At 63.0% G+C, this 57,671-nt stretch carries 42 protein-coding genes (2 of these 42 running past the window's edge); 24 read left to right on the forward strand and 18 right to left on the reverse strand.

The genetic code is table 11. The features are described 5' to 3' along the window. The 4 genes from RY1_RS17050 to RY1_RS17065 all read left to right on the forward strand — a co-directional run. A protein-coding gene (locus RY1_RS17050) for an amino acid ABC transporter ATP-binding protein (protein ID WP_072805086.1) crosses the window boundary here: on the forward strand, positions 1–397 show its 3' portion. The gene continues 332 nt to the left of window position 1, outside the view; 397 of the gene's 729 nt are visible here — the last part of the coding sequence; the start codon falls outside the window, past its left edge; it ends in the stop codon at positions 395–397. A gap of 88 nt (positions 398–485) precedes the next feature. After that, a complete protein-coding gene (locus RY1_RS17055) occupies positions 486–2,528 on the forward strand; it encodes a PhoX family protein (RefSeq protein WP_072805087.1) in 2,043 nt (680 codons plus the stop codon). A 296-nt stretch (positions 2,529–2,824) separates the two neighbouring features. Then, positions 2,825–17,332 (forward strand): non-ribosomal peptide synthetase, encoded by a 14,508-nt coding sequence (locus RY1_RS17060; RefSeq protein WP_072805089.1) that lies wholly within the window; start codon positions 2,825–2,827, stop codon positions 17,330–17,332. Then, entirely contained in the window at positions 17,329–18,321 is a 993-nt protein-coding gene (locus RY1_RS17065; RefSeq protein ID WP_371829484.1) for an alpha/beta hydrolase, read from the forward strand. Before RY1_RS17060 ends, RY1_RS17065 begins: the two co-directional genes overlap by 4 nt. A 4-nt stretch (positions 18,322–18,325) precedes the next feature. Here the strand turns inward: RY1_RS17065 and RY1_RS17070 are convergent, their stop codons facing one another. Beyond that, entirely contained in the window at positions 18,326–19,033 is a 708-nt protein-coding gene (locus tag RY1_RS17070; protein ID WP_072805091.1) for a glycoside hydrolase family 25 protein, read from the reverse strand. 82 nt (positions 19,034–19,115) lie between these two features. Further along, entirely contained in the window at positions 19,116–20,453 is a 1,338-nt protein-coding gene (gene ggh / locus RY1_RS17075) for a glucosylglycerate hydrolase (protein WP_072805112.1), read from the reverse strand. Between the two features lie 118 nt (positions 20,454–20,571). On the opposite strand from ggh, the gene RY1_RS17080 reads away from it, so the two are divergent. From RY1_RS17080 to RY1_RS17100, 5 genes are all read left to right on the forward strand, one after another. After that, complete coding sequence (locus RY1_RS17080; protein ID WP_072805114.1) at positions 20,572–21,096, forward strand: DinB family protein; 525 nt, start codon at positions 20,572–20,574, stop codon at positions 21,094–21,096. Positions 21,097–21,369: 273 nt separating this feature from the next. Beyond that, on the forward strand, positions 21,370–22,041 hold the full coding sequence (locus RY1_RS17085; RefSeq protein WP_072805116.1) for an SDR family oxidoreductase: 672 nt from the start codon (positions 21,370–21,372) through the stop codon (positions 22,039–22,041). 178 nt (positions 22,042–22,219) lie between these two features. Continuing rightward, on the forward strand, positions 22,220–22,720 hold the full coding sequence (locus RY1_RS17090; RefSeq protein ID WP_245819715.1) for a GNAT family N-acetyltransferase: 501 nt from the start codon (positions 22,220–22,222) through the stop codon (positions 22,718–22,720). 22 nt (positions 22,721–22,742) lie between these two features. Beyond that, positions 22,743–23,165: a pyridoxamine 5'-phosphate oxidase family protein gene (locus tag RY1_RS17095; protein WP_072805117.1), complete on the forward strand. Its 423-nt coding sequence runs from the start codon at positions 22,743–22,745 to the stop codon at positions 23,163–23,165. 478 nt (positions 23,166–23,643) lie between these two features. Then, a complete protein-coding gene (locus RY1_RS17100; RefSeq protein ID WP_072805119.1) occupies positions 23,644–24,009 on the forward strand; it encodes a hypothetical protein in 366 nt (121 codons plus the stop codon). A 692-nt stretch (positions 24,010–24,701) separates the two neighbouring features. Here the strand turns inward: RY1_RS17100 and RY1_RS17105 are convergent. Beyond that, positions 24,702–25,859, reverse strand: coding sequence for an FAD-dependent oxidoreductase (locus RY1_RS17105; RefSeq protein WP_072805120.1), 1,158 nt, complete (start codon positions 25,857–25,859; stop codon positions 24,702–24,704). Between the two features lie 146 nt (positions 25,860–26,005). Here RY1_RS17105 and RY1_RS17110 point away from each other — a divergent pair, with 146 nt between their 5' ends. Then, positions 26,006–26,611 (forward strand): TetR/AcrR family transcriptional regulator C-terminal domain-containing protein, encoded by a 606-nt coding sequence (locus RY1_RS17110; RefSeq protein WP_169914738.1) that lies wholly within the window; start codon positions 26,006–26,008, stop codon positions 26,609–26,611. Positions 26,612–27,157: 546 nt separating this feature from the next. Beyond that, a complete protein-coding gene (locus tag RY1_RS17120; protein ID WP_072805125.1) occupies positions 27,158–27,901 on the forward strand; it encodes a DUF5131 family protein in 744 nt (247 codons plus the stop codon). Here the strand turns inward: RY1_RS17120 and RY1_RS17125 are convergent, their stop codons facing one another. The 3 genes from RY1_RS17125 to RY1_RS17135 all read right to left on the reverse strand — a co-directional run bounded on the left by RY1_RS17125 (position 27,902) and on the right by RY1_RS17135 (position 30,360). Then, entirely contained in the window at positions 27,902–28,879 is a 978-nt protein-coding gene (locus RY1_RS17125) for a three-Cys-motif partner protein TcmP (protein ID WP_072805248.1), read from the reverse strand. A gap of 132 nt (positions 28,880–29,011) precedes the next feature. Beyond that, positions 29,012–29,419, reverse strand: coding sequence for an Rv1352/Rv1906c domain-containing protein (locus RY1_RS29995; RefSeq protein ID WP_072805127.1), 408 nt, complete (start codon positions 29,417–29,419; stop codon positions 29,012–29,014). 77 nt (positions 29,420–29,496) lie between these two features. Continuing rightward, complete coding sequence (locus tag RY1_RS17135) at positions 29,497–30,360, reverse strand: ribonuclease H family protein (protein ID WP_072805129.1); 864 nt, start codon at positions 30,358–30,360, stop codon at positions 29,497–29,499. A gap of 182 nt (positions 30,361–30,542) precedes the next feature. Here RY1_RS17135 and RY1_RS17140 point away from each other — a divergent pair, with 182 nt between their 5' ends. From RY1_RS17140 to RY1_RS17170, 7 genes are all read left to right on the forward strand, one after another. After that, on the forward strand, positions 30,543–32,633 hold the full coding sequence (locus tag RY1_RS17140) for a helix-turn-helix transcriptional regulator (protein ID WP_084727486.1): 2,091 nt from the start codon (positions 30,543–30,545) through the stop codon (positions 32,631–32,633). Further along, positions 32,623–34,239: a type I restriction-modification system subunit M gene (locus RY1_RS17145; RefSeq protein WP_072805131.1), complete on the forward strand. Its 1,617-nt coding sequence runs from the start codon at positions 32,623–32,625 to the stop codon at positions 34,237–34,239. The genes RY1_RS17140 and RY1_RS17145 overlap by 11 nt, the downstream gene beginning before the upstream one ends. Before the next feature lie 107 nt (positions 34,240–34,346). Further along, positions 34,347–35,423 carry a restriction endonuclease subunit S gene (locus RY1_RS17150; RefSeq protein ID WP_072805132.1) on the forward strand — a complete coding sequence of 359 codons (1,077 nt, stop codon included), beginning with the start codon at positions 34,347–34,349 and terminating at the stop codon, positions 35,421–35,423. Positions 35,424–35,700: 277 nt separating this feature from the next. Then, entirely contained in the window at positions 35,701–36,501 is an 801-nt protein-coding gene (locus tag RY1_RS17155) for a hypothetical protein (RefSeq protein ID WP_139279884.1), read from the forward strand. Positions 36,502–36,567: 66 nt separating this feature from the next. Then, positions 36,568–37,872 carry a hypothetical protein gene (locus RY1_RS17160; RefSeq protein WP_072805136.1) on the forward strand — a complete coding sequence of 435 codons (1,305 nt, stop codon included), beginning with the start codon at positions 36,568–36,570 and terminating at the stop codon, positions 37,870–37,872. A gap of 112 nt (positions 37,873–37,984) precedes the next feature. Then, positions 37,985–38,416 carry a DUF6508 domain-containing protein gene (locus tag RY1_RS17165; protein WP_139279885.1) on the forward strand — a complete coding sequence of 144 codons (432 nt, stop codon included), beginning with the start codon at positions 37,985–37,987 and terminating at the stop codon, positions 38,414–38,416. 256 nt (positions 38,417–38,672) lie between these two features. Then, complete coding sequence (locus tag RY1_RS17170; RefSeq protein WP_139279886.1) at positions 38,673–39,458, forward strand: hypothetical protein; 786 nt, start codon at positions 38,673–38,675, stop codon at positions 39,456–39,458. A gap of 214 nt (positions 39,459–39,672) precedes the next feature. On the opposite strand, the gene RY1_RS17175 is transcribed toward RY1_RS17170, so the two are convergent. From RY1_RS17175 to RY1_RS17210, 7 genes are all read right to left on the reverse strand, one after another. Then, on the reverse strand, positions 39,673–40,740 hold the full coding sequence (locus RY1_RS17175; RefSeq protein ID WP_139279887.1) for an LPO_1073/Vpar_1526 family protein: 1,068 nt from the start codon (positions 40,738–40,740) through the stop codon (positions 39,673–39,675). Further along, a complete protein-coding gene (locus tag RY1_RS17180; protein ID WP_139279888.1) occupies positions 40,737–41,135 on the reverse strand; it encodes a hypothetical protein in 399 nt (132 codons plus the stop codon). The genes RY1_RS17175 and RY1_RS17180 overlap by 4 nt, the downstream gene beginning before the upstream one ends. An 83-nt stretch (positions 41,136–41,218) precedes the next feature. Then, the gene (locus RY1_RS29765; protein ID WP_139279889.1) at positions 41,219–41,767 is read right to left on the reverse strand and encodes a hypothetical protein; all 549 of its coding nucleotides are present in this window, start codon (positions 41,765–41,767) and stop codon (positions 41,219–41,221) included. 55 nt (positions 41,768–41,822) lie between these two features. After that, entirely contained in the window at positions 41,823–42,842 is a 1,020-nt protein-coding gene (locus RY1_RS17190; RefSeq protein WP_072805146.1) for a Fic family protein, read from the reverse strand. Between the two features lie 105 nt (positions 42,843–42,947). Further along, complete coding sequence (locus RY1_RS30000; protein WP_156376398.1) at positions 42,948–43,124, reverse strand: hypothetical protein; 177 nt, start codon at positions 43,122–43,124, stop codon at positions 42,948–42,950. A 640-nt stretch (positions 43,125–43,764) separates the two neighbouring features. After that, on the reverse strand, positions 43,765–44,343 hold the full coding sequence (locus tag RY1_RS17205; protein WP_072805151.1) for a DUF4352 domain-containing protein: 579 nt from the start codon (positions 44,341–44,343) through the stop codon (positions 43,765–43,767). A 32-nt stretch (positions 44,344–44,375) separates the two neighbouring features. Continuing rightward, positions 44,376–44,864: a hypothetical protein gene (locus RY1_RS17210; RefSeq protein ID WP_072805152.1), complete on the reverse strand. Its 489-nt coding sequence runs from the start codon at positions 44,862–44,864 to the stop codon at positions 44,376–44,378. A 183-nt stretch (positions 44,865–45,047) separates the two neighbouring features. On the opposite strand from RY1_RS17210, the gene RY1_RS17215 reads away from it, so the two are divergent. Both RY1_RS17215 and RY1_RS17220 read left to right on the forward strand, forming a co-directional pair. Then, positions 45,048–48,251, forward strand: coding sequence for a type I restriction endonuclease subunit R (locus RY1_RS17215; protein WP_139279890.1), 3,204 nt, complete (start codon positions 45,048–45,050; stop codon positions 48,249–48,251). Between the two features lie 149 nt (positions 48,252–48,400). Next, positions 48,401–49,627 (forward strand): glutaminase, encoded by a 1,227-nt coding sequence (locus tag RY1_RS17220; protein WP_072805156.1) that lies wholly within the window; start codon positions 48,401–48,403, stop codon positions 49,625–49,627. A gap of 1 nt (position 49,628) precedes the next feature. Here RY1_RS17220 and RY1_RS17225 read toward each other — a convergent pair whose 3' ends face one another. Next, complete coding sequence (locus tag RY1_RS17225) at positions 49,629–50,072, reverse strand: Lrp/AsnC family transcriptional regulator (RefSeq protein WP_072805158.1); 444 nt, start codon at positions 50,070–50,072, stop codon at positions 49,629–49,631. A 79-nt stretch (positions 50,073–50,151) separates the two neighbouring features. On the opposite strand from RY1_RS17225, the gene RY1_RS17230 reads away from it, so the two are divergent. After that, complete coding sequence (locus tag RY1_RS17230; RefSeq protein ID WP_072805160.1) at positions 50,152–50,832, forward strand: AzlC family ABC transporter permease; 681 nt, start codon at positions 50,152–50,154, stop codon at positions 50,830–50,832. Continuing rightward, a complete protein-coding gene (locus tag RY1_RS17235; RefSeq protein ID WP_072805162.1) occupies positions 50,829–51,149 on the forward strand; it encodes a branched-chain amino acid transporter permease in 321 nt (106 codons plus the stop codon). Before RY1_RS17230 ends, RY1_RS17235 begins: the two co-directional genes overlap by 4 nt. On the opposite strand, the gene RY1_RS17240 is transcribed toward RY1_RS17235, so the two are convergent. Then, the gene (locus RY1_RS17240) at positions 51,146–51,817 is read right to left on the reverse strand and encodes an SGNH/GDSL hydrolase family protein (protein ID WP_245819716.1); all 672 of its coding nucleotides are present in this window, start codon (positions 51,815–51,817) and stop codon (positions 51,146–51,148) included. The genes RY1_RS17235 and RY1_RS17240 overlap by 4 nt on opposite strands. Positions 51,818–52,115: 298 nt before the next feature. On the opposite strand from RY1_RS17240, the gene RY1_RS17250 reads away from it, so the two are divergent. Beyond that, positions 52,116–52,799 (forward strand): thioesterase domain-containing protein, encoded by a 684-nt coding sequence (locus RY1_RS17250; protein ID WP_072805166.1) that lies wholly within the window; start codon positions 52,116–52,118, stop codon positions 52,797–52,799. Positions 52,800–52,893: 94 nt separating this feature from the next. Here the strand turns inward: RY1_RS17250 and RY1_RS17255 are convergent, their stop codons facing one another. Next, positions 52,894–54,669, reverse strand: coding sequence for an AfsR/SARP family transcriptional regulator (locus tag RY1_RS17255; protein WP_072805253.1), 1,776 nt, complete (start codon positions 54,667–54,669; stop codon positions 52,894–52,896). A 58-nt stretch (positions 54,670–54,727) separates the two neighbouring features. Between RY1_RS17255 and RY1_RS17260 the strand changes: the two genes are divergently transcribed. Continuing rightward, on the forward strand, positions 54,728–55,513 hold the full coding sequence (locus RY1_RS17260; protein ID WP_072805168.1) for an SDR family NAD(P)-dependent oxidoreductase: 786 nt from the start codon (positions 54,728–54,730) through the stop codon (positions 55,511–55,513). Between the two features lie 14 nt (positions 55,514–55,527). Here RY1_RS17260 and RY1_RS17265 read toward each other — a convergent pair whose 3' ends face one another. Together RY1_RS17265 and leuS are read right to left on the reverse strand one after the other, a co-directional pair. Beyond that, positions 55,528–56,787, reverse strand: a complete 1,260-nt coding sequence (locus RY1_RS17265; RefSeq protein WP_072805170.1) for a lipase family protein — start codon at positions 56,785–56,787, stop codon at positions 55,528–55,530. 303 nt (positions 56,788–57,090) lie between these two features. Next, a protein-coding gene (gene leuS, locus RY1_RS17270; protein ID WP_245819718.1) for a leucine--tRNA ligase crosses the window boundary here: on the reverse strand, positions 57,091–57,671 show its 3' end. It continues 2,242 nt past the right edge of the window; 581 of the gene's 2,823 nt are visible here — the last part of the coding sequence; its start codon lies beyond the right edge, outside the window; its stop codon occupies positions 57,091–57,093.

Genomic DNA, 57,671 nt, shown 5'->3' on the forward strand with positions numbered 1-57,671 from the left:
CAAGGACGAGGCGCGGGCGGCGGCACTCGAACAGCTCGAACTCGTCGGGCTCGGCAACAAGGCCGACTCTCGCCCGGGCAACCTCTCCGGCGGACAGCAGCAGCGCGTCGCCATCGCCCGAGCGTTGGCGATGAAACCCGAGGTGATGTTCTTCGACGAGGCCACCTCCGCTCTCGACCCCGAACTGGTCAAGGGCGTACTCGCACTGATGGCCGATCTCGCGTCGGGTGGAATGACGATGGTCGTCGTCACGCACGAAATGGGTTTTGCGCGTTCGGTATCGAACAAGGTGCTCTTCATGGATCATGGCAGTGCCGTCGAAACCGGAACGCCGGAGCAGCTTTTCGACGATCCTCACACCGATCGACTGAAGCAGTTTCTGTCCCAGGTGCTCTGAGGAGTCGAGCTGTTAGGGCAGCCTCGTTCTCCGTGACTTCACCGAGGCGTTCCTTTACCTTCGCATTGGGCTGACACCGTGCCCGTTCATGAAGCTTCTCCCGATCCTTTCCGTCCACGATGGCAGCTCTGCGCGCTCGGCTCTGACGTGTAAGTACAAGTGCGGTGACGCATGCTTCCACGAGGTCCCCAACACCTCGAAGGGCCAGTACTTCGGCGATATCGTCAAGACTGCGATGACCAGGCGCGGAGTACTACGCGGCGGCGCGATGGCCGTCGTCGCAGTCGGTGCTGGCAGTGTTCTCGCCGCATGCAGCACCGACGAGCCTGCAGCGACCGGTTCGAGCGGCGGCACGACGACCCCACCGGTCGACGGCGTCGACTTCACCGCCGTCGCACCGAACACCGAGGACGCCGTCGTGGTGCCCGAAGGGTACGAGCAGGCCGTCATCATTCGGTGGGGCGATCCGGTCCTCGAGGGCGCACCCGCCTTCGACTTCGACAATCAGACCGCCGCTGCTCAAGCAATGCAGTTCGGGTTCAACAACGACTTCGCCGGGCTGCTCCCCATCGAGGGCACGCCGAACGCATATCTGTTGGTGGTCAACCACGAGTACACGACCGAGCCGTTCCTGTTCAAGGGGTACGACGAGGAGAACCCGACGCGCGAGCAGTTCGACATCGCCCTTGCAGCGCACGGACTCTCGGTGCTCCAGGTGAACGGTGACAACGGAAGCGGGGCACTGACACCCGCCTTCAGCCGGTACAACCGTCGCATAACCGGAACGACGGAGTTCGTCATCACCGGCCCCGCGGCGGGCAGCGACTTCCTCAAGACGTCGGTCGACCCCACCGGAACGAAGGCCTTCGGCACGTTCAACAACTGCTCCGGCGGCCTGACTCCGTGGGGCACGGTGCTCTCCGGCGAGGAGAACATCAACCAGTACTTCGGCAATGCCGAGTCCGTCACCGATCCCGTCGCGGCGAAACGGCTTGCCCGCTACGGCATCGAAGGCGCAGCGAGCGACCGCAAGTGGGAACGCTTCGACAAGCGCTTCGATCTCGCGCAGGAACCCAACGAGGTCAACCGATTCGGCTACGTCGTCGAGGTCGATCCGTGGGACCCGAACTCGACGCCGATCAAACACACTGCACTCGGACGCTTCAAGCACGAGGCCGCGACGATCTACGTCACCGACGACGGCACGGTCGTCGCGTACAGCGGTGACGACGAGCGCTTCGACTACATGTACAAGTTCGTCTCCAGCCGAAAGATGATGTCCGGCAGCGGCCAGTCCGCGATGCGGCACAACGTGACGCTGCTCGACGCCGGCACCCTGTACGTCGCCGTCCTCACCGGCGACGCCCCCGACTCGATCGACGGAAGTGGCGCACTGCCGCCGTCGGGCAAGTTCGCGGGCAAGGGTCAGTGGATCCCGCTGCTGCGGACCGGTGAGGACGGTCGCGGCGAATCACTCGTCGACGGTATGTCCGCCGAGGAGGTCGCCGTGTTCACGCGTCAGGCAGGGGACACGGTCGGTGCCACCAAGATGGACCGCCCCGAGGACTTCGAGCCCAACCCCGTCACCGGCAAGGTGTACGTCGCACTGACCAACAACACCAACCGTGGAACCGACGGCAAAGCCGCGGCGGACGAGGCCAACCCACGCAACAAGAACAAGAACGGGCAGATCCTCGAAATCGAGGACGACCACGCGGGCACGACGTTCGTGTGGAATCTGCTGATCGTCGCCGGGGACCCGAACGAGGCAGACACCTATTTCGGCGGATTCGACAAGAGCCAGGTCAGTCCCATCTCCTGCCCGGACAACCTCGCATTCGATTCCAAGGGAAATCTGTGGATATCGACCGACGGCAACGCTCTCGAATCGAACGACGGATTGTTCGCGGTGGTTCTCGACGGTGAGCGACGCGGTGAGACGCGCCAGTTCCTGACCGTCCCGGCCGGCGGCGAGACGTGCGGCCCGATCGTCCAGGACGAACGCGTCGTCGTCGCAGTTCAGCACCCCGGTGAGTTCGACGAGGCGTCGGCCGACAACCCGATGTCGCACTGGCCGGATGGAGGCGACTCGCAGCCGCGCCCGTCCATGGTCGCGGTCTGGAAGTCCTGATACCTGTCACAGCCGTCGGCGCGCAGTAGCTGGAAGTTTCCGGCTCTGCGCGCCGACGTCGTTGTTAGAGTTCATTCAATCGAATGATGGAATCTGTGACTTCTCGGCGGGTGTTCGCACTATGTGCCGTGCCGGTTGACCGCTGATAACGATTGTGTAAACCTCGTTACAGACATACTGGTCACTGGGATTCACGTCAGGAATGCAGACGGCGTTACGGGGCAGCGCGCGCTTTGCCGAATTCCAGTATCTTTCGCAGCCGGTGCCATTGCTCCCGAAACCAGGGAGAACCAGAAGTGGAATCGGTCGAATCCCACGTACTCCGTGAAGACGACGTCGACCGGACACCCGCCGCGAGCTCCGAGCCGTTTCCGCTCACCGCGGCGCAGCGCGGATTGTGGTTCGCCCAGCACTTGATGCCGGACACCCCGATCACCATCGCGAACTACATCGACATCCACGGTGACATCGACGCCGACCTGATGCGGTACTCGGCACGCCGCGCAGCGCGCGAGCTCGGCGCCGGTTCACTACGGCTGATCGAGGTGGACGGCGAGCCCCTTCAGGCCGTCGATGCCCCAGGGGCCGAAACCACGGTGGAGATCGACTTCACGGGCGAGCAGGACCCCGTGCAGGCCGCACTCGCCTGGATGCAGTCCGCCTACTCCGAGCCCGTCGACCTCGTCGAGGGTCCCCTTCTGCAGGCTGCGACGTTGCGCGTGGGGGAGCACCGCACGTTCTGGTACTCGCACGTCCACCACATCGCGCTCGACGGGTACGGAGCGGTGCAGCTGATGAACCGGGCTGCGGAGATCTACACGGCCGTCGCCGCCGGGACCGATCCTGCACCGTCCAGAGCCGGTCTGCTCGAGGACGTCTACCGCGCCGAGGAGGAGTACCGCTCGTCGCCGCGGTTCGCCAAGGACGCCGCGTACTGGCAGAGCAAGACTCGCGAGCTTCCCGTGCCCACCAGCCTGACCGGGATCGCAGCCCCACCTGCCGCGCGCTCACGCATCTGCGGTGAACCGCTGCCGCACACCCTGGAGAATGCACTCCAACGGGCCGTCGACAGGCTCGGCTCGGCGTTCGCACCGCTGACCGTGGCTGCTGTGGCCGCGTTCCTGTCCAGGATGACGGCGTCGGACGACATCGTTCTCAGTCTCCCCGTTGCGGGTAGGACCACGGCCGTTCTTCGGCGCTCCGGCGGCATGATCTCGAACGTCCTGCCGATCCGTGCGCACATCGGGACCGACACCACGGTGTCCGATCTGGTGGAGAGCGTGCAGGTGGAGCTGACCGGCGCTCTCCGGCACCAGCGGTACCGGGCCGAGGACATCCGCCGGGACCTGTCCACGTCGCAGGAACATCGCGGGTTCTTCGGTCCGGCCATCAACATCATGGCGTACGACAAGGAGGTCCGGTTCGGCACGCTCACAGGGCATTTCAACGTCCTCTCCACCGGTCCGGTCGAGGATCTGTCGGTCGACATCTATCCGGCGACCGCAGGTGGACGCTCACGCATCGTGTTCGAGGCGAACCCGAACATATACAGCCAGGACGTCTTCGAGGATCTGTACCGACGATTCGTGTACCTGCTGGCACAGTTTCTCGCCGCCGAACCCGAGGACCTCGTCCGACGTCTCGACGCCCTCGATCCCGCAGAGAACCGCGCACTCGTGCCTGCGCGAGGGCCGTCAGCCGTGGAACCCGTGCTGCTCACCGACATCCTCGATCGCGGCGTCCGGGTCCATCCCGACGGCACCGCGTTGGTCGACGGTCGCCGCAGCCTCACCTATCGGCAATTGAACGATCGCCGAAACTCCGTGGCACGTGCGTTGATCTCTCGTGGCGCCGGCCCCGAAACCGGTGTTGCGGTGGCATTTCCTCGCAGCATCGAGTCCGTCGTCGCCTTCTGGGCCGTCGCAGCGTCCGGCGCGGCAGTGGTACCGATCGATCCGACGTATCCGAGCGAACGCATCGCCCACATGCTGGAGGACTCGGGCGTTCTCGTCGGCCTGACCACGGGCGAGGTCGCCGAACGCCTACCGGATCGTGTGCACTGGCTTGCAGTGGACGACCCGAGTTTCGAGACCGAGATCGGCGAACGCTCGTCCGCGCCGATCGTCGCGGACGAACGCAGGACGACACTGCTTCCTGCACACCCGGCGTACATGATCTACACCTCCGGTTCGACGGGTACGCCCAAAGGTGTCGTCGTCACGCACGCAGCCCTGGGCACATTCACCGCGCAAGGACGCCCCGAACTCGCATTGACCACCGAATCACGCGTTCTGCGCTTCTCGTCCTCCAGCTTCGACGCGTCGATCTTCGAGATGCTGGCGGCATTCAGCGCCGGGGCGTCGATGGTCGTTGCACCCGCCGAGGTATACGGCGGCACCGAACTGACCGACCTGCTCAGCGAGCAGAACGTCACCCACATCATCACGGCACCTGCACTCCTGTCGACGGTGGACGTGCAGAACGTGCGATCGCTGCGCTCGGTCGTCGTCGGTGGTGACGCGTGCCCGCCCGATCTCGTCGATCGTCTACGCGGTCACGCCGACCTGCGAAACACCTACGGCCCCACCGAGACGACGATCGTCATCACCGAGACCGGTGTACAGACCGACCCGCGCGCGATCACCATCGGGCGACCACTGCAGGGCGCCTCGGCGCTGGTGCTCGATCGATGGCTGCGGCCCGTCCCGGTCGGAACCGCGGGCGAGTTGTATCTCGGCGGACCAGGGCTCGCTCGGGGATACCACCGCCGCACCGGTCTGACCGCACTGCGCTTCGTCGCCGACCCGCAGGGCTCGGGGGAACGGCTGTACCGCACCGGGGACATCGTTCGATGGACCGGACCCGATCCTGATCGGGCTCGGCTCGAGTTCATCGGGCGCAGCGACTTCCAGATCCAACTGCACGGCGTACGTATCGAACTCGGTGAAGTCGACGCCGTCCTCTCCTGGCATCAGTCGGCCGATTTCGTGGTCTCCACCATCGCCACACATCGCGGCGCCTCCACACTCGTGTCCTACGTCAAGATCAAACCCGACCATCGGTTCGACCCCGAATCGTTGCTGGATCTGGCGTCGGATTTCCTTCCCGCACAGATGGTCCCGACGCACATCGTCGAGCTGACCTCGGTGCCGCTCACCCCGTCGGGCAAAGTCGATCGCTCCGCGCTGCCCGACCCCGTCGACACTGCCACCGACACACCCTTCCGCCGCGCGACCGACCCGGTACAACAGATCATCGCCGACGCGATGGGCGAGGTTCTGGGCACCGACACCGTCGGCATCGACGACTCGTTCTTCGCCCTCGGCGGGGACAGCATCGTGGCCATCCAACTCGTCTCGCAGGCAAAGGCGTCGGGCATCGTGTTCACGCCGCGGGACGTGTTCGAGCAGCGGACCGTGGCCGGTCTCGCACGGGTCGCGCGTGCCGCTGCCCAACGAGTTCGACTCGAGGAGCTCCCGGGTGGAGGCGTCGGCGCGATGCCCGTGCTGCCGATCGTCCGAAACCTGCTGGCGCGAACTCCCGATCCCGCCGCACTCGACACCTTCTACCAGTCCCTCGTTCTGTTCTCGCCCCCCGATCTGCAGCACGACGATCTGGTGCGGACCGTCGCGGCGATTCTCGATCATCACGACGCCCTCAGGTCTCGGCTCGTGGACCGCGAGTTGGTCGTCGCACCGCCGGGTACCGTCGATGCCGAAGCACTCGTGTCTCATGAAACAGTAGATGACCCAAGCGATATCGGCGAGGTCGTCCGCCGCGCAGGAGAGCGGCTTCGCCCCCGCGACGGTGTCATGCTCGCGGTCGTACACGTCACCGGCGGCGTCGATCGGATCGTCGTGGTCGCCCATCATCTGGTCATCGACGGTGTCTCCTGGCGCATCCTCGTACCCGATCTCGCGACCGCGTGGTCGCAGCGCGCCGCCGCGGTGACACTGCCTGCCGTCGAGACCTCGATGCGCAGGTGGGCGCATTCGGTCGACGAGCTCGACCCGGTCGACAGCGTGCCCGCATGGCGAGCCGTACTCGACGGCCCCGTCGGCCGGATCGGTACACGTTCTCTCGATCCGAGTGTGGACACCGGGGCGAGCACCCGGTACACGACGATGTCGATCTCACCGGAGACCACCGACGCACTTCTCGGGTCCGTCACCGGAACCTATCGCATGGGCGCCGAGGATGCGCTGCTCACCACGTTGATCGTCGCCCTGTCGCGGTGGCGACCGTCGTCGTCCTACCTCGTGCAACTGGAAGGTCATGGGCGCGAGGAACCGTCGATCCCCGGTGCGGATCTGACACGGACCGTCGGATGGTTCACCACGACGTACCCGGTTCGGCTCTCCGCCCCGAGCGGTGATCTGGACTCGTTGGCGAAGACCGTCAAGGAGCAGGCTCGACGCATCCCCGGCCGCGGCGCGGGCTACGGATTGCTCGCAGCAACCGGTGCGTTCGACGATCTCCCTCGGCCGAACATCGGCTTCAACTATCTGGGCCGGATCACCACCGCTGTTCCCGACGCCGCACGAGAGTTCGGCTGGATACCCGACCTGACGGTGTCGACGGCGGACGACAGTGGCCGCGACCTCGCCACCGAGTTCGTTCTGCAGATCGATGTGGCAGTGGCGGACGGCGCCATCTCCGCCCGTATCGGTTGCCCCACAGGCGTGGTCGACGATGCCGATGCTCTGGCCGCGCTGTGGCAGCGGGCGATCGACGCGGTGGTCGAGCGTGCACGGCAGCCAGGAGCGGGTGGTCTCACACCGAGCGACGTACCGCTGGTGACCGTCGATCAGGCCCGTCTGGAGCTCTGGGAATCTCGATTCGGGCGGATCGACGACGTCTGGCCTCTCGCACCGTTGCAGCGGGGCCTGCTGTTCCACGCCGATCTGACGCGCGGCGGAATCGATCCGTACACCGCACAGATCGTGTTCGATCTCGGCGGCGACGTCGACGGCGCACGTCTACGCCGCGCGGCCGGGCTGCTGATCGAGCGGCACGACTCGCTGCGCGTGTCGTTCGCCTCCGATGCGCAGGGCCTCCCCGTGCAGATCGTTCAGCGCGACACCGAGATTCCGTGGCGTGAGGAACGCACCGAGGACCTCGAGTCGATCATCGACGACGAGCGCGCACGGCCGTTCGAGATGTCGACCGGGCCGTTGCTGCGCTTCGCTCTGGTGCACGCCCCCGAGCGCACACTGCTGGTCGTCACCAACCACCACATTCTGTTCGACGGGTGGTCCATGCCGATCTTCATCAAGGACCTGCTGGTCCTCTACGCCGCCGACGGCCCGATTCCCGTGCCGGCGCCCAGCTATCGCGACTACCTGGCCTGGCTGACGCGTCTCGATGCGGCGACGGCGGTATCGCGGTGGCAGAGCGCGTTGGCAGGAATCTCCGAGTCGACGCTGCTGACGGATCAGCAGATCGGCTCGAACTCGCTTCCCAAGGACGTCTCGGTCCGACTCGACGGTGCCGCGGTCACCGAGTTGGCGCACTCGCTGTCGGTCACGGTCAACACGGTCGTGCAGGTCGCATGGTCGATCGTGTTGTCCAGTGCCCTCGGGCGTCTCGACGTCGTCTTCGGTGCCACCGTCTCCGGGCGACCCGGCGACGTGCCCGGTGCCACCGAGACACTCGGACTGTTCATCAACACCCTTCCGGTGCGCGTTCGCACCGACGTCCACGACACGGTGGAGACACTGACCCGACGGGTCCAGCACGAACAAGCCGCACTGCTCGACGTACACCATGTCGGGCTCGCCGAGATCCAGGCCGCGGCCGGTCCGAGTGCCCTCTTCGACACCCTTGCGGTGTTCGAGTCGTATCCGATCGATCACAGTGCACTAACCGAGACGACGGACATCGCTGGTATGCGTGTGCTCGGAATCGACGTCGCCGATTCCACGCACTACCCGTTGACCCTCGTCACGGTCCTCGAACCCACCCCGGCCATGACGCTGCGCTATTCACCGGACGCCTTCACCGAAGCCCAGGTCTCGACGTTCGCCGAACGCCTGCAGCGAGTCATGGAGGCGATGGCCTCGGGGCCCTCCGCCCGTGTCATCGACATCGACGTACTCGGGCCGCACGAGCGTGCGGCCACGACAGGGACGTACACCGAACACGACGTCCCACCGCTCACCCTCGTCGAACTACTGGAGTCGGCGTCGATTCGCCACGGCGACAACACATGCGTCGTCTTCGACGGCCGCTCGCTCGGTTACGCCAACTTCGCCGCACGTGTGCACTGCCTTGCGCGCTTCCTCGTGTCCCGCGGCGTCGGCCCCGAGTCGGTCGTCGCGATCTCGTTGCCACGATCGATCGATCAGCTCGTCGCGATACACGCCGTGATCCATGCCGGGGCTGCCTACATGCCGCTCGACCCGGGGCTTCCTGCCGCTCGCCTCGCGCACATGATCGACACCGCCGCACCCGCCGTCGTCCTCGGCTCGTGCATGGACAGTGCCGTACCGGTCATCGACCCACGCGCACTCGACCTCTCGGCGTTTCGCACCACCGCACTGTCGAACCGCGAGCGTCGCGGCGTCGTCCGGGGCGAGAACACCGCCTACGTCATCTTCACCTCGGGTTCGACGGGACGGCCGAAAGGTGTTGCAGTATCGCATCGGTCGATCGTCAACAGGCTGCTGTGGATGCAGGACCGGTACCCACTCGACCCGAGTGACGTGGTACTGCACAAGACTCCGACCACATTCGACGTATCGGTATGGGAACTCTTCTGGCCACACCTGGCAGGTGCACGTACCGTGATCGCCGAACCCGAGGGACACCGAGACCCGAGGTACCTCTCGGGTCTGATTCGCGACGAGGCCATCACCACCACCCACTTCGTACCGTCGATGCTGGATCTCTTTCTTGCACACGGCGATCCCGCGCACTGCACGTCGCTGCGGCAGATCTTCGCCAGCGGTGAGGCCCTTCCTCGATCGACCGTCGCTCGAACCCACGCCGCACTCGACACCGAGTTGCACAACCTGTACGGCCCGACCGAGGCCGCCGTCGACGTCACGTACCACCGAACCGACGGCCGCACGGCGGGTGCGGTTCCGATCGGCGCTCCGGTCTGGAACACCCGTGTCCGTGTCCTCGATTCGGCACTGCGGACCGTACCGATCGGTGCCACCGGCGAGCTCTACCTGTCCGGGGTTCAGCTCGCACGAGGCTACGTCACCCGATCGGCTCTGACCTCGGACCGATTCGTCGCCGATCTCTTCGGCGACGGCGGCAGAATGTACCGGACCGGTGATCTCGTCCGCTGGAACCTCTCCGGTGAGCTGGAATATCTGGGCCGTAACGATTTTCAGGTCAAACTTCGCGGCCAGCGCCTCGAACTCGGCGAGATCGAGGCCTCGATCCTGCGTACACCGGGAGTCACCTCGGCCGTCGTGACGATGCACGGCGACGGGCCGAGCGGCAGGCTCATCGCATACGTCTGCGGCACCGCCGACACCGATCGGATACGCACCCGCATCGAGACCGAACTCCCGCCGTACATGGTTCCCACACAGTTCGTCGAACTTGCGCACATGCCGCTCGGGCGGAACGGAAAGCTGGACAGGGCCGCGCTACCCCGACCGACGTCGACCATCGCGCCGTCCGAACCGCCTGCAGGCGACTCCGAGGTCGCCGTGGCACTGATCTTCGCGGAGGTACTGGGCAGCAGCGATGTCGGAGCAACGACCAGCTGGTTCGAGCTGGGCGGGAACTCGCTGACCGCGACCCAGGTGATTGCGCGCGTCAACTCCGAACTCGGTGCGCAGTTGAGTGTGCGCGAGCTTTTCGACAATCCGACGGTGCGCGGCCTCGCGGCCCGGATCGGAGCCGGATCGTCCGCGGTTCCGTTGACCGCGGCGGACCGGCCGTCGCGTATCCCACTGGCTCCCGAGCAGCATCGGATGTGGTTGCTCAATCGGTTCGATCCGGCGTCGGGTGCGTACAACATCGCAGGCGCCGTCCGGCTCACCGGCGACATCGACGCCCATGCTCTCACCCACGCATTCACCGATGTCGTCGCCCGACACGAGCCGTTGCGTACCGTCTACCCCGACGGGTCCGACGGGCCCCACCAGGTCGTCCTCGACTCCATCGAACTCGACGTTCCGATACTCGACACCACCGAGAGCCTGCTCCCCGGCGCGCTCGTCACCACGGCCGCACACGGATTCGACGTCACCGCCCACCCCCCGGTACGGGCACGGGTGTTCCGGATCTCACCCGTCGACCACGTTCTGCTCGTCGTGACACACCATATCGCCGCGGATGGCTGGTCGATGCGTCCGCTGGCACGAGATGTCATGCTTGCGTACACCTCTCGCACTCAGGGCATCGCCCCGGCCTGGTCTCCGTTGGCAGTTCAGTACGCCGACTACACCCTGTGGAAGATGGCCGTCCTGGGCTCGGAGACCGACCCGGAATCGGTGCTGTCTCGCCAACTCGCCTTCTGGACAGACGAACTCGACGGCGTCCCTCATCGCCTTGCTCTTCCGACGGACCGTCGGCATCCCGAGGTCTTCTCGTATCGAGGTGCCGCGGTGCCCTTCACAGTCCCCGAGCACACCCGTCGCGCCGTCGCGGACCTTGCCGCCGCCACGGGTACGACCCAGTTCATGGTTCTGCACGCGAGCCTCGTCGTGCTGCTCGCCCGTCTGTCCGGGGAGCGGGACATCACCGTCGGAACACCGGTCGCGGGACGCGGTGAACGTGCTGTGGACGATCTCGTCGGCATGTTCGTCGGAACACTGACCTTGCGCACGCACTTCGATCCGTCGTCGTCGTTCGCCGCACTGCTCACCGCTGTCCGCGACCGGGATCTGGCCGCGTACGCCAACGCGGACGTACCTTTCGATCGGGTCGTGGACGCAGTGGCCCCGCCTCGCTCGACCGCCCATCATCCGCTCTTCCAGGTGATGCTGTCCCTCGAGGATCCGGTGCCGACGCTCGAGCTCCCCGGCCTGACCGTGAGCCCGCTCGATCCGGTGGCCTCGGTATCGAAGTTCGATCTTCAGCTCGGGATCGACTCCGCCGATCTCGGCGGAACCTTCACCTACGCAACGGATCTGTTCGACCGCAGCACCGTCGAGTCGTTCGCCGAGCAGTTCGTGTCGATTCTGACGGCCGTCACCTCGGACCCGGCCGTCGTCGTCGGCGACATCGTCTCGCGCGACGGATCGGCGCTGCGCGGCAGGCCTGCACTGCGCGGACGAACCCTGCCTGCCATCATGTCCGCCGCAGTGCTGGCTTCCGGTGGCGGCCATGCGGTCACGACACCGACCGCGACATACACCTATCCCGAGCTCGACGACGCCTCCACCCGGATCGCACGGCACTTGATCGCACGAGGGGCCGGGCCGGGCGACGTGGTCGCGATCGCCCTACCCCGCGGCCTCGTCTCGGTCACGATGCTGTGGGCGGTGGCCAAGACCGGTGCCACATTCGTCCCGATCGATCCCCGCTATCCGGCGGACCGAATCCGGCACATGCTCACCGACTCCGGTGTCACACTCGGCATCTCGGACTCGGTGCACATCGGCGACGTGGAGTGGCTCGATCCGACAGAGCTCGCCGCGGCACCGGGTCCGGCAGCCGCCATCTCCGACCACGACCGAACACGTGCCCTGCATCCAGGTGACACCGCGTACGTCATCTACACCTCCGGCTCGACCGGGATCCCCAAAGGGGTCGCCGTCACCCACACCGGGCTCGCCAATCTCACGGCCGAGTTGGTCGAGCGCCTGCATCTGGACAGCTCCAGTCGCACACTCCATTTCGCCTCCGCCAGCTTCGACGCGTCGATACTCGAACTTCTGATGGCCATCGGCGCCGGATCGTCGATGACGGTGGTGGACCAGGACATCTACGGCGGCACCGAGCTGGCGTCCGCCATGGCCGAGGTGACCCACGCATTCCTGACACCTGCCGCGGCTGCGACCATCGACCCGGGCGACCTGCCTCGATTGTCGACTCTCGTCGTCGGCGGCGAGGCCTGCGGGCCCGAGCTCGTGCGGATCTGGGCGGATCGAGTGTCGCTCTACAACGCATACGGACCGACCGAAAGCACAATCGTCACCACGATCGACGGCCCCCTCGACGCGGCCGCACCCATCCGCATCGGTACCCCGGTCCGTGGCATCGACGCGTACGTACTCGACGCGCGACTCCACCTCGTACCGCCAGGGGTCGTCGGCGAACTCTATGTCGCAGGCGAGGCGCTCGCGCGGGGTTATCACGGCCGCGCGTCTCTGACGGCGTCGAGCTTTGTCGCCGACCCGTTCTCGGCATCCTCGCGCCTGTACCGCACGGGGGACCGAGTTCGGATGGTCGGATCCACACTCGAGTACCACGGCAGAGCCGATGCACAGGTCAAGGTCCGCGGATTCCGCATCGAACTCGGTGAGGTCGACGCGGTCCTTTCCCGGCACCCCGGCGTCGAACATGCGGTGTCCGCGGTACATGCCGACAGTGTCGTCGGATACGTCGTCCCTGCGGAGGGTCATGCACTCGATATCGAGGCACTGACCGACCACGCTCGCCGTAGCCTCCCGTCGCACATGGTTCCTCGCTCCATCACCGTGATCGCACGCATCCCTCTCGCTCCGTCCGGCAAGGTCGATCGGTCGGCTCTGCCCGATCCCGTTGTCGCCGTCGCCGAGTTCCTCGCACCGCGGACCGACGGTGAGACCCTGGTGGCGGAGGTCTTCGCGTCCGTGTTCGGGAGAGATCAGGTCGGCGTACGCGAGAACTTCTTCGACCTCGGCGGAAACTCCCTCGTCGCGACCCGGGTGATCGGACAGATCAACGGACGCGCCAGGACGGCGCTGCCGGTGCGGGCCCTCTTCGATGCTCCCGTCGTCGCGCAACTGGCCGTGGTCGTCGACGCTGCCTCGCGCGGTGCGAGCCTGCCGCCGTTGGTCGCGGGGCCGCGGCCGGATCGAATCCCGCTGTCCGCAGCGCAGACTCGGATGTGGTTGCTCAATCGGTCGGCTCCGGAATCGGCCGCGTACAACATCGCATTCGCGGTGCGTCTGAACGGAACTCTCGATACCGCTGCGTTGTCTGCCGCGGTGGACGACATTCTGGATCGGCACGAGTCACTTCGGACGGTCTATCCGCTCGCCGACGAACCGCACCAGGTGATTCTCGGCCCTGCCGACGTCGAGCTCGATCTTCGGCCGTACGACGTCGACGAGCGATCGGTTCTGTCGGAGGTCGCGGCGGTCCTCGGCCGCGGATTCGACGTCACCGCAGGGGTTCCCGTCCGCGGGCGCCTGTTGCGTACCGCCCAGGACTGCCATGTCCTCGTCCTCGCAGTGCATCACATTGCCGCAGACGGGGTGTCGATGGGACCGCTGTCGCGAGACCTCGTCGCCGCATACGCCGCACGGGCACACGGCGGACGTCCCTCGTGGGAGCCGCTGGCTGTCCAGTACGCCGATTTCGCCCTGTGGCAGCACTCGGTGCTCGGATCCGAGGACGATCAGGACTCGGTCGTATCGAGACAACTCGACTACTGGCGGCGCACCCTCGACGGTCTGCCGGAACTGCTGGAACTACCCACCGACCGACCACGGCCTGCGCGCGCCTCCGGCCGGGGATCGGTGGTCGAGTTCGACCTGCAGCCTCACGAGCTGGCTGCGCTTCGATCGGTAGCGGGCCGCCACAGCATCTCGGTGTTCATGCTCGTGCACGCGGCATACGCGATTCTGTTGGCAAAACTGTCGGCGACGACCGACATCGCCGTCGGGACAACGGTGTCCGGGCGGGCGGCAGGTGCGCTCGCCGACATCGTGGGAATGTTCGTCGGAACCCTCGTTCTGCGTAGCGAGATTCGGGCCACCGACACCGTCGCGGACCTGTTGCAGCAGGTCCGCGCCACCAATCTCGGCGCCCTCGAGCACGGGGACATCCCGTTCGAGAAGGTCGTCGACGCAGTGCGGCCCACTCGGTCGACATCGCACTCGCCTCTGTTTCAGGCGCTGCTCGCCTACGAACACGAACGGCCCTCCGGCATCGAACTACCAGGCCTCACCGTCGCGGAGTTCCCGTACGAATCCGGGGTCACGCGGTTCGATCTCGCCCTCACGCTCACCGAGATGACCGAGGGTCTGCACGGGGCACTGCGATACAGCACCGACCTGTTCGACAATGACACCGTCGCCGGCTTCGCGCAGATGTTCCAGGCGATCCTCGCTGCCGTGGTGGCGGATTCGTCTCGGCAGATCGGGGACATAGACATACTCGATCCATCGGATCTGGCGTCCCTGACGCCGGTGCACGGACCCGCAGCCGTATCACCGAGAACGCTCGCCGAATCGATCGATGACGCCGTCGCATCCAACCCGGACGGAATTGCGATGCGATGGAACGGAATCGATCACACCTATCGGGAGGCCGACCGGGCGTCGAACCGTCTTGCCCGAGTCCTTCTGGGATACGGCATCGGTCCTGAAACGGTGGTCGCACTCGGACTTCCGAGGTCGGCGCAGTCCGTTCTGGCGGTCTGGGCGGTCACCAAGACCGGTGCCGCGTACGTGCCCGTCGACCCGAACTACCCACCGGATCGGATCGCGCACATGGTGTCCGATTCACGGGCCGTCATGGGTATCGCGCTCGGATCGCATCGCTCGTCGCTTCCCGGCGGAATCACCTGGCTGGAGCTGGACAGCGACGACGTGCTGGCCGAATGGGACAGTGCGCCGGAGCATCCCGTGCAGGATCACGAGCTCAGCGCTCCCGTGACCCTCGACACGACGGCGTACATGATCTACACCTCCGGTTCGACCGGAGTACCGAAGGGTGTCGTCGTGACCCATCGCGGCATCGCGAACCTGGCGGCCACGCGGCGCGAGTTGCACGAGATCACCCCGAGCTCACGGTTCATGCACAACACGTCCCCGAGTTTCGACATGGCGGTCGGTGAAATGGTCTCCGCGTTGTCGGCTGCGGCGACACTGGTGATCAGCCCACCCGAGTTACTCGGCGGCGACGAACTGGCAGAGTTCATCCGATCCGAGGGCGTCACCCACTCGCTGATGACACCGTCGGCCCTGTCTACTCTCGATCCGACCGAGCTCGACACGCTTCGCGTCGTATGCGTGGGCGGGGAGGCGTGCAGCCCCGAACTCGTTGCACGATGGGCACCCGGACGGGTGATGCTCAACGGGTACGGTCCGACCGAGGCGACGGACATCTCGACGCTCGGCAGACTCACCGCGGGCGATCCGGTCGACATCGGTTCTCCGGTAGCAGGATTCGAGGCGCTCGTCCTCGACGGACGGCTACGCCCCGTTCCGGTGGGAGTTCCCGGCGAGCTGTACGTCGCCGGGCCCGCACTCGCCCGCGGTTACCACGAGCGATTCGGCACCACCAGTGCACGTTTCGTGGCGAACCCATTCGGCTCGGGACGGATGTACCGCACAGGCGACGTCGTTCGATGGACACCGGACGGCAGGCTCCACTACCGCGGCAGAAGCGACGCACAGGTGAAGATCCGCGGATTCCGGATCGAACTGGGTGAGATCGACGCTGCACTTGCGACGCACGCCGGCGTGGACTTCGCCGTCACCGTCGGCAGGCCCGGTCCGTCCGGGGACGATATTCTCGTCTCCTACGTACTCGGCACCACCGCGGACGACCTGCGGGCCTACCTACGAAAGATGCTGCCGAACTACATGGTTCCCTCTGCCGTCGTGACAGTCGAGACCATCCCGCGGACGCCGACCGGAAAGCTGGATGTCGGCGCTCTTCCCGTACCGGAATTCACCGGCGGCTTCCGCGCACCCACCAGCGACACCGAAGAAGTAGTCACTGCAATTTTCTCGGAGGTACTCGGAATGGAAACGGTCGGAACAGACGACGACTTCTTCGAACTGGGAGGAAACTCGCTCGCCGCGATGCGGGCAGTGACCCTGCTACGGAACTCGACCGGCGTCGATCTTCCGCTTCAGACGTTCCTCGCCGATCCAGTGCCGTTATCCATTGCTGCACTGGTGGACACTGGTGGCGGCGCAGAGTCGTCCTTCGACATCGTGTTCCCCATCCGCACCGAGGGAAGCGGTGCGCCGCTCTTCTGCATCCACCCGATCGTCGGATTGTCCTGGTGCTACACCGGACTCGACCAGTACACCGACGGACCGATCTACGGCATCCAGACCCCTGGGCCGACGGATCTGCCCTCCTCGCTCGACGATCTCGCCCAGCGCTACATCGAGGAAATAGAGCGCGTCGCACCGGACGGGCCCTACCATCTACTCGGGTGGTCACTCGGTGGCACGATCGCACACGCGATGGCCGTGCGACTTCGAGCCGCAGGCAAACCCGTCGGATCGCTGATCCTGCTCGACAGCCACGCCGTGCAACAGATCGACGTCTGGGACACCGAAGTTCCTGCAACGGATCTGCTCGACGCGGTGGGTGTGACGTTGCCTGGGACGGAGGGTCAGCTCGTCGGGCTGGACTCTCTGCCTGCGCTGGCAGCGGGATCCGGCATCCTCGACGGCTCTGCCGCGGAGCGCCTGTTGGCGTCGGCGCGCCACAACCACGAGATGGCCATCCGACACCGACCGGGGGTGTTCGACGGCGACGTCTTGTTCGTCAGCGCGGGCGCGGAGGACGAGGCCGGGCTTCCGACGTGGTATCCCTATGTGCGCGGCGAGATCTGGAACGTATCGATCGCACACACGCACTGGCAAATGACGTCGGCACCTGCGTTGAAGGCGTACGGTCCCTCTGTTGCACGCCATCTCACGCGGACGGCGGTCGCACGGTGAACTGTCTGGGGCGAGCGGCAATCGCAGCGCTCGCGACACTGTTCCTGATACCTGTATCGGTGGCGATCGCCGAACCTTCTCCCGCGGAGACGGGTTCGCTCGACCACATCGAGAAGATCGACGACCGGCGGTGGGACGTATTCGTCCACTCGCCGTCGATGGATCGGATCATTCAACTCGAGGTCCTCAGACCCGCCGACACCTCCGTCCCGCAGCCCACTCTGTACATGCTCAACGGCGCCGGTGGCGGAGAGGACGGCGCCAACTGGCTACGACAGACCGACATCGCCTCGTTCTTCGGTGACAAGAACGTCAACGTCGTGATCCCTGTCGGCGGCTATCTGTCGTACTACACCGACTGGGAACGCGACGACCCGGCGCTCGGCCGCAACATGTGGCAGACCTTCCTCACTCAGGAACTACCTCCCGTTCTCGATGCGGCGTTGAATGCCAACGGCGTCAATGCAATCGGCGGGCTGTCGATGTCCGCTGGATCGGTACTCGATCTCGCGATTCAAGCACCAGGGCTGTATCGCGGGGTGGCGTCGTACAGCGGTTGCGCGCAGACATCCGATCCGATGGCACGCAACTTCGTCCGATTGCTCGTCGAAGCGCGCGGTCAGGGAAGTACCGACAACATGTGGGGACCCGACGGCGATCCGCGGTGGGTCGAACACGACCCGTATGTCAATGCCGAGAAGCTCCGCGGTCTGGAACTGTTCGTCTCCAACGCAACCGGGCTGCCGGGACCCTACGAGATGCCAGGCGTCGTCCGGCCTGCGGGCTCGCCTCCGCTCGCGGATCAGGTCGTCGTCGGCGGGATCATCGAAGCCATCACCAACGAATGCTCCATGCGACTGCAGCAGCGGCTCGACGAGCTGCAGATTCCGGCCGACTTCGATCTCGGACTCCCCGGAACCCATTCGTGGATGTACTGGCAGGATGCGTTGCGCGCGTCGTGGCCGACGTTGGAACGGGCCCTGCGCTGACGCCCTACCAGCGAGCGAGTTGCCTGATGTCCCCACCGGATCCGCTGTAGCTGTTGATGTCGGTGGGGGCATCGATTCCCGGGATACGACCGTTGTCGGTGAACTGCCAGAACATCCAGTTCGACCAGCCGCCCGGCAGCGGGCCTGGGGCGTTGCCGCCGTTGTAGTCCGCAATCCACAGCGGGTAGTTGTTGAACTCGTGTGTGTCCGCCATCGCGGTACGCCAGAAGTTGGGGTAGGTGTAGATGATCGGTTGCCGACCGGTCAACGCCTGCACGGTGTTCAGGTATCGGTGCGTCCAGTCGATGAGCTGCGCGGGCGCCAGCCCACGCGAGTTCTCCAGATCGAGGACAGGCGGCATGTCACCAGCGCCGTTGATGCCGAGCACCACCGTCGAGTAGAACGCAGCCTGAGCTTCCGGCGAAAGGCTCACGTCCGCATAGTGATACGCGCCGCGAGCCACTCCGGCGACCCGCATGACAAGACAGTCCTGAACGAAGAACGGGTTGACGTAGTTCAAGCCCTCGGTTGCCTTGACCATCGCGAACTCGTGCTCGGACGCGCGGACCGCGAACCAGTCGATCTTCGTGCCGTCGATGTGCTGCCACGACGACACATCAGGGCCCTGCGGATTGGCCGACGCGACCGCGGGAAGCCCGCAGACGAGAGTACCGGCGAGCAGAAGCGGTGCGAGCGCGCGTTTGATGGCCATCGAGCTGATGCTAGGGAGTCCGGGACGATCGCTCAATGGTGAGTGATCACAGAATCCCGCGTCACCCCAGCCAGTCGACGCGTCAGCCCAGCCAGTCGAGAACTGCTGCCGCCGTCCAGGATTGCTGCATACTTCCGAGCGGCTCGCCGGTGAAAGGCTCGTAGTACTCGGCGAAGCTACCGTCGCTGGCCTGCCGCAGACCTTCTTCGCGCAGGTTCAGCGACCGTTCGGCCCAACCGCGGCGCGAGAACGCCCAGGAGAACAACCAGGTGATGACGGGCCACACCGGTCCGCGCCAGTACTCACGCGGGCGGAAGTCACGTGAGACAGGCGATGTGGACGGTGGAACTGCGTAACGCAGGTCCGGATGCCCGCAGAATCGCGTGCCCTCGAACGTTCTGATGAGATTGCGTTCCTGCTCACGTGGAAGTCCGCCACACAGAAGGGGTGCGAACATCGCGATGGTTTCGGTACTGATCCACCGTCCCGCGCGGATGTCGTAGTCGCGAGCGGCGCCGGACCGCTGATCCGTCGTCGCGATGACACCCTTGCGGAACTTCTCGGCCCACCCTCGGAGTTCTCGGACGTCGGAATTGGGCTTCGAATGCTCCTCGCCTATCGTCGCGAGCACATCGCAGGCCATCGCGAAGATGGCGCTCACGAACACGTCCTCGACCGCGAAGCTCATCTTCTCCGCGAGCGCTGTGTCGTCGTATCCCGCTTGCTTCATCTCCTCGACGAGCCAGATGTAGCGGTCGTACTCGTTGTTGCTCGGGCGTTGCGAGGCGTCGGTGATGACGGCGTCGTCCTTGCGCACGTACGGCGGCATCGCACCGGCGACGACGTTGCGATACGACGAGTCCCATCGCGGTGAGTTGTCCATGCCCGATTCCCAGCCGTGGAACAAGGTGATGCGTCCGCTGCCCTCGATGTCGCGTGCCTCGGCCAGCCAGCGGTGCCAACGGACCAGATTTTCCCAGCGACGGTCCAGGAACTCCTCGGCGACGGCCCTCGTGGTCCGGCCATGCCTGCGTGAGTGATCGAGAATGCGCTGGACGGCGATGGCGTGGACGGGCGGTTGGGTGATGCCCGACGTCTGCGGGCCGAGCGGGGCATGCACCGCGAGTTCGCTCGTCTCCCACCGCGCAGGACCAGGGAAATAGCCGTCGACACCGTTGGCGAAGACGATGTGCGGAATCATGCCGTTCTTCCACTGCGCGGACAGCAGCGTATCGAGCTCGACGACGGCGCGTTCGACGCTCAGCGGAGCCAACCCGACGGAGACGAATGCCGCATCCCAACTCCACATGTGCGGATAGAGCCGAGGCGCGGCGCTCGTCATCGTGCCCAGGTCGTTACCGCGGAGGAGGTAGGCAGCCCGCGCGGCCAACTGTGTCGAGGTGAATCCACGGTCGCCCATGGTTCCAGTTTGCGACCGATCACTGTTTTCTGCCCATCGAGACACCGAATTGATCGAGGACCATAACTGTCCGCAATCATGCTTAGTGTTGTCCTCACCAGCAACGAAAGGCAATTAGATGACTCTCACGGGTGAGAAGGCCGACATCGCGCGAATGCTCGCCGATCAGCGTAAGAACTTCCTCTACACGGTCAAGGGCATCACCGACGAGCAGGCCAGGGAGCGGACGACCGTCAGCGAACTCACCCTCGGTGGACTGCTGAATCACGTCGTCAGCAACGAACGAAGCTGGATGAAGATCATTGCGGACATGGACGAGCACTCCGAGTTCGACATGTCCCGCATGGGCACTGAGTACGTCCTGGGTCCCGATCAGACCGTCGCTGGACTTCTCGCCGAGTTCGAGCAGGTCGCGGCCGACACCGAGACCGCCCTGGCTTCGCTGAATCTCGACGAGCAGATTCCGCTCCCGACCGCCCCCTGGGCTCCCGAGCGGACCTGGCAGTCGGCCCGCTTCACCCTGCTGCACATCCTCCGCGAGATCGCCCAGCACGCCGGGCACGCAGACATCATCCGCGAATCCCTCGACGGGGGAAGTACAACCATGTCCATGGCAGCCGAGGCGGGAATGACGTTCGACTGACGCCCGCCCACCACCCCTGCCCCTTTTTCGCAAACGCACATGCATTTGTGCAGATCGGGCGGTCCCACCCACCACCCCACGCAAACGCACACGCATTCGTGCAGATCGGGCGGTCCCGCCCACCACCCCACGCAAACGCACACGCATTCGTGCAGATCGCCAGGTCCCACCCACCACCCCACGCAAACGCACACGCATTCGTGCGGTGGGTGGGGCTGCAGGTGACCGGGTGGGCCTACCGGTCCCGCCCATGCGCCGATCTAGGCTGCAGCCATGACTTCGACAGCTTTGGTGACGGGTGCGAGCAGAGGTCTCGGGGCCGAAATTGCACGAACATTGGCGTCGGACCACCAGGTGTATCTCGGGGGTCGATCGGCGGACTCGCTCACTGCGGTGGCGTCGGAACTACCCGGTTCGACGCCATGGCCGGTGGATCTTCTCGACCACGACGCCGTTCGTTCCGCCGTCGAGAAGATCGAGTCGCTGGACGTACTGGTGCACAACGCAGGCGTCGCGCAGCTCGGCACGATCGAGGAGTCTTCGATCTCGGACTGGCGCGCTCAATACGAGAGCAATGTGCTGGCCGTCGTCGCCCTGACGCAGGCATTGTTACCTGCACTTCGACGGGCAGGCGGTCACGTTGTGCTCGTGAACTCCGGCGCCGGTTTGCGCGTCAACCCGGGGTGGGGCGCGTATGCGGCGTCGAAGTTCGCGTTGCGTGCATTCGGCGACGCCCTTCGTCAGGAGGAGCCATCGCTGCGCGTGACGTCGGTCCACCCGGGGCGGATCGACACCGACATGCAGCGAGCGATCGTCGCCCATGAGGGCAACGAGTACGACGGCTCGAAGTTCCTGCAGGCCTCGACCGTTGCGCGGGCGATTCGAAACGCCATCGACACTCCCGCCGACGCGCATCCGACGGAGATCGTCCTTCGCGTCCGCTGATCGCCGCATCCCCGTCCCTCCCGTCCCTCCGCAAATGCATGTGCGTTTGCGGGAAACGGCGGACAACACCCCACCACCCACACGAACGCACGTGCGTTTGCGGGAAACGGCGGACAACACCCCACCACCCACACAAACGCACGTGCGTTTGCGGGAGGGGTTCGGGCACACTGCTCGCATGATCGTCCGACGCGAACGCCCCACCGACCGGCCCGTGATTCTCGACGTCATCCGCGCCGCGTTCCGGAAAGACTCCGGTGAGCCCACCGAAGTGGGCCTCACCCAGAAACTGTTCGACGACGGTTACCTGCCCGAGCTTTCGTTGGTCGCCGTGACGGACGGGCAGATCGTCGGATACGTCATCGGGACGGTCGGGTGCATCGGCGACACCGAGGCCATCGGGATCGGGCCGCTGGCGGTTCTGCCCGAGTTCCAGGGCCGAGGCGTCGGGCAGGCGTTGATGTATGCGCTGATCGGGGCTTCGGAAGCACTGCACGAACGGGTGCTCGCTCTGCTCGGCGAGCCCGAGTACTACTCGCGCTTCGGTTTCCGTGCGGGGTCGGAGGTGGGTGTGAAGTCACCTGATTCGGCGTGGGGCGACTACTTCCAGGCACTGCAACTCACCGACGGCCCGGTGAACGGCGAGTTTCAGTACGCGAAACCCTTCGACGAGCTGTAGAAACCGACCTAGGCTTGCACCCATGCCACTGTCGAAATCGGAACGTGAAGAGTTTCTGTCCGAGCCGCACATCGCGGCATTGTCGGTCTTCGCCGGCACTGATCGAGGACCGCTGACGGTACCCATCTGGTACCAGTACACCTCGGGCGGCGAGGCCTGGGTGCTCACCGGCAAGGACTCCAAGAAGGCCGAACTCATAAGGGCTGCAGGTCAATTCAGCCTGATGGTCGAGCGAGTCGAACCCACCATCCGATACGTCGCCATCGACGGTCCCGTGTTGCGTGAAGAGCCGGGTTCACCCGAGAAGTCCCGCGAAATGGCCAGCCGTTACCTCGCGCCCGAGAAGGTCGACGGGTACCTCGAGTTCGAAAAGACCATGGGCCCGCAGGTCTCGTTCTACCTCGACCCGAAGCACTGGCTGTCCGCTGACATGGGCTCGATCTAGTGCGCTCCGCACCCGTGCGCGCGCAGTCGGTCTCCGGGGTCAGTTCTCGGAGCGGATGCGAGCCCGCTACCGGGACCAGGGCTTCTGGGGGTTGGTCGATACCCGCTCGGCACGTGGACGCACGCTGACCGGCAATGTCGACGAGCGAGTGGTCGAGGCCGCACATACGGTCGTCGCCGCCCAAACCGGCACCTCGACGGGCACCCGTTCACGAGTAGTCCGCCGGGTACGCGATCTGCTCGACGAGCAACACGGTCCAGGGGAGTGCAGATGCCCTCGCGGACAACGCTGTACCGGTTGTTGGACACCTTGTCCAAGGGCAGACATACGTTCGGGACGGCCACGACTCGGCGCACGACAGCGCTCAAACCCGACCGCGTCTACACCGCCACGACGGCGGCGAGGCCGGGTGAGCAGGTGCAGATGGATGCGACACCACTCGATGTGATGGCGGTGATGGACGCCGGGGTGATCGGCCGTGCCGATGGTCGATCTCTCCCGCAACGTCGAGATCATCACCGCGCACCGGCGATGGGGCCGGTTGCTCGCCGCTACCTCCGACCACGCGTGGGCGCGCCAACAATTCTGTTGCGCAACAGCGATCGTCACCCGCTGGCACCACCAGGATTGGGGCACCCGCCGGGCTGCCGGGTTCGACCACCTGCACGCGCGGTGGGACCGACGGGCTCTAACATTGTCGGCCTCGGATGCGGCTACGTCACTGCTGGTGACGCCCGAGGCCGTCGTACTCGCCGAGATCCTCTGCGACCTCCGGTGGCGGCGGCATCTCGCCATGGCTCATGACTTCGTTCTGGTGTCGTTCTATCCAAAGACTGGGTTATGAGGCACCGCAACCTATTTCGGGATGTCCGCGACCAGCATTGGAAGCGAGTCGACAGCCGCTACCCCTACAAACGTCGCTTCGCCAACGCCATCCTCCCCGAACCTCATCGTTTCAGATGAGAAAGATCAGTCCGGCCCGCCGCGACTCCCTGGGTGCTTGATAGGACCTGGAGTCTCGATCCGCAACGTGCGTTGACCGCGCCTTAATTAAGCAGCTCGATGTAGAAACGAGCACGTGTGTCCCACGCGTCGAGCAGAAGGACTTGCGGCGTCCACCGCGCGCGATCCCCGCACCTGAACGCGAGGCCTGCAGGCCTCGACTCGAGGCCTATTGGTCGCCGTCAGATACGTCGCGATACCGGTAGATCAATTGCGCTGGAATGGCTTTTGCATGCCGGGTAGGCGACGCCGCGCAAAGGATCCACGGGCGAGCTCGTCCCGCAACAAGCACGCATGGTGAACCAAGCTCAGGTAACGGTTACGAAGCAAGCAATCAGGGTGCCGATTCAGAAAGCAATGGATCGCCGGGCAATTAGGTTCTGGGCGCCCGTCTCACCCGTCCAAAGCCGGGTGAGAAGCGAATCTCTGATAGTGGCGGCACAGCGTGCCCAAGTACAGTGAAAGCCTGGCCGCAGCATCTTTACTTGACGCATCCTGCTCGGCAGCTCAACACGGTGACGAGCACCGCTCCGTTCACCGTAGGCTCGGTTGGCGAGCATCTCGTTTGTTGTTGCTGCTGTTGAGGAGGTGCGCAAGTGCGTGAGGAGCGCCCTTTCCAAAAATGAGTTCCACCGTGTCATGGGCGGCGGTGGCCTCAGCGAGGCTACGTTCGAACATCACCGCCTCATAGGCGGCGAGCGCTGTTTCGGGATCATCGGGTGTTGCGGCGATCGCCTCGGCCAGTTCGGCTCCGTCGAGCATTGCGGTATTTGCACCTTCACCGCCGGGGACTGTCACGTGGGCGGCGTCGCCGAGCAACGTGACGCCGGGAACCCGGCCCCACCGGTGCCGATCGGGCAGTTGGTGGATGCTGCGCAGGACGGGAGCGGTGTCACTGTGGGCGATGAGGGCGGTCAGCTCCGGCGCCCATCCCTCGAACTGCGCGGCGATCGCGATGCGCGCGGTATCGGCGTCTGCGAAGTCGATGCGGTCGAACCATGCGAGCGGTCGTGTCATGACGACGTAGGTATGGATAACGTTGTTCGCCTCGCGGTGGGCGAGGAAACCTCCGCGTGGTTCGAGCGCGTAGAGCGCGCCATTGCCCACCAACGCAGCGGAGGCGGGATGCCTTCGCTCTACGTCGTGCAGATAGACGTCGACGTTGCTCATGCCGGCGTAGGTCGGGGTCTGGTCCGACAGCAACGGTCGTACTTTCGACCAGGTGCCGTCGGCGCCGACCAGCAGATCGGTGGTGGCTGTTGATCCGTCTGCGAAGGCCAACCAGTGCTTGCCGTTACCGAGTGTGCTCGCATTGGTGAGCTTCTTGCCCCACTGCACCGTCGTGTCGGGTAATGACTCGAGCAGGATTCGTCGGATGTCGCCTCGGAGTGCCTCGGGTTTGGCCATCGAGCCGTCGTCGGGAACCTCGCCCAGAATGCGTCCGTGCCGATCGCAGACCCGTTGCGCCGCACCGCCGCGGTGCAGGATCGCGCGGTACTGCTCGTCAAGGCCGGCAAGATGCAGCGCGTGCTGGCCGTTGTGTTCGTGTAGGTCGAGCTGGCCGCCCTGGGTTCGTGACCGGGGTGAGGCGTCCTGGTCGTAGACGGTTACGGGGACGCCGTGCCGGTACAGCACGCGGGCTAGGACCAGCCCGCCGAGGCCGGCACCAATGACGGAGACGTGTGGGGGCATTCGACTATCCTCTCAAACCTTTGGACCATCGGTCCAAGCGTGTGCTTCAGCTTGGACCGGCAGTCCAAAAATGTCAAGATGAAGGCATGACTTCCCAGCCGACGCGTACACCAAGGCGCCTCGATGGCCTATCCCGCCAGCGAATAGTGAGCGCCGCTGTCGAGATCCTCGATGCGGATGGCGAGCACGCGCTCACGATGCGGACGCTCACGGAGCACTTCACGACCGGCCGGGGCGCGATCTATCACCACGTATCCGGGATGGACGACCTGCTCGCCGCGGCCGCCGACGACGTGATCGCGGTCGTGACGACGCCCGCCACCGCGCAGCTCGACCCGGTCGCGTCGCTCCGCCACCTCGCGGTCGGCGTCTACGACGCGGTCGACCGCCATCACTGGGTCGGTACCCAGCTGGCCCGGGATTCGATGCAACCGGCCGTACTGAGGATCTGGAAAGGCGTCGCGGTGGCGCTTCGCGAGATCGGGCTCACCGGATCATCGGCCGCCAATGCCGGCTCGGCGCTGTCGAGCTTCCTGTTCGGTTCCACGGCACACATCGCTAGCCGCTCCCGGCGTTCACACGATCCTGAGAGCCGGCGCGCGTTCCTCGATGCTCTAGCGTCCTATTGGACGGCCGACGACCCCGAGCCCACCACCATCGAGGCGGCCGCACACCTCCGAGACCACGACGACAGGGAACAGTTCGTCGCGGGATTGGACATCGTTCTCCGCGGGATCACTGCGGCGCCATAAAGCTTCAGAAATCCCTTCCACTGCGAATTTGGTCGCCGCGTACGCGCCCAAGCCAGGCGCTGGTGGCGCGATACCGGCGAGTGAGGAGATCTGCACGAGGTGTCCATGCGTCCGCAGGCGGAAATCCGCCAGATCCGATGAGAACGAATCGATTGACGTTACATCTGAGACATGGGGCGCACCGCTGGTCAGCCTGACAAGCGCCGCCACATGGGATGAGAACCCACATCCAGTGCTACTTTGCGCGCACGGGTGGCGGAGCCGTTCTGCGGTCACGCCTGTCCTTGTGATCGACGAGCGTCCGACCTCCACCCATCGAGGCCGTACCGCACAGCGGACAGATCACATACCAATCCTCGAAGCCGTCGATGAACTTCATCGTTCCTTGTTGCCCGACGGCTGGACATTGCGTCATGCTTTCCCCCTTTGATTCGACTTCTGCAAGTGGCGTGTAAGAAGAGAACCGGACTCACGTGCCGCACTGGCAACACTCACCGGCACGTGGTTCAATTGAGTGAATCGAACATACGTTCGTCAGGGGGTGACGTGGCCGACAAGTCGTCGATCGAATGGACCGAAGCGACGTGGAATCCGGTCACGGGATGTGACCGCGTTTCCGCAGGCTGCGACCATTGCTACGCGCTGACACTGTCCAAGCGACTGAAGGCTATGGGCGCAGAGAAGTATCAGAACGACGGTGACCCACGCACATCTGGACCAGGGTTCGGGGTGACCACCCACGAATCAGCGCTCGACCAACCTCGCCGATGGCGTGCGCCTCGGGTGGTCTTCGTCAATTCCATGAGTGACCTCTTCCACGCCAAGGTTCCAATTGCGTTCGTGCGGGACGTCTTCGACGTGATGCGTGAGACTCCTCAACACACTTATCAGATCCTCACCAAGCGATCACTCCGGTTATCGCGCATGGCTGAGAAGTTGGAGTGGCCGTCGAACGTTTGGATGGGGGTGTCGGTCGAGGACTCGTCCGTGCTCGATCGTGTCGATCACCTGCGGTCCGTCCCCGCGGCGGTTCGCTTCCTTTCGTGCGAACCACTCATCGGTCCACTCGGCGGAATCGACCTGCGCGGTATCGGCTGGGTCATCGCGGGTGGAGAGTCCGGCCCCAATTACCGTGTGATGGATATCAATTGGGTTCGGGTCCTGCGTGACGACTGCCGCGAGGCCGATGTCCCATTCTTCTTCAAACAGTGGGGTGGACGGACTCCGAAGCAACTCGGCCGTCAGCTCGATGGCCGCCTGTGGGACGAAATGCCTCGACTGGCAATGTAGTCACCACCATGGTCGCGACGACGGCTCCCAGTGGGGTTCGGGTCGCCACAACGTCTCGCCACTGACCTCGGGATCCGGGATTTCGACATCGAGAAAGCTCAGCTGCCCCGACTCGATGCGCGTCTCCTCTGCTGCCAGCTGGCGCGCCTGTTTCATCATCCCCGGCTCACGCTGTGCGGCTTTGTTGTACAAATAGCTCATGATGTTGTCGCCAGCGATGTGATCAGTCGCGAAGACCATGTAGTACAACTCGGTCTCGTTCTGCATCGTCATCGGAATGGAATGTGTGACAGCGTAGCCGAGGTCCTCAGAGAGCTGCTTGCGAATGAGATTGACCATTTCGCGGCGATACTCAGAACCCGAAATAGTCTTTCTGTCTCGTGCTCGCTGGATCCGCAGCCAGTCCTCTGTCCCGTACGACATAGACACGCGCTCACGGAAGCGAACATGACCGCTACCGGTTGCACCCTTGATGACCATGGCTGGCGAGACAAGCATCCAGATCTCAGCCTTGGTTCTCGAGGTCGTCGGTTTGAACCGCGACACCTTTTCGATTGTGCTCCAGTGAATCTCGGCAGCCTGCTGGTCTGCAAACACGAACGTAGGCGCCCACGACACAGGCTTCAGCCTACGAAGCACCGAGTCGATCGTCGAATTGCAGTCGCCGGGGACCACATCGAATGTCTTGTGCGGGTATGTTCTTCTGAGGTTGTCTTCCAGAGCACCTGCGTTTTTCGGGAGTTCACAGAACGCATGATGCGTGAAGCCCGGATCGGACTCGAGTGCGCGACGAGGTGACCCCGCGAGCTGCTTACCGGTGTACCGCTCGACGTTCGCAGCCTGGCCTGCCATCAGATCGATATAGAGCCTCTCGTCCGATCGCTTCGCGGCTTTGTTGAAGGCCGGCAGATAGTCGCTCAGTATCTGCAGCTTGTTGACTGTCCAATACGACCACTCCCGTGGCGTTCTTTCCGACACCTGATCCACCCCTAATCAGTCGAAATTCATTCCCCCGCCGGACACTAGTTGTAGCCTCCGACAAACTTCGCAACTCAGTCCCGGCACAGCCTCGGCAGAGCGCCAACGTTGCAGGCGCTCTGCCGGTTCCGACTAGACCCCAGCGGATCCGGTCCACGGCAGCGGTGCCGGAGCGGGAAGCGGCGCGGGGACAGGTGCCGGAGCGGGCGCCGGAGCCTTCAGCGTCCATGTCCCGCAGTAATCGGAGACGAAGGCGACGTCGCTGGCCTTGATGGTCACCACAGCCTGACCGGACTCGGGGCTGACGAAGTCGTTGGCGATGATCGAGTCGAAATCACCGTCGAAACTCGATGCACGCTCCCAGTAGCAGCCGTACTCGTCCGTGGATCCAGCGGAGACGTAGGTGCCGGGGGCGATGTCGCTGCCGACAGCCCATGTGCCGTTGCCGAACGATGTTGCGGGAGCGGCGGACGCGATACCCGTACCGGCGAAAGCCGTGCCGGCCAGAACTGCAGCAGCGATGAGGGACTTCTTGAACATGGTGGAGCCTTTCGAGTGAAGTGAACGGTTCCGATCGAGTCTGATCGTGAGCCGGTACAGCAGGAAGAAACTGCTTCCTATGCGGATAGGGCAAGAGCGCTGCTCTGCCCCATGATGTTTCGGTTGATCTGATCCTTGACGCTGGAACTGACGCCCGCTTCCTCGTTGCGACGCGCTGCCACTGCGAGGCGATCGGCAAGCTCGTTCAGTTCGTGGCCGGCGTGCCCGCGAACCCAGCTGTATCGGATGTCGCGGCCTGCCGCGCGGCGGTGAACTACATCGACGATTTCGACGACGTCACCGCGCCGCGTGTCGAGCAACCTCGCCCGCGACTTCCCCAGGCACGCCAGTGCTGGCTTGCTGTCGGTCAGAATGTGGAGACGACGGTCGGGGAATGTCTTGATCGCCAGGGCGATCGCGAGAAGCTCGCCGACGAGGACGGTTTCGACGTCGGGATATGCCTTACTGGCAAACGCGCCTTCTGCGCTGACGCACCCCACTCCGACACCGCTCCTGCGTGTCGCCTTGGATGCGTCGGTTGCCACGGTCAACTCGGGGAGTGCCTCCCGTCTGGCCAGTTCTTCGGTCCACGCCCGGCGGTGAGCGAAGCGGGTGTAGTCGTCCAGGGCCTCGAGTGCCGTCCCGACCAGGTCGAGCAGCGGACCTCGTGCGACTGCAGCGACGCCGAGTCCGGGAAACGATTCCGCAACTGCCGCGATTTCACGCCGGAACGTGGTGTCCGCGATGTACAGGACACTCGGCTGATCGACGACGAGCAAAAAGTGCTCGAAGGCGTCCAGTGCGGCAGCATATTTCCCGTCACCGACCCGACTCGTGAAAACCTTTGCTTGCGTTCCGCTTTCGCAGGCCCACGCCAGGGCTACTTCCAAGTCGGCATCGGGCCCGACGTCGTTCCTACGAATATGAAGAGCTGCGAGCACTGTGGCCTCCTCGGTTGGCTGTGGAATGAACAAAGCATCAGCCAGAGCGGTAGAGATTGGAAGTGATCAGTTGATAACCCGAGTTATCACCTCTTTGGTGCCAATGAAGCATTCCATGCGGTAGTTTTCAAGGGCTGGACCGACGCGTCCGAAGGACAACACTACCGAGGAGGTGCGACATCGTGGTTCAGCGAGTCAACACTCTTCTCACGATGTCCGACATCGCCGCCTTGGCCCAGGTCCAGCGCCCGGTAGTGACAATGTGGACACGCCGCTACACCGGCAGTGACCGCCCCTTTCCTGCCCCCTCCCAGATACGTGGCCGGCAACGCCACTACGACGGTGACGAGGTGGTCCGCTGGATCGAGAGCAGAAACCTCGGCAACAACGACGCGCTCGACGAGAGCCTTGCCCTGCATGCGGCCCTGAACACGGGCGACGAGTTCGACGAAGACATCGTGTTCGACGGCATCACCGCACTCCTCTGCTTGAAGTGGTATCTCGGCGGTCAGCTGAGCGAGTATTCATCCGCCGAGCTCCTCGACGAGGCCGACGAAACCGATCCCGACGACGAGTTTCTCTACTCGGAGATCGAGACGCTCGGAGACGGCCTCACTAAGTTTGCCGAGTACACCGATCTCCTGGCAGATTCCGCATACGAACCGAAGTTCGCGTTCGAATCACTTGTGGCTCAACGGAACCGCTCGACGATCAGTAGCGATTCCGGTGGCCGAGTCTCCCCGCAGTGCCTGACGCTGTGCGCCGCGATCACCGCGGCGCTCACCGACCCCGACCACCACGTCTACGTCGACCCCACCGCCGGCACCAGCGATTTGCTGGTCGCTGTCCGCGCCGGCCTTCCCGAGTACTCGGAACCGACGTCCATGTGCAATGAAACCGGTTCACGTACCTCACGTTTGGCGCGTCGGCGTCTCGCCGTCCACGGTTGGGCGCGCGCGAGTCCGCCACGCGGCGGCTTCGGAACCGGCTTCGAGTTGTCGGGTCCGTCGGCGTTCGTCATCCAATACCCGTCGGCATCATCGCTCGGTCACACCGATGCACAGATACTGTCCGAGATCGACGACATTGCCGTCCAGATGTCCGACGACCATGTCGCCGTTGTATTGGCCCCTGCCTCGGCACTGCTCGATGCGCAGCCGGACCCTGAGGCCGCACGCCTACGCTCGGACATCCTGCGGTCCGATCGCGTGCGCGCTGCGATTCGGCTGCCGGAAGGCCTCATGCCGGCCAGCCCTGGAACATCGCTGGCACTCTGGGTCCTGGGCCCCGCGTCCGAGGCAGTGCGGCCGGCCGATCGGTGGTCGGTGATCGTGGATGTCGGATCACGCGAACTCGATGACGCGACTACCGACGGATTGGTCTCCGATGTCGTTGCTGCGATGGGTGATTGGAACAGCATTCGTGCTCACGCTTTCCAGTTCGGCGTTCTCACCAAGACGTCGGTGCTGTTGGCGGAGGACAAGCGCGGACTCACTCCAACACGGATCAAGCGGCCTCGTGTTCGACGTATCGGTGCCGATCTCGCTGCCGAGATCCTCACGCGCTCGGATGCAATTCAACACACTCAGCTCGAATTGCGCCGCGACGTCCGTCTACCGGTCGAGTATCGAGCCGCAGACGGCTCTTTGCTGCCCACCCTCGGTCAACTCGCTGCGTCCGGTGAGCTGAAAGTGCTGGGTGGTCACAGGATCGAGCCCGGACACATTCTCGCCGGGGGAGCAGTCCGTGTGATCGGACTCGAAGAAGTGCTCGGTCAGATTGGGATCGGACAACGTGGAGTCGATCGCTTGCTGTTCACCGCGGCGTATCCCAGCGCCCGCTACACCGAACCCGGCGACATCGTGTTCACCTCGGGCGCGCGCTTCGGTGCGGTCGTCGATCACGACGGTTCCTCGGTCGCCGTCTTTCCAGCGCGAATCATCAGGATCGCCGACGCGACCTCCTCGGGCCTGATTCCCGACGTCATCGCAGGTCACCTGAATGCATCCGGCCTCGGCTCACGCCCACCGCGTGCCATCAGATCCAGCGCCACATGGAAACGCTGGGAAGTACCTCGCGTTCCACCAGAGACAGCTGCGGCGACGATCGATGCCGTCGATTCGTTGCGACGACATCGTGCGACCGCCGCGCAATTACTGGCCGAAATCGAACAATTAACAAGCACTCTCGTCGACGGATTGGCGCACGGCGTGCTCACCGTCAGCGATGGTTCACGGGCTCCACAAGAAAGGTCTGCACAGAATGCCTCCTAGGAAACGGGCGGTGACGGTCACCACGCCGTCGACCATGAAGGAACTGAAGGACACACTCTGGAAGGCTGCGGACAAACTCCGCGGTTCGATGGACGCGTCGCAGTACAAGGACGTCATCCTCGGGTTGGTGTTCCTCAAATACGTGTCCGACGCCTTCGACGAGCGTCGTGAGCGGATCCGTGCGGAGCTCGTTGCCGACGGGATGACCGAGGACCAGATCGGCGACCTGATCGACGACGAAGACGAGTACCTCGGCAACAGCGTCTTCTGGGTTCCCGAGACGGCCCGCTGGAAGTACCTCGCGGAGAACGCGAAAGGCATTCAGGAGGTTGTGGGTACGGCCGGAAAGTCGACCGGCGAGTTGATCAATGCGGCAATGGTGTCGATCATGGCCTCCAACTCGACGCTGACCGGAACGCTGCCCGTTGTGTTCAACGACGACAGTATCGATCAACGCAGGCTCGGCGAGCTGATCGACTTGCTCACCGATACCCGCTTCACCGGGCATGGATCGACGAAGGCCCGAGACCTCCTTGGCGAGGTGTACGAATATTTCCTCGAAAAGTTTGCTCGCGCAGAGGGCAAGCGCGGCGGCGAGTTCTACACGCCCGCAAGCGTTGTCCGCGTGCTGGTCGAGGTACTCGAACCATACAGCGGCCGAGTCTACGACCCATGCTGTGGTTCGGGTGGAATGTTCGTTCAGACCGAAAAGTTCATCGAGAACCACGGTGGGAACACCGCTGACGCTGCGGTCTATGGCCAGGAAGCTAACCAGCGCACGTGGCAGATGGCGAAGATGAACCTCGCGATCCACGGTGTCACCGGCAACCTCGGGGATCGGTGGGAAGACACCTTCGCTCACGACAAGCACCCAGACCTGAAGGCGGACTTCGTCCTTGCGAACCCGCCGTTCAACATCAAGGACTGGTCGCGGCGTGAGGACGACAAGCGGTGGAAGTTCGGCGTACCGCCTGCCGGCAATGCGAACTATGCGTGGATCCAGCACATCATCTCGAAGCTCGCCGAGCGCGGTAGTGCGGGTGTAGTTATGGCGAACGGTTCCATGTCCTCCAACTCCGGCGGCGAGGGCGACATCCGTGCTCAGTTGGTCGAGGCAGACCTGGTGTCCTGCATGATCGCACTGCCGACCCAGCTATTCCGCAGCACCGGAATCCCGGTCTGTGTCTGGTTCTTTGCGAAAGATAAGACCGCCGGGCCCAAGGGGTCGATCGACCGACAGGGTCAGGTGCTGTTCATCGACGCCCGAAATATGGGCTACATGGTCGACCGGGCTGAGCGGGCATTGAGTGATGAGGATATAGCGAAGATTGGCAGAATCTTTCACGCCTGGAGGGGTACAAAATCGGCAACGGATACGGACTATTCGGATGAACCGGGCCTTTGCTACTCGGCCAGCCTAGATGAAATCAAAGCGGCGAGCTATGTTTTGAGCCCTGGTCGCTTTGTGCAGTCCGTCGAGGTCGAGGATGATGGGATTCCAATAAGCGACAAGATCGATCAGATCACCTCAGTATTGTATCGGCAGTTCGAAGAGTCTGACCGCCTACAAGCAGTTATTCGCGAGCAGATGGCCCGCGTACGATGACTTCTCGCAAGACACTTGGCGATGTTTGTTCAGCAATCGTTGACTGCGAGCACAAATCAGCACCGATCGATCCGATCGGAGACTATTATGCTGTAGGCACACCGGCAATGCGAACCGGATACATAGACTACAAGGGTGCGCGCAGGATATCAGCGGCGACGTTCGAGCAGTGGACCCGACGACTAAGGCCAGAATATGGCGACCTGCTGCTCGCACGCGAAGCACCTGTCGGACCAATCATTCAGATTCCAATGAGTGAGAACATTGCGCCGGGTCAGAGAACCGTCCTTTTACGACCTGATCGCGGTCAAATTACATCTACGTACCTTTACTATCTCCTTCGGTCTCCTGATCAACAAACGCGACTGCTACAAAAGTCAGGCGGGTCCACAGTTGCCCATTTGAACGTCGCAGATGTCAGAGGATTTGGGCTTCCTACAATCCCTGACCTTGCTACCCAAGAGAGAATTTGCAGCGTTCTAAGGGCAATCGACCAAAAAATTGCATGCAACTCTGAAATCATCGCGAACTCAGACATGTTGTCTGCGCTTGCATTTAGATCAATGTCCGAACTTTCCCAACATCGTCCGTTGTCGTCAATGGCAGAATTCATTAACGGAAAAGCCTTTACAAGGAATGCAAGCGGCACGGGCCGAGTGGTGGTTCGAATCGCAGAACTCAACTCGGGAATCGGGCCTTCAACAATTATGAGTGATGCACTCGTTCCGCCACAGCATCTCGCAACAAAAGGGGACATTCTATTTGCTTGGTCAGGTTCCCTCACCCTCCATCGATGGTATCGCGACGATGCAATAATAAATCAACACATATTTAAGGTGTTACCTATAGGCGACACTCCAAATTGGCTTATTTTCCAACTCATCAATAACAAGTTAAGACAATTCCAGGATATTGCAGCAGACAAGGCCACTACGATGGGCCATATCCAGCGCAAACACCTTGACGACCCTGTGCCGGTACCGAGATCGACGGATATCGACCGATGGGATCCACTTCTGTCCGCACTGTGGAGCAGGTCGTTGCTTGCGGAGGTCGAATCGGAGCATCTGTCGAAGCTCCGGGATCTATTGCTCCCGCAACTAGTCGCTGGGAGACTTACAGTAGGAAATGCGGAGGAGCATGTTGGCGATCTGCCCACTAATGTAAGGAAAACTGGTGCCTGAACTTGGCCTCGACGACCGCACCAGCCGACTTATCGCAGGTAGACGAACCTGGAATGAACTCTCTCTTGTACTGAAGCCATACTCGAGAACGCTGACCGCCGCCATCGCCTACATTGGTTCACAAGCAGCGCAGCATCTTCCGCTGTTGGCAGGCTCGTCGATCATGGTCGATGCCTCTGATCGGATGGTTCGTTCCGGGTCCACCGATCCCCGGGTACTGCTTGCGTGGGTCAAGAGCGGCGTCACGGTCTACTCACTCGCCAACCTTCACGCGAAGATGATTCTCGCTGACAGTGCCTCCGCCGACGATCCGTCGTTTCTCGCAGTCGGCTCAGCCAACGCTTCTGGCGCCTCGGCGAGCCGCTTGTACGAGTCGATCATGCTGACGGACAACGACGAAACGATAGAGGAGGCGCGGGCAGCTCTCATCGATTGGAAAACCCGTGCGGGCAGCCCACTGACCATCAAACAGCTGGAAGAGCTCATCAAGCAGTACAAGGCCGACGACAACAGTAACGAGGAACCCGAAGGTGACCCAGAGGCAGACGATGACGACGACCCCGAAGAGACCGAAACACCCTGGTCGCGAGCAACGTCGCTGTATATAGCTCCGATCGGCCTAGCCGGTGACCCGTCCGAGGAAGCATTGCACAAGCAAGAAGAACTGGCCGAGCAGTACGACTGCGCGGAGGAGGAAGATCAGTACTGGTTCGATATCAAGATGTTCTGGTGGGATCAGGACACTGATCCCACCAGCGCGAGCGAAGGGACCTACCCGGAGGGGTCCCACGTGATCGTGATCAACGGAACAAGAAACGGCCAGATGCGCGCGACCTCCAAATTGACCGAGCCTGGGCGAGTTGTTCATAGCTTCACCGAAGACCTCGGGCGACTCACACGGACGTACTACTATATCCACACGAAACTTTCCGATGAAGAGCACACACTTGCCGACCTCAAGGCTGCGCTTGCTTCGGTGAACGACCAGGTCGACTACGACAGGCAATACCTACGGCGCCGCCAGATCGACGCGATGCTCGATCTGTGGACAGATATCGAGTACAGCGAGGACCATTGAGCGACAGCAAAACCGAAGCCCGGAAACGATCTCCCGGCTTCACTACATCCTGATGCCTTGCTTGGAATGAGGAGGAAGAGAGCGATCCTCCGCACTGACGACAGCTGGGAGAAGTACGGCTTCACCGACGACGACCGGATTGCGTGGTTGCGTGGCGGCCTCACAAACGACGAGGCCCACTTCGCCGCAATGTGCCGGGGAGCGGTGTCCGTACCCGGCATCCGATTCACGCCCGAAAAACTGAAGTGGCTCATCGGCGACAGCACTGTCCTCGACCGTCTTCGTCGAGGCAAGAACATCATTCGCATCCAATTGGCATTCGCCGCTCACCGTGGCATCGAGCATACCGTCGACACCCGCCTCATCCGTGCCCTGGAATTGAAGACTGGCAAAGCGACTGAACTGCCGGATCTCGCGCACCTCGGGCCTCTGGCATTGACCGCCCGTGGACTACCAAGGGTCATCGACGGGCTGGCGATCCGCGCCGAGCACGTGGTCGACATACTCGGGCCTGTTATCGACCTGAGGCTGGAAGCCGATGTCTTCCGCACTACTGGGCTCGTGCGGCCACTGCTCACCCAGGCTGCCAAGGCACATGGAATCTACTCACGCGGCTCTGCGCTGGATGACTTCATTGCTGGCTTGGCGCTCGGAATCGGAGAGGTGCGCGGTTGTGTCGAAGCCGCTCACATCATTCGGAAAGTTGCGAGAACCAGGCGTTTCTACAGCATGCCGTCGGAGACCGCGAGCCTGCTCGGAGCCGCCTCGGAAAACGACATGCACGGCGCACCCGTTGCAGTCGCGGATCTCCCGTCCCATGACGGGGTGGCGCTCGTCTGGAACGACGAGGACAAACCAGAGTTTCTATTGAGTTGGACCAGCCACGGAGACAATATCGACATAGCACTGACCTCTGCGCGGTATCTCGCTCAGAAGGTCCTGGACGGCAAGAAAGCCAATGCGATCAAGTCCGCAACGGCGACGCTGCACCTCAGCGCAGATCACAGCGATCGCCCGCCCGTTGTCACGAAGACCAACGGCTCAGAGTCATCGGTCGTTCCGCTGTTCCTCGCCTTCGTCCACCTTTTTCGCGAACAACAGATGATCGAAAGAAGCGCGGTCGTTGCGGAACCGTCGACTGCGCCGCCGGAGCCAATCCATGGCGCTCAGTCTCGCGATGAGGTTCAAGTACTGACGATCTCGCCACGAGCTGGCCTCTCGGAAACGAACGCCGGGCAACGCGTGCTCGATCACCGATGGTTGGTTCGAGGCCATTGGCGCCGGAAGTGGTTCCCATCGCTGGGTGTCCACAAGCTCATCTGGATTGCCGAGCATCCCAGCGGACCGAGCGATCGACCTCTGGTCGCTTGAGACCGAGTTCTTGTAGTAAAACCGCGTACACGTTCACCGAGCAAGTGACTGTCAAGTCAATTCCGCTGATCAGCAATGTATCTCACCGCAAGCAATGAACGGAAGGCAGGGAATGACTGAAGACAATCCCTTGGCTGAGCTCTCGGAAGAGGACAGGTCCGCCCTGCGCAGTCTTGCAGACCGACTCGACGCCAACCCCGACGCGATTGGATCGTGGGTACTGCCGGAGCCGCTTGCGGACGGCAGTACCCACGTCGGCTACGTGGACTACGGATCTCTTGTTCAGGAGTTTCTCGAGTTCATGTACGCCAAGAACCTCGTCATCCAGTTCGACTGGCCCCGTTGGCGCGGGAAAGAAGTTGTTCAGGAGGGCAACGTCCGAGAGATCAACACGGCGACACCAGACGATGCTCTGAAATATCTCACGGTCATGATCCGAGCGGATCGCTTCAGCGAGGGCGCTTTACTGGACGCATTCGAGAACGGTCTCGTCTCCTGCGCTCTCCATCGAGTTCTCGGTCATCCGGCCGCAAGCCAGAGATAGCATCGAAACCGATCGACGACGACCGCAGTCAAGTACTCACCCGAGCTTCGTACCCTTGCGCCGCCTGACCAGGCACAACTCCGCTCTGTTGGTTGTGCAGACATATGCCGATTGCCGCCAATATGCTGTCCGAGTGGCCAACCTCCCGCCCGTGCAGACCATCGAATCCTTCGTTCTCCGCGCGCGACGCATATGCGCACACTCCCTAATGCAGGGCGAGAATCGAGCGCTGTTGCACACTCGATACAAGGGCGACATGACCATCGAGATAACCAAGACCCACAAAACGGGAGCAGTTTCTTACGAGATGGTTCGGCGCTACCCCGATGAGGAAACGATGGAATCGCTGGCTGCCCGCGTTCGACCGCTCATGCTCGGCAGTGAAACGATTGCCTTCAAGAAGGTCATCGACGCTTTGAGAACTATCATCAAGACAACGAAACTCCCCGATGAGTTCGAACCGTTGACCACCTGGCTGGGCGAGTGGAACCAACTGGTGCTGCGCGGAACTGACAATGCGCAAGCTCTCGCGATTCAGACCGACGAAGGCATGGTCACCGACCGGGACCTCATGTACTCATGGCTGTACGGAGACGTGGTGCATTCGAACGCACAAGAAGACGTCAAAGGCGCAACCTACGAACAGCGATATTTCGGCGCAGTCGATGTGCTGGCGCGAATCGTCGACTTCGTTGAAAGCGCACTCTATCTCGTGCATAAGTTGTACGAAGAAGGTTTCGTGAAGATGGACGCCCGAGTCTTCGAGGAAGGGGTGACAGTTCGCGACACCACCAAGCGCCTGCCAGTCGTCGGGGCGTATGCCCGCGAAGTAACGGATGAGGGCCCGCCCGACTTCGAAAGTATCGATTTAACTCAGTGGGAGAACGGGTTTGAGTTAATGGAGGAAGTGTTACAGCACGATGTTTGTACGCGATGGAGTATGCGTGCCGCTGGTTCTCAAATCGCACCGCCGGCCACTGCCCTTATGCGGCAGCTGTGGGACTCAATTGCGTCGCAAATGGAACCAGCCATTGGCCAGTAGTCGACTTAGCAAGCGCGCGGTTGCCTGCGACGGCGTCAACGTGATCTCCTAGCCACATCGGCTTTCTGTTCACCGGGCGGCACGGTCGGCCTGATCGCAAGCCCCAACGTAGCTTGCTCTCCATGCCACAGACTCAGCCAAAGATGGTTGTAACGTCTTGAGCGTGTCGGTTGTCTTTTACAGCGCAGCGCAGCGCACCTGTCAAAGCGACAGGCTATTCGTCGTCGATCCAGTAGTCGAGAGTCGGCATCGGGCTAGTTCGGGCCGCTTGCAACCTGGCATGGCCAATCGCCTTTCCGAGGGGGGTCAAAACGGCCATTCCGAAAGCGGACCCCTCCAGGACCAAGAGTGATGCCATACAAGGCCCAGCCTTCAGCAACTGAACACTCGCTTCCTCATCTGTCATCCGGTGCAAGTCGACGAGCCGCTTCAATTCTGCTGCGACAGCCTGACTCCAAGGCGGGAACGCATCGTCGACACTCCAGTATTCGTAGCCCTTTCGCACCACGAATTTGTCGTCGAAGATAGGGTGTGGTGCGAGAAGGTACTCGGCGCTGAACTCGGTGAGCGGCGGCTTCATCTCATCAAGCATGAAACCACGGGTGAACAGTCCCGGCCAGGATTTGGTGAACGACCCAGCAATTGGCAAGGGGATTGGGACGATCGTCACCAAGCCAAGGGAGCCGAGATGAAGTATCGCGGCGTCTCGGCGCGTCAGGTCGTTGATGAGTTCTGGCAGACCCTCGGACCAGTCTTGGAGCGCGCCTTCGATCGTCGAATACTGTCGAATGCCGGCGTAGCCCTGGATCGCGAAAAGGACTGCAAGAGTGGAGAGATGCGCTTTGGGTAGTCTGGGGACAATCGGTACCGCGTCACTGACCACGCAGGACAGGAACGACTTAGTTGCTGAGTCAGCCGCTGTCACCACAAGGTCGGTGAGCATCTGCGCTGTCGTGACGTCGCCGCCGGCTGCTTGCTGCTGTACAGCGTTCAGGAAGATTGCATTTTTCTCGGGTATGCTGAGTTGGCTAAGCGGAACCTGTCGGTCGTGAAATGACTCGACAAGAAATCCAACCATTTTCTTTTGAGTCTCCTCGCGTTCTCGGATGACGTTGTTGTCGTACTCGTAAATCATGCTGAGGACAGTGGCTTTTATCGTCGCCGGGTCTGCCATCTGCGAGATGCTGACGTTTACGTCACGGCCAGCTTGATTGAGCGTCGCGCCATCCTGACCGCGCATTGCAAGACTGGCGTCACGCTTTCGACTCAGCCAAAATCTCACGATTCCTGCCTGTCTTCGCGCTCGATGGTGAGGTCTCGGCCTGCCTGATATCCCCGGGCTTTACCTGACAGTTCCTGTCGCTGTGAGAAGTGTTCGTTGGATTCTGGTTTCGACTTAGCGACTCCCCAAACCGTGAGAGCCAGGGCGACGATTGCCACTGCAATCGCGACGTAGGTTGACGTTGACCACAGTGGCACGTCGTCGCGTCGAACGATCACGCCCCAGACTGCTGCATCGGCCGCAACGATTGCCAGTCCGATCGTTACGTAGTGTCCGCTTCGCGCCATTCGACAATTATGGCCTTGTGGGCCGACAGGTTCAGCCAAAAGTGGCGACGACTTGCTACCCGGTACGACAAACTGGTGTTGACGTACCAGGCGGGTGCGCTTCCACATTGCGGTTTTCCTATAGTCTCGCCACATCACCTTCTATGAAACACGCCATAGAACAGCGTGGTCCGGCTATCGGGGACCTGCCACTAGTTCAGAGTTGCGCGGCAGAACTCTCGGGTGTTGCCAGCGCCGAGGCAGTTCTGCCAGTCGATCTGTCCCTGAACCCAGGGTGAAGGTGTCTGCACCACCCGGTAATTCGGGTTCGGGACGGTCGCACCGTTCGGGTGCACGCACACATCGGTCTCGCACGTCGGAGTGCTGGCTTCGACTTCGGACTGCAACGCCTGATCGTGGACGGACTGGCAGTATGCCGACCAACCCGTCTCTGATCCATCCGACCAACTCGTCGCGATCGGGCCGAGGCCTCCGCCGTGCTGGCATTCGACAATGTACGGCTCCTCGTACACCGGCGCCGGTTCCACGTATGTCTCGACGGGTTCAACCGTAGTTGTCACCGGTGCCGGCGGCACCGCTGTCGTCGGCAGTATTGACGGCGGAACAGACGTGGTCACTGGCGTCGGCGCCGACACCGACGCAGTGGGCGATGTATCCGCGGAAATGTCCTCGGCGCCTGCACATCCCGACAATACGAACAGCCCAGCGAACACAGCAATGGCGGCGATTGGCAACTTCACGCCGTCTCTACCGTCCGGCGGGCGTCTACCGTTACAGTCCGTGAGCTTCGTTCGCTCACTCTCGCGAATACCGCTGTTGAAGATACGCATCGACTGATTTGCGACTCGAGCGCCATGCCCCGTCCGATCCCTGGTGCGCGTCAAGCCGTCCACGTCGCGCTGCCTGCCTCAGCGCGTTGTAGCTGATCACCGGCGTAGCCAAGGCCTGCAACGGAACAAGACGGGCGGGCCCAGCAAACGACGGCACCACGAACCTGTGCAGATTGTCGATCACCGATCGGGCCAGGAGTTCGGCCAACGGGCCGAACTCGCCCTTGTCGGCGTGGTCCAAGGCGTCGAGATACTTCACTCGGTCGCGCTTGAACACGATCGCAGGCGGGAAGCCGAGGCGAACGAGAATCAGGTTGAGCAGCAACCTCCCCGTTCTGCCGTTGCCATCGAGGAACGGGTGTATCCGCTCAAACTCGCAATGAATCGCAGCTAGTCGAACGGGAATGTCTCGCGGATCCAACCCACCCGAGGCCAACGACGACAACTGAGCTGCAAAGACGTTGACGTCATCGACCCACGTCGACAATCGCTCAGGCACCTCTACCCAGGGAGGAGGCCTCATTCCACCGTCGAACGCACGGATGTCGTGTCGCCGGAAACTGCCGGGGCCCTCATCCCGCGTGGCGTCGGGATGAGGAGCGACATCCCACACCCGCTGCATGACCTGTTGATGCACGGATCGAACCTCGGTGATGGTCACAAGTCCGTCGCCGGTGTAACCGTCCGGTGCAGTGGCCTGGGCATAGACCCACTGCGCGGCTTCGCCGTACCCGAGGACCTCCATGTAGTCCTTCAGATCCTTGGCTCCGACAGCCTTACGTCGATCGAGCAGAGCTTCGACCTCCCGCAGGACAAGAGTGTTGCCTTCGATCGCGGTGGAGTTGTGAGCCTCGAGGTGCCAAATGTCGTCCCAGATGGCAGTCGATTCGGCGGGCAGCGGCATGCCGCCGAAGCGCTGCAGTTCACTCAGCGCCTCGGCAAACTGCTTGTAGATCGACTCGCGACTAGGCCTACCGCGAGGCATTGCGGCCCACCCGCGGAAGTTGTAGCACCTGCATGCCGACTAAATGTACAGAACAACTTCGAAAGTTGATACGCCGGCGAGCTAGCTAAACGAACAGAACAACTTTCAAAGCTTCGCTCGTCTACGTGCGATTCCGAGCTCGAATCCTGCGCGTCGGCTACGTAAGACGTCGAGCTGGCGATCGCGGACAGTGCCTGGTTCCGACGCTTCCAGGTCAGTGATCTTCCGTTCTACCCTGGTCAGTGCAAGTTGGAGATCGGAGATCTGCTTGGTGATCTTCACGATTGGATCCACAGCGACATTCCGCCGAGCCTTCGTCGCTGCACTCTTCGACAACCGCTCCCGCTTGATCCCGTTCACAGTCTTCTTCGCTCTCGCGGCCTCCGAACGATGTTTCTGCTCGACGCCAGAACCACCCGCTGTCGATCTATCCAGCCCGCGCAGCCCGTTTGCGGACATGAACCTGGAGGCGCTCTCGATGATCAGTTCGAGCTTCCGACACCGTTTGCAACGACGCGCCGCCGATTTCGAAGTGCTCTTTCCACCACACCAGGTGCATGGACTCGATTTCAGCCGGGGATCCAGGAATCGGTCGCGAGAAGCCTTAGTGGCCCGTGGACCCGACGCTGACGGGTTCCCGGTATGTAGCTGCGCGCGCCCCATCCTCTCGTCTCCCTATCTTCGATCGGTCGGAACCGGCCCGACAGGACTCATCTCGCGAAATCCATCCAAGTTCACAATGTGCGCAACATATGAGATCTCACCGGTCCGTTTATCCACCAACATCGCCGGATCACCGGGCGGAATTTCCCTGGGCTCACCGTCTACCATCCACTCCTTCATACCTTTGACCATGAGGAAAGACTCGTCGTCCTCGAAACCCCAGTCCGCAATCATGAAAGTTCCACGAGGGATGATCAGATCATCGCAGCGCGACACGAGTCCCACCGGAGAACATGGAATCATGCAGGTCGATTTCGGCCGGAACAGCACCCACCGGCATGTCGAAGACGACCTTCATGCTGACACTGTTGCCAGGGTTGATCTCGTCCCAGATCGCGACGTCGGTATCGAGGCCGATCGCAGCTGAGGTATCCGCGCTGAATTTTCGCCCCTCGGCGTCGTACATCTCCTGAGCGTTTGGGCTGAGGCCCTTCGGCTCGTTCGAGGTATTGAGGACGGAGACGGTGACGACGGTGAACTGCCCCTGAGCCTTCTCGATCAGATACGGGTTGTCGCCGACCTCGTCGAGCCCGGAGACCACATCCGTCACAGTGAATTCGAACTTGCCGTCACGTACGGGCGCACCGAGGCCCGGCAGTGCCGCGGGGACATCGACAGGGGCTTCCTCGGTAACGACCGCACGCGCCGGCTCTTGGGTCCTCGGTTCGTGATCTGCGAGATTCGCAAGAACGCCGAACGCGATCAAAACTGCCGGAATGCCGATCCACGGCCACTTCTTCGACTTCTTTGATTCAGGCGCAACAGGCTTGGTGGTCATGTTCTCTCTCTTTCAGAAGATTGGAATGGGTGTCAGCCGAGTGAAAAGACAAGGCCCGATTGGGCTTCGGACTCGGTGTAAGTGAGCTCGCCGCGATGACTGACTTCCACTTTGTAGAAGGCCTTTCCACGTGGGACGCCCGACACGGTGAAGTCCAACCAGCAGCCGTTCGAGCCGCCGTAACTCGTCGCGATAACACCTTTGGCCAACAACGTGCCGGTTTCGTCGGCCACCGTCACAGCAGTACCTGGGCCGATGTCCTTGTATCCGCCCTTGCCGGCGCACTCGAACCCGTCAGGCAATCCGTAGGTCGTGATGCTGTCCTCGAGCGTGATCGCGCCCAGGACCTCGAACGTCTCGGGTTCGCGGTTCGCCGTGAACGCCATGACGGCGACAACGACGACTGAGGCAATGACCGCCAGCGCCACCGCGCCCACGGCGACGACGATCGTCCGACACGAGGTCGAGGTCGGTCCGGCAGGTGAATCAGGTTGTACTGCTGAGGCGTTCGGTTCGGTCATCCGCTTCTCCTTGCTCTGCAATGGCTGAAAGCTATGCTGCAACCAAGACTCCGCAAGACACATCTGCATCTTGATAACCTCTGTTATCAACGCAACAGACCTGAGTCATGCCGAGGCCCTATAACCTTCGGCTGACGAAGAAGTTTCAGCACCGACCGACCGTTACCGTTTATGTTGGACAACATGGGAGCAGCGATGAACTCGTACGGACCGTCCGAGGACGACTGGGAGCACATGGCTCTGGACAACCTCGGCGAACTCGGGTGGCGTCATGTCGACGGCGCCGGCATCGCACCCGGAACTGGTGAGCGCACCGGGTGGGACGAACTGCTCATCCGCCCGCGTCTGCGCGCTGCTATTGCGAAATTCAACCCGCACTTGCCGTCATCGGCCGTCGAGGACGCCGTATCCATCGTCGCCACCGCCGGATCGACCGACGCGATCTCCGAGAATCAGGTGGTGCACGAGTACCTGACCGAGGGCCTGCGCAAAGTCTCCTACGTCGATGACTCGGGTGCCTCCGTCACTCCGACCATTCGCCTGTCGTCCATGGACCCTGACGAAAACGATTGGCTTGCAGTCAATCAGGTGACTCTCGTCCGCGGAGACTTCAAGCGTCGGTTCGATATCGTGCTGTTCCTCAACGGCATGCCGGTCAGCGTGATCGAACTGAAGAAGGCCGGCAGCGCGAACACGAATCTCAGCCAGGCCCATGCTCAGTTGCGCACGTATGTACGTGAGTTTCCTCTGGCTTTCAGGTTCGCCGTGTTCAGCCTGGTGTCCGACGGCATCGCAACGAGGTACGGAACTCCCTTCACCGCGTTCAATCACTTCTCGCCTTGGAACGTGGACGACGACGGTAAGCCCGTCAGCTACGACAACGCCGACAACACCCCACTCGGAACAGCGTTGTTCGGGCTCTACAACCAGGAACGATTCCTGCAGTTGATGCGTGACTTCACCGCGTTCGACAAGGGTGACACCGGCCTGGTCAAGCGTATTGCGAAGCCACACCAATACTTTGCCGTCAACAAGGCCGTGGGCTCGACCGTCCTTGCCGTCGAAAGCAACGGCAAAGCCGGTGTCGTATGGCACACGCAGGGGTCGGGCAAGTCCATGGAAATGGAGCTGTACACCAACCAGGTGCTTCGGCACCCCAAGCTCGCCAACCCCACCATCGTCGTCATCACAGACCGCAACGAGCTCGACGGCCAGCTGTACGAGACGTTCGCCCGTTCGCGGCTACTCCCAGGGGAGCCCAAGCAAATCCGTAGGCGCGAAGAACTGCGCGCGGAGTTGTCCGGACGCAACACCGGTGGAATCTACTTCACTACCCTCCAGAAGTTCGGAAAGACCAAGGGCGAGCGTGAGTCCGGAGAGAGCCACCCGCTGCTCTCGGCGCGTCGAAACATCATCGTCGTCGTCGACGAGGCGCACCGAAGCCACTACGACAACCTCGATGGATACGCACGACACCTGCGGGATGCGCTTCCTCATGCCACTTTGATCGCATTCACCGGTACGCCGATCTCGTTCGACGACAGAAATACTCAAGACGTCTTCGGCGATTACATCGACATCTACGACCTCACTCGCGCCGTGGAAGACGGTGCGACGGTTCCCGTCTACTTCGAGAGCCGACTGGTCAAGGTCTCCTTCGCCGAAGGCATCAGCGAGTCCGACCTCGACGCATCGGCCGATGAGGCGACCGTCGGTCTGGACGACACCGAGCGCAAGCGCATCGAGGACAGCGTCGCGGTCATCAATGCCGTCTACGGCAACCCTGACCGCTTGAAGAAACTTGCGTCCGATCTCGTCGAGCACTGGGAAGGTCGCCGAAAGGCCATGACTGCGTTCCTCAGCACCGACGAGCACCCGGACACGCCGGGCAAGGCGATGGTCGTCGGCGCGACCCGTGAAATTTGCGCAAACCTGTACTCCCACATCATTGCTCTTCGTCCTGATTGGCATTCCGACGACCTGGCCAAGGGCAAGATCAAGGTCGTCTACTCCGGGGACGCGACCGATGAGGAACCGATCAGTCTCCATGTGCGGCGCGACTCGGCCAACGCAACGGTCAAGAAACGCATCAAGAATCCCGACGACGAACTCGAACTCGTGATCGTCAAGGACATGATGCTCACCGGGTTCGACTCGCCGCCGCTGCACACCATGTACTTGGACCGCCCGCTCAAGGGCGCGCTGCTGATGCAGGCGCTCGCGCGAGTCAACCGCACCTTCCGCGGCAAGCAAGACGGCCTGCTCGTCGCCTATGCTCCCGTCGCCGACAATCTTGCGAAGGCACTGGCGGAATACACTGCGCAGGACCAGAAGTCGAAGCCGATCGGCCGTGACATCTCGGCCGCAATCGATGCGGCGAAGGACTTGGTATCCATCATCGAGGGTCTGCTGCATGGATTCGACTGGCGGGCCGAGCTGAGTGCTGCCAAGACCGGCCGTGCGTACTACGACGCTGCAACTGCGACCGTGAACTACCTCCGTGATCCACGCCTTCCCGAGAATCGGGTAGGCGAGGGGGAGGAAACGCTGGCGGCTCGCTACCGCAAGTTCTCGTCGCAGCTGTCGCGCGTATGGGCAATATGTGGCAGCACAGAGGATCTTCGAGACGTTGCGCCCGTCGCGCGATTCTTCGAGGAAGTACGCGTCTACATGGCCAAGTTCGACGCGGAGGAGCGTCAAAGCCGCGGCGAGGCAGTGCCTGAGGACGTCCAACGTGCATTGCGTCAGTTGATCGCGGCATCCGTCGAATCCGGCGAAGTCCTGGACATCTACGCCGCAGCGGGCATGCCGAAGCCGTCGCTCAGCGACATCAACGTCGACTTCATCAAGAAGGCACAGGAAGCCAAGAATCCGAACCTGGCCATCGAGGCACTGCGGAAGCTCATCAACGACGAGTCCAAGGCCGCTACCAAGCACAACGTCGTCCGTCAGCGCGCGTTCTCCGATCGTCTCTCCGAGCTCATGCTGAAGTACACGAACAGCCAGCTCACCTCGGCCGAGGTCATCGCCGCGTTAGTGGAGATGGCCGAGGAGGTCGCAGCGGAGGCCGATCGCGGCGCCAAATTCACGCCGCCTCTGACGAGCGACGAGCTGTCCTTCTACGACGCCGTTTCGCAGAACCAGTCGGCCGTCGATATCCAGGGCGAAGGCAAGCTCGCCGATATCGCACGTGACCTCGTCGGCGTCATGAAACGAGATGCAAAGACGGACTGGACGATTCGAGCGGACGTCAAGGCAAAACTGCGCTCACAGATCAAAAGGCTCCTCACGCGGCACGGCTACCCGCCGGACAAGCAGCCCGAGGCCATCAAGCTCGTCATCGAGCAGATGGAGTTGATCGCCCCCGTCTTCGTGGCGGGGTCGTGAGCGGTGCGGCGAATCTGAAGATCGCACCGGCAACCGAACGGAGGGGGAGGGATTCGCTGCGCCTTTTGCTGCCGACAAACCGATCACGCGGTACGGCTTACCATCACCTCGGACCCAACTTCGATCTCGGTGAATGATAAATTTCTGCAGTGAAGTCACCCGTTCCCGATTACCTGCAAGAAGTATTGGACAGTCTGTCGGAGAACACGGACGGCGCCGTCGCCGACTACATCCCCGATCTGGCCCACGCGAACCCCGATGTCTTCGGCATCGCCGTGACCACTGTCGACGGCCGGACCCACTCGGCGGGTGACGACGAGGTCGAGTTCTCCATCCAGTCCATCTCGAAACCCTTCGCGTACGCGGCGGCCCTCACCGATCGCGGCTTCGACGCCGTCGCGAACACCGTCGGTGTCGAGCCCTCGGGCGAGGCGTTCAACGAACTGTCGCTCGAGGGCGAGACGCGACGACCGAAGAACCCGATGATCAACGCAGGCGCAATCGCCACACATTCTATGTTGGGCGGATCTGTCGACGAAAGAGTTTCTCGCGCACTGAGTTTCTTCTCGACGCTCGCCGGACGGCAGCTGACCGTCGACGAATCGGTCTGTCGCTCCGAGATGGCCACCGCCGATCGCAACCTCGCCATCGCACACATGTTGCGCAACTACGGAATTCTCGCCGACGACGCCCATGCCGTCGTCGAGGGATACACGACGCAATGCTCGATCAACGTGACGGTCCGCGACCTGTCGGTCATGGGCGCGACGCTCGCCAACGCAGGTGTCCACCCGGTCACCGGTGAACGCGTCGTGACAAGAGCCATTGCGCGACAGACGTTATCGGTGATGGCAGGCGCAGGCATGTACGACGCGGCAGGCCATTGGCTCACTTCGGTCGGCATTCCCGCGAAAAGTGGTGTGGCAGGTGGACTTCTGGGCTCGCTTCCGGGGCAGGTGGGCATCGGCGTCATGTCGCCGCGACTCGACGCGCACGGCAACAGCGTTCGCGGCGTCAAGGCGTTCCAGCGACTGTCCGACGACATGGGCATGCACCTCATGGAAGCCGAACCCTACGGATCGTCCGTACTGCGCAGCATCTCGGAAGCCCACGGCGAGGTGCGCGTCGAACTGCAAGGTGTCGTTCAGTTCAGTGGCGCCGAGCGGGTGCTCGACGCGTTGTCCCGCGACAGCTCCTTGGGCACAGTCCTTTTCGACGTCTCCCGCGTAGACCGATTCTCCGACGTCGGACGCCGGATGGTGCTGGAGGGTATGCGACGCGTGGTGCTGGACGGGCGGGGAGTGGTCCTGACCGATCCCGACGGGGTTCTGCCCGACCCGGACTTGGGCGACGGGACCTTTCCACAGATCCGGTGAGTCAAGGAGCGTCGGTCTTGATGATCTTCATCGTGATGCGGGAATCCACTCGTGAGATCGCAGGGTCGCCCATGAGCTGTGTGGTCAACCATTGCTCGTATGCGGCGAGATCGGCGACGCGAACGCGGATGAAGTAGTCGGGGATGCCGAACATCCGTCGGAGTTCGGCCACCTCGGGCATGGCTGCGATCCGATCTTCGAAGGCTTGGGTCGTCGTCAGGTTCTTGGAGATGAGGTCGGCGTGGATGGTGACCTCGAATCCTTTGCCCATGCGCGCTCGGTCGACGATTGCCGAATAGCCCCTGATCACACCGTCTTCCTCGAGCTTGCGGACTCGCCGCAAGCACGGGGCGGGTGTGAGCCCGACGCGGGCCGCCAGATCCTGGTTCGACAGACGACCGTTTTCCTGGAGGAGCAACAAAATATGCTCGTCTACCGAATCCATACTTGTATATTGCCGAACGAGGGCTACTTCAGCAAGATCGGGCAATAATTTCACGCTGCGGATTTTCTATCATTGCGCCATGACAGTGATCGAAGGTGTCCGCGCACCGCTCCGGACATCGTTTGTCGACGCATCCCGGTCCGCCGGCGTCGTCTGGGTGGGTTTGCTCACGCTCGGAATAGGATTCGGCGTTCTCGTGACGTCGCACGGTTTTCCGTGGTGGCTCGCACCCATCATTTCCGGCGTCATGTTCGCCGGATCGGTGGAGTTCATCATCATCGGGATGTTGGCGGCCGCCGCACCGATCGCGGCGATCGCCGTCACGACGCTACTGGTCAATTCGCGCCACCTCTTCTACGGCCTGTCGTTCCCTCTTCACCGCGTCGAGGGCCGATTGGCCAAGGGCTACAGCATCTTTGCTCTGTGCGATGAGGCATTCGCACTCGCGTCGAGCCGTATGCGCAGCGGCCAGATCCTGTGGACGCAATTCGGGCTGCACGCGTCCTGGGTCGTGGGATCGTTCCTCGGCGCACTCGTCGGCCATTCGATACTCGGTGACGTGCAGGGACTGGACTTCGTGCTCACCGCACTGTTCGTCGTCCTCGCTCTCGACGCGTACCGCGCCGATCCCAATCGGGCGACGCTCGTCCTGGCAGGCGCGTCGGGAGCCACCGGCGTGCTGATCGCCCCTGGATCGATGCTGGCAGTCTCGATGGGCGTGTTCGCCGCGGCTTTGGTCGTGCGGCACCTCCGGTCATGACGGGATACATCGCCGGGGCACTCGGAGTTGCGGTGGCGATCACTTTTGCACTGCGGGCACTACCTTTCGCGGTCCGATCGCGGCTACGGCAGTCCGCGCTGCTCGACTCGATCGGGAAATGGATGCCCCTGGGCGCCGTCGTGATTCTGGCGATGTATGCGCTGTCGTCGATCGACGTTCTCGGCTCCGGGCACGGGATACCCCAGATCGCGGGTGTCGCGGCCACAGTCGGAGTTCATCTGTGGCGACGTAACGCGGCGTTGAGCATCGTTGCCGGGACGGTCGTGTGTGTCGTGCTGCAGAACTGGGTGGTCTAGCAACTGTCGATACGCGGGATTCCCAGGCGTGTCAGGTCGTCGAACAGGCGGTTCGCCATCTGCGCGTGACCGCGGGTGTTGGGGTGGATACCGTCGGGCGCGTAGTCGCCTGCGGCGTTCAGCCACCTCTCCGCCTGCGGGTCGACGAAGGTCACTCCGGCAACCGAAGCCGCGTCGCGGAGATGGCGTCGTACCTCGTTTATGTTGTCGTGCTTGGCATTCGGAGCACCCGTCGGTCCGACGACGACGATCCTCGCTTGCGGCGCTATCGCTCGGAACGCGACATACAGGCCCGTGGCGGCGACGAACAACCCGCTGTCGCCGCGATCGTTGCCGCTGCCTTGGATGATGATGACGTCCGGGATCGTCGACGCGGCTTTCGTCACGCGGGGCAGGCGGACGAACGGGTCGGGGCTCGCGGTGTATCCGCTGCCCGACACCGCGACCAGGTTGTAGATCCAACATCCCCGCGCAGCCAGGATGGGCGCGTAGCCCAGGCTGTCACCGGCTCCGATGCCGGCGCTGAACGAGTCGCCGACGATCGACACCCTCAGGGGTGCCGGGGCAGCAAAGGCTTGGGTATTTCCGCTGGTCAGTACGGTCGTAATGGCTACCGCCACTACGACGACCAGTCGCAGTACTCGCCTTCGCGGGACGATATCGATCACCGGCTGATCGTAGATTCACCGTCGTCGTGGAACCGGAGAAATCGGACGCGAATCATCCGTACGGGTGAGTACTTCTCGGTCAGGTACTGACCACGCCGTGAGAGTACGCGGGTCTGGCGCGCGCTACCGTCGACAGCGCCGTCGCTCGAACCGCCGCAGACCTCGGACCGATCCAGCTGTGAGCGACCCACGCCGATCCGTGACCAGACCGCAATGAGATGTGGGTAACACATCGGGACACTGGCCCGACATATTCGTCAGTGCAGAACGACGACTCGACCCCCCTCGGAGGCCCAGCATGACCGTTGTCAACGATTACTCGAAGCTGGCCTTCACCGAGTTCGCCGATCGGACCGTCACCGCCTACGCCACCCCGTCCATCGTGCCCATCCGTACGACCGGCACCCAGGCACCGGTCTTCTGCATTCACCCGCTCGAAGGCCTGACCAGCTGCTATGCCGAACTCGTCGAACACATCGACGAGGACCGCCCCGTCTTCGGAGTCCAGGCGATCGGGGAGCGGTTGGGCTCGTTGACAGCACTCGCGGCCCGCTACGCCGACGACATACTCGAGGTCCATACCGGTGGCCCGCTGCACCTCCTCGGAGCATCGTTCGGCGGACTTCTCGCGCACGCAGTGGCAGTCGAACTGCAAGGACGCGGCATCGACGTCGACAGCCTCGTCCTCGTCGACAGCAATCCGCTCGATCGCCGTCCGCAGCACAACCTGCTGGCTCTCATGGGCGACGTCATCGACCGCAGCCGCGCCGAGGAACTACTGGCCGTCGCCGCCCACAACGAAGAGCTGGCCAGCAGGTACTTCCCCGGTGTCTTCGTCGGCAAGGCCTTCGTCGTATCCGGGGCCGACTCCGACGGCGGACCGGCATGGCACGCGTTCGTCAGCGGAACCGTCGCCAAATATTTGGTTCCCGACGCCTCCGCTTTCGGTCTCGTCGGGCCGTTGGTCAATCGTTTCTTCTGACGCCCCCGAACACGCACCGGGACCCCGCAGCATTCGACAGCCTGGCTTCGTCTGCACGCTGCGTCACCCATGAGTGCGCAATCGGAGCCGGGACCTAGTATCCGCGCACGAGCGATGCAGCCGCGAGTTTTTCGAGCAAGGGCGCGATCGGCCCGAGGTCGATGCAGCCACTACCGGCTGCGCGTTCCTCCGCGGCAGGCAACAGCGCCTCGTACGCTCGGCGCATCGAATTCTCAGCTCCCGCAGCCAGAGCGGCGTATCCGACCAGACACCAGCACACTTCGGCCATCACGTCGCGCGGAGGTTCCGGGATGTCGTCGAGAGCGGTCGGGCGGGCCCACGGCTCGTACGGCCCGAAATCGCCGTTCGGCAACGGCTTTCCGTTCCTGATGGCGGACGTCAGATGCGCAAGCGCCGTCAATCCTGTTCTGAATCCCGGCATCTCCCTTCCGTCGGCGGGCTCGGGTCCGTCCTCGAAAGTGAAGCGAAACCACGCCGAGAACACCGAGGCGAGTGGTCGGTCGAAGCATAGGGCAAGTTCGTCGATTCTCCGAGCCTCCGCGGATGCTGCTGGCACCTCATCCAGTGCACAGAGTGTCTGCATCCTGTAGATCCGACCGGCGATCTCGAACGTCGACAGTTCGGTGTCGACGGCCAATTCGACTATTTCATCGGCAATCTCGATCCGCCTGTTCGCCGAGCCTACCTTCTCGAAACTCTGCAGATACCGCGCACTGAGCGCCAGACACAACAGCGACGGATCGCCGAGGCGTCGGGCAATGTGCTCTGCCTCCTCGGCCTCGGCCAGGCGACTTCCGACGCCGCGTGATTCCATCGCGATCGTGGAAAGCAGCCGCGCGCGAACGCGCTTCGATGTGGAGGATGGTAGAACGTGCAGTGTTCGATCCGCGGCATCGACGATCGCCGCCGAGAGCTCCGGGTCGTCCGACCGAGTCCAGGTGCCCGGTACGTCGTAGCCGACGATCACGCGAGCGGTCAGCTCCGGATCACCCAGCTGTTCTGCGGTCGCGATGGTCGCGAGTCGTTCTGTTGTCGCCGCTCCAACGGAACCCGACAAAGCAATCACAGGAACCAGAGCAGTGGCACTTTCGAGCTGGGAACGAGGACTCAACTGTGCAGCGGTGTGCATCAGTGTCGAATCGGCGTCCAGCGCAGTATCTCGCCTAAGAATGCGCACCTCGAGTTCGTCGAGACGATCGCTCGGATCGAGCCCCACGCCGTCGGTGAACGTGGTGCGCGCATGCCGCAACAGCGCCAACGCGTCAGCTTGTCGCCCGACGCGATACAGCGCGAGTGCGAGCAGCCGCCACGCCTCCTCCCGCCACGGGTGTTCGTCGACGAATGCATCCAGCAGCGTGATCACGTCGAGCGAACGGCCTTGCGCCAGAGCAGTTGCCGCACGTTTCTCGATCAACCCAGCCCGAAGGTCCGAATTTCTGGCACGTTCTCCGGCAGCCCATGGCCGCGTCGCAAATTCTTCGAACGCTGTCCCGCGCCACGCATCCAACGCAGTCTCGGACCCGGCCTCCACACGCCACAGATCGACGCTGCACTGCTCGAGCGCGTAACCGGCACCGCGCGTCACGAGAACAGTCGGGGGTGTGCGCGCTGGACGGCTCGGTTCCAGAATTCTTCTGAGCTCACCGATGAAGGTACGAACAGACCCCAGTGCTCCGGCCGGGGCGTCCTCCCACAGGTCGTCGATCAATCGGGTCGTCGACACCGCTCGTCCGCGTCCCACCACCAGAAGCGCGAGAATCTCGCGATGCCGCGGCTTAGACAGAGCCAGTCTCACTCCATCGATCTCCGCTTCGACCTGGCCGAGGACGCGGATTCGCAGCTCGCTCACCGTCGCCATTCTAGTTCGCGCTGATCGGGCGCTGATCGGTGTGCGCGACCATCTGGGAATGGATCTGAAACTCACCGGCAAATCGGCATTCGTCAGCGGTTCCACCCAGGGGATCGGCTACGCCATCGCCACACGCTTGGCGGCCGAAGGCGTCGCCGTGACCATCAACGGCCGCGATCCGGTCAGGGTGTCCGGTGCCGTCGAGTCATTGCGCAGGAACGGCGCAACCGTCGACGGAATCGCGGCCGACTTCTCGGACGTCGGCGACGTCTCGAGCTTGTGCGACAGGCTCGCCGACGTCGATATTCTCGTCAACAATGTCGGACTGTTCGAGCTGAAGTCGTTCGACCAGATCACCGACGACGACTGGCAGCGGTACTTCGAGGTCAACGTCATGAGCGGGGTACGACTCGCTCGAGCACTCATGCCCGCGATGCTGGATCGAGACTGGGGCCGAATCGTATTCGTCAGCAGTGAGTCCGGCGTCGACGTACCAGCCGAGATGATTCACTACGGAACGACCAAGACGGCCATGCTCTCGCTCGGAAACGGCCTCGCCAAGCTCACCAAAGGCACTGGCGTCACGGTGAATTCAGTGTTGGGCGGGCCCACGTACTCGGACGGCGTCGCGCGGACGGTCGAGGCGCTCGCCGACGCGCAATCCCTCACCGCGGACGAGATGAAGGCAGCGATCATGGGCACGAATCCGACGTCGTTGTTGCAGAGGTTCATCGAGCCGGACGAAATCGCGAACATGGTCACGTTCCTCGCGAGTCCTATCGCGTCGGCCACCAATGGCGCGGCGATCCGCGTCGACGGGGGTGTCCTGGCGACGGTTCTCTGACCCACCCGTGCGCATCACGGAATCGGCGTGGGCGCCAGACTGTTACCGGGCCCGATGACGGCACAGTTGCTGTGCGTCGGGCCTCCCGCGAACCGCTCGGTCAAGAACTGCAGGCCCTGAGCCTCGAAGGGCGGGAACGCTTCTCCGTGTGTCAGCCCGTCGTACTGCGAATACTGGACGTCGACGCCCCGGCCGCAGTACTCATGAGCGAGACCTTCGACGTCGGCGGTGATCATGACGGTGTCGCCGATCGGGTCGGCATGTCCGACGGCCAAGAACAACGGGATCGTCGGTGTCCCTTGGCTACCCATGATGTTGTCGTCGATCGCTGCCACGACCTCCGGCACGTCGAGCAGCGACGTGTACGGCGCCTTGACCATCGACGCATCGGTCAGCGTGGGATAGTCGTCCGCGAACTGGGCGATGCACTCCTGATCCACCTGGTCGATCACCTGGGCGCCGTACTCGGACAAGAACGTACTCGTGTCAAGACCATAGGCACGCTGGTATGCGACGATGAGCGCCGGGATCACCCCGGCCCACTGTGCGCTGCCGCTGACGTAGGGCAGATTGTGAGCGAGGTCCACAGGCAGCCCGCCCGCCGCGACACCGACGATGTTCAGTTCAGGTGCGTACTGCGGTGCCACCTCTGCACCCCACTGGGTCGGAACGGATCCTCCCGAGTAACCGATCATCCCGACCGGCGTCGACGACGGCACCTGCAGGAACGACTGTGCCGCACGGACCCCGTCGAGCGCGGCGTACCCGGACTGACGACCGATCGTCCACTCGAGGTCTTCACCCTCGTAATCCGGTGCGACGACGGTGTATCCAGCCGCGAGATATCCCGCGATGACAGCCTGTTCGGCACCTGCGATGGGGCTGGTCGCGCCTCCGCTGAGCGTGTACGACGGGTCGCACTGAGAACCGAGGGCGTCGTAGGCCATGTGATAGGACACGATCTTCGTCGGCCCGGGGATCAGAGGCCTCAGCACCGTCGCGACAGTCACAACACCGTCACCCTGCTGATCGGTGGTCCGATACAGAACCTGATCGCCCTTGATCGGCGTGGTCTGGGTCGGCGTCGCGAACGTCATCGGCCGTGATCTCAATACGGTGCCGGGGGAGACGTCGAGCGAGCCGTCCCAGCTGTAGAACGGGTCGTTCGCCGGAATCGGCGAGCCTGGGCCGGGATCTGCCTGAGCAACATACGCGCTGGTACAGACAACGAAAGAAATCAGAGCGACGACAAGACCTTTACCAACCCGTGACATGAAATGAATTAAAGCTCATCTCGAACCCTCACCTGTTGTTTCTCATACTAAAAGGATGAGGCGAACCCTCGGCCCCCCCCACCCGCGCAAACGCACACGCATTTGCGCGACACACCAGCCCGACACACCCCCACCCACACAAACGCACACGCATTTGCGCGACACACCAGCCCAACACACCCCCACCCACACAAACGCACACGCATTTGCGCGACACACCAGCCCGACACACCCCCACCCACACAAACGCACGTGCATTTGCGTGGGCTGGGGGGCGGTGCGGGGGCGGGGGAGCGGGACCCGCTACTTCAGGACGATGTTGACCATCCGGCCCGGGATGACGATGACCTTGGCGGGCACCTGGCCGTCCAGGAGAGCTGCGATCTTCTCGTCCGCCAGAGCGGCCTTCTCGACGTCCGAGCCCGAGGCATCCGCGGGCACCGTGATGCGGCTCCGCACTTTGCCGTTGAACTGGATGGGGTAGTCGACGGTATCGGCGACGAGCCACTTCTGGTCGGCCCGCGGGAACGGTCCGTGTGCGAGCGAGGACGAATGACCGAGGAGCTTCCACAGTTCCTCGGACAGGTGCGGAGCCATGGGCGCGAGCATCAGGATCAGCGGCTCGACGACCCCGCGCGGGGCGCCGTCCGGGTACTCCTTGGTGAGGTGGTTGGTCAGCTCGATGAGCTTGGCCCCGGCCGTGTTGTCGCGCAGCGCAGTGTAATCCGCTTCGACGCCGTCGATGACACGGTTCAGGATGCGCAGTGTGCCCTCGGTCGGCTTCGCATCGGTGACGCGTACCTCGCCGGTTTCCTCGTCGAGCACCAGACGCCACACACGCTGCAGGAATCGCTGCGCGCCGACGACGTCTTTCGTCGCCCAGG

Origin of the sequence: Rhodococcus yunnanensis NBRC 103083, assembly GCF_001895005.1 — a bacterium.
GTDB classification, from domain to species: domain Bacteria; phylum Actinomycetota; class Actinomycetes; order Mycobacteriales; family Mycobacteriaceae; genus Rhodococcoides; species Rhodococcoides yunnanense.

Bases quoted from the DNA above. Each gene is read 5' to 3' on its own strand.
- RY1_RS17265 (WP_072805170.1), bottom strand. From the start codon at position 56,787: ATGTCACGGGTTGGTAAAGGTCTTGTCGTCGCTCTGATTTCTTTCGTT.
- RY1_RS17145 (WP_072805131.1), top strand. From the start codon at position 32,623: ATGCCTCCTAGGAAACGGGCGGTGACGGTCACCACGCCGTCGACCATG.
- RY1_RS17165 (WP_139279885.1), top strand. From the start codon at position 37,985: ATGACTGAAGACAATCCCTTGGCTGAGCTCTCGGAAGAGGACAGGTCC.
- RY1_RS17080 (WP_072805114.1), top strand. From the start codon at position 20,572: ATGACTCTCACGGGTGAGAAGGCCGACATCGCGCGAATGCTCGCCGAT.
- RY1_RS17205 (WP_072805151.1), bottom strand. From the start codon at position 44,343: ATGACCACCAAGCCTGTTGCGCCTGAATCAAAGAAGTCGAAGAAGTGG.
- RY1_RS17230 (WP_072805160.1), top strand. From the start codon at position 50,152: ATGACAGTGATCGAAGGTGTCCGCGCACCGCTCCGGACATCGTTTGTC.
- ggh (WP_072805112.1), bottom strand. From the start codon at position 20,453: ATGGGCGACCGTGGATTCACCTCGACACAGTTGGCCGCGCGGGCTGCC.
- RY1_RS17085 (WP_072805116.1), top strand. From the start codon at position 21,370: ATGACTTCGACAGCTTTGGTGACGGGTGCGAGCAGAGGTCTCGGGGCC.
- RY1_RS17180 (WP_139279888.1), bottom strand. From the start codon at position 41,135: ATGTGGAAGCGCACCCGCCTGGTACGTCAACACCAGTTTGTCGTACCG.
- RY1_RS17215 (WP_139279890.1), top strand. From the start codon at position 45,048: ATGGGAGCAGCGATGAACTCGTACGGACCGTCCGAGGACGACTGGGAG.
- RY1_RS17250 (WP_072805166.1), top strand. From the start codon at position 52,116: ATGACCGTTGTCAACGATTACTCGAAGCTGGCCTTCACCGAGTTCGCC.
- RY1_RS17235 (WP_072805162.1), top strand. From the start codon at position 50,829: ATGACGGGATACATCGCCGGGGCACTCGGAGTTGCGGTGGCGATCACT.
- RY1_RS17155 (WP_139279884.1), top strand. From the start codon at position 35,701: ATGATTCTCGCTGACAGTGCCTCCGCCGACGATCCGTCGTTTCTCGCA.
- RY1_RS17190 (WP_072805146.1), bottom strand. From the start codon at position 42,842: ATGCCTCGCGGTAGGCCTAGTCGCGAGTCGATCTACAAGCAGTTTGCC.
- RY1_RS17210 (WP_072805152.1), bottom strand. From the start codon at position 44,864: ATGACCGAACCGAACGCCTCAGCAGTACAACCTGATTCACCTGCCGGA.
- RY1_RS17225 (WP_072805158.1), bottom strand. From the start codon at position 50,072: ATGGATTCGGTAGACGAGCATATTTTGTTGCTCCTCCAGGAAAACGGT.
- RY1_RS17095 (WP_072805117.1), top strand. From the start codon at position 22,743: ATGCCACTGTCGAAATCGGAACGTGAAGAGTTTCTGTCCGAGCCGCAC.
- RY1_RS17150 (WP_072805132.1), top strand. From the start codon at position 34,347: ATGCGAACCGGATACATAGACTACAAGGGTGCGCGCAGGATATCAGCG.
- RY1_RS17170 (WP_139279886.1), top strand. From the start codon at position 38,673: ATGACCATCGAGATAACCAAGACCCACAAAACGGGAGCAGTTTCTTAC.
- RY1_RS17055 (WP_072805087.1), top strand. From the start codon at position 486: ATGAAGCTTCTCCCGATCCTTTCCGTCCACGATGGCAGCTCTGCGCGC.
- RY1_RS17160 (WP_072805136.1), top strand. From the start codon at position 36,568: ATGAGGAGGAAGAGAGCGATCCTCCGCACTGACGACAGCTGGGAGAAG.
- RY1_RS17105 (WP_072805120.1), bottom strand. From the start codon at position 25,859: ATGCCCCCACACGTCTCCGTCATTGGTGCCGGCCTCGGCGGGCTGGTC.
- RY1_RS29995 (WP_072805127.1), bottom strand. From the start codon at position 29,419: ATGTTCAAGAAGTCCCTCATCGCTGCTGCAGTTCTGGCCGGCACGGCT.
- RY1_RS17260 (WP_072805168.1), top strand. From the start codon at position 54,728: ATGGATCTGAAACTCACCGGCAAATCGGCATTCGTCAGCGGTTCCACC.
- RY1_RS17090 (WP_245819715.1), top strand. From the start codon at position 22,220: ATGATCGTCCGACGCGAACGCCCCACCGACCGGCCCGTGATTCTCGAC.
- RY1_RS17070 (WP_072805091.1), bottom strand. From the start codon at position 19,033: ATGGCCATCAAACGCGCGCTCGCACCGCTTCTGCTCGCCGGTACTCTC.